Annotated in this window: 54 protein-coding genes (2 of these 54 only partly in view); 35 read left to right on the top strand and 19 right to left on the bottom strand. The window is 60.0% G+C overall.

Annotated features, from left to right (window positions below; translation table 11 throughout):
* A protein-coding gene (locus tag KW849_RS15905) for a branched-chain amino acid ABC transporter substrate-binding protein (RefSeq protein WP_218430305.1) crosses the window boundary here: on the bottom strand, positions 1-1,071 show its 5' portion. 57 nt of this gene lie to the left of the window's left edge; only the first 1,071 of its 1,128 coding nucleotides appear in the window; it begins with the start codon at positions 1,069-1,071; the stop codon falls past the left edge of the window.
* Positions 1,072-1,423: 352 nt separating this feature from the next.
* Between KW849_RS15905 and KW849_RS15910 the strand changes: the two genes are divergently transcribed.
* The gene (locus KW849_RS15910) at positions 1,424-1,729 is read left to right on the top strand and encodes a DUF2288 domain-containing protein (RefSeq protein WP_218430306.1); all 306 of its coding nucleotides are present in this window, start codon (positions 1,424-1,426) and stop codon (positions 1,727-1,729) included.
* Between the two features lie 295 nt (positions 1,730-2,024).
* Here KW849_RS15910 and KW849_RS15915 read toward each other — a convergent pair whose 3' ends face one another.
* Positions 2,025-4,220 (bottom strand): hypothetical protein, encoded by a 2,196-nt coding sequence (locus tag KW849_RS15915; RefSeq protein WP_218430307.1) that lies wholly within the window; start codon positions 4,218-4,220, stop codon positions 2,025-2,027.
* A gap of 197 nt (positions 4,221-4,417) precedes the next feature.
* On the opposite strand from KW849_RS15915, the gene KW849_RS15920 reads away from it, so the two are divergent.
* Complete coding sequence (locus tag KW849_RS15920) at positions 4,418-5,314, top strand: NAD(P)-dependent oxidoreductase (RefSeq protein WP_218430308.1); 897 nt, start codon at positions 4,418-4,420, stop codon at positions 5,312-5,314.
* Here the strand turns inward: KW849_RS15920 and KW849_RS15925 are convergent.
* Both KW849_RS15925 and KW849_RS15930 read right to left on the bottom strand, forming a co-directional pair.
* Positions 5,271-7,487 carry a bifunctional diguanylate cyclase/phosphodiesterase gene (locus KW849_RS15925; RefSeq protein ID WP_305729721.1) on the bottom strand — a complete coding sequence of 739 codons (2,217 nt, stop codon included), beginning with the start codon at positions 7,485-7,487 and terminating at the stop codon, positions 5,271-5,273. The genes KW849_RS15920 and KW849_RS15925 overlap by 44 nt on opposite strands.
* A 148-nt stretch (positions 7,488-7,635) precedes the next feature.
* On the bottom strand, positions 7,636-8,001 hold the full coding sequence (locus KW849_RS15930; protein WP_218430310.1) for a YkgJ family cysteine cluster protein: 366 nt from the start codon (positions 7,999-8,001) through the stop codon (positions 7,636-7,638).
* Positions 8,002-8,269: 268 nt separating this feature from the next.
* Here KW849_RS15930 and KW849_RS15935 point away from each other — a divergent pair, with 268 nt between their 5' ends.
* Positions 8,270-9,619 carry an MFS transporter gene (locus KW849_RS15935; RefSeq protein WP_218430311.1) on the top strand — a complete coding sequence of 450 codons (1,350 nt, stop codon included), beginning with the start codon at positions 8,270-8,272 and terminating at the stop codon, positions 9,617-9,619.
* A 141-nt stretch (positions 9,620-9,760) separates the two neighbouring features.
* Here the strand turns inward: KW849_RS15935 and rapA are convergent, their stop codons facing one another.
* Positions 9,761-12,607, bottom strand: coding sequence for an RNA polymerase-associated protein RapA (rapA, locus tag KW849_RS15940; RefSeq protein ID WP_218430312.1), 2,847 nt, complete (start codon positions 12,605-12,607; stop codon positions 9,761-9,763).
* Between the two features lie 216 nt (positions 12,608-12,823).
* Here rapA and KW849_RS15945 point away from each other — a divergent pair, with 216 nt between their 5' ends.
* From KW849_RS15945 to ccoM, 3 genes are all read left to right on the top strand, one after another.
* Positions 12,824-13,165: an aspartate-semialdehyde dehydrogenase gene (locus KW849_RS15945; protein ID WP_218430313.1), complete on the top strand. Its 342-nt coding sequence runs from the start codon at positions 12,824-12,826 to the stop codon at positions 13,163-13,165.
* A gap of 99 nt (positions 13,166-13,264) precedes the next feature.
* Positions 13,265-13,426, top strand: coding sequence for a hypothetical protein (locus tag KW849_RS15950; RefSeq protein ID WP_218430314.1), 162 nt, complete (start codon positions 13,265-13,267; stop codon positions 13,424-13,426).
* A gap of 144 nt (positions 13,427-13,570) precedes the next feature.
* Positions 13,571-13,687, top strand: coding sequence for a cytochrome c oxidase subunit CcoM (gene ccoM / locus KW849_RS31695; protein WP_305729722.1), 117 nt, complete (start codon positions 13,571-13,573; stop codon positions 13,685-13,687).
* A gap of 192 nt (positions 13,688-13,879) precedes the next feature.
* On the opposite strand, the gene KW849_RS15955 is transcribed toward ccoM, so the two are convergent.
* Together KW849_RS15955 and KW849_RS15960 are read right to left on the bottom strand one after the other, a co-directional pair.
* The gene (locus tag KW849_RS15955; protein ID WP_218430315.1) at positions 13,880-15,355 is read right to left on the bottom strand and encodes an inorganic phosphate transporter; all 1,476 of its coding nucleotides are present in this window, start codon (positions 15,353-15,355) and stop codon (positions 13,880-13,882) included.
* Between the two features lie 377 nt (positions 15,356-15,732).
* Entirely contained in the window at positions 15,733-15,933 is a 201-nt protein-coding gene (locus tag KW849_RS15960; protein WP_007986337.1) for a hypothetical protein, read from the bottom strand.
* A gap of 691 nt (positions 15,934-16,624) precedes the next feature.
* Here KW849_RS15960 and pcaR point away from each other — a divergent pair.
* From pcaR to pcaC, 11 genes are all read left to right on the top strand, one after another.
* Positions 16,625-17,467 (top strand): pca regulon transcriptional regulator PcaR, encoded by an 843-nt coding sequence (gene pcaR / locus KW849_RS15965; RefSeq protein WP_108216748.1) that lies wholly within the window; start codon positions 16,625-16,627, stop codon positions 17,465-17,467.
* A 123-nt stretch (positions 17,468-17,590) separates the two neighbouring features.
* On the top strand, positions 17,591-18,937 hold the full coding sequence (locus tag KW849_RS15970; protein WP_218430316.1) for an MFS transporter: 1,347 nt from the start codon (positions 17,591-17,593) through the stop codon (positions 18,935-18,937).
* Positions 18,938-19,209: 272 nt separating this feature from the next.
* The gene (locus KW849_RS15975) at positions 19,210-20,067 is read left to right on the top strand and encodes a CoA transferase subunit A (RefSeq protein WP_020798340.1); all 858 of its coding nucleotides are present in this window, start codon (positions 19,210-19,212) and stop codon (positions 20,065-20,067) included.
* Positions 20,067-20,846: a CoA-transferase subunit beta gene (locus KW849_RS15980; RefSeq protein WP_218430317.1), complete on the top strand. Its 780-nt coding sequence runs from the start codon at positions 20,067-20,069 to the stop codon at positions 20,844-20,846. Before KW849_RS15975 ends, KW849_RS15980 begins: the two co-directional genes overlap by 1 nt.
* Positions 20,843-22,048 (top strand): 3-oxoadipyl-CoA thiolase, encoded by a 1,206-nt coding sequence (pcaF, locus tag KW849_RS15985; RefSeq protein ID WP_218430393.1) that lies wholly within the window; start codon positions 20,843-20,845, stop codon positions 22,046-22,048. The genes KW849_RS15980 and pcaF overlap by 4 nt, the downstream gene beginning before the upstream one ends.
* Before the next feature lie 37 nt (positions 22,049-22,085).
* Positions 22,086-22,790, top strand: a complete 705-nt coding sequence (gene pcaH / locus KW849_RS15990; protein ID WP_218430318.1) for a protocatechuate 3,4-dioxygenase subunit beta — start codon at positions 22,086-22,088, stop codon at positions 22,788-22,790.
* 1 nt (position 22,791) lies between these two features.
* Entirely contained in the window at positions 22,792-23,358 is a 567-nt protein-coding gene (pcaG, locus tag KW849_RS15995) for a protocatechuate 3,4-dioxygenase subunit alpha (RefSeq protein ID WP_108216753.1), read from the top strand.
* A gap of 217 nt (positions 23,359-23,575) precedes the next feature.
* Positions 23,576-24,880 (top strand): MFS family transporter, encoded by a 1,305-nt coding sequence (locus tag KW849_RS16000; RefSeq protein WP_218430319.1) that lies wholly within the window; start codon positions 23,576-23,578, stop codon positions 24,878-24,880.
* 45 nt (positions 24,881-24,925) lie between these two features.
* Positions 24,926-26,290: a 3-carboxy-cis,cis-muconate cycloisomerase gene (locus tag KW849_RS16005; protein WP_218430320.1), complete on the top strand. Its 1,365-nt coding sequence runs from the start codon at positions 24,926-24,928 to the stop codon at positions 26,288-26,290.
* 11 nt (positions 26,291-26,301) lie between these two features.
* Positions 26,302-27,093 carry a 3-oxoadipate enol-lactonase gene (gene pcaD / locus KW849_RS16010; protein ID WP_218430321.1) on the top strand — a complete coding sequence of 264 codons (792 nt, stop codon included), beginning with the start codon at positions 26,302-26,304 and terminating at the stop codon, positions 27,091-27,093.
* A 10-nt stretch (positions 27,094-27,103) separates the two neighbouring features.
* Complete coding sequence (gene pcaC, locus KW849_RS16015; protein ID WP_007986313.1) at positions 27,104-27,496, top strand: 4-carboxymuconolactone decarboxylase; 393 nt, start codon at positions 27,104-27,106, stop codon at positions 27,494-27,496.
* A 108-nt stretch (positions 27,497-27,604) separates the two neighbouring features.
* On the opposite strand, the gene KW849_RS16020 is transcribed toward pcaC, so the two are convergent.
* The 4 genes from KW849_RS16020 to KW849_RS16035 all read right to left on the bottom strand — a co-directional run bounded on the left by KW849_RS16020 (position 27,605) and on the right by KW849_RS16035 (position 35,008).
* On the bottom strand, positions 27,605-28,864 hold the full coding sequence (locus KW849_RS16020) for an OprD family porin (RefSeq protein WP_218430322.1): 1,260 nt from the start codon (positions 28,862-28,864) through the stop codon (positions 27,605-27,607).
* 361 nt (positions 28,865-29,225) lie between these two features.
* A complete protein-coding gene (emhC, locus tag KW849_RS16025) occupies positions 29,226-30,686 on the bottom strand; it encodes an efflux RND transporter outer membrane subunit EmhC (RefSeq protein ID WP_108216759.1) in 1,461 nt (486 codons plus the stop codon).
* A complete protein-coding gene (emhB, locus tag KW849_RS16030; protein ID WP_218430323.1) occupies positions 30,686-33,847 on the bottom strand; it encodes an efflux RND transporter permease subunit EmhB in 3,162 nt (1,053 codons plus the stop codon). Before emhB ends, emhC begins: the two co-directional genes overlap by 1 nt.
* A gap of 3 nt (positions 33,848-33,850) precedes the next feature.
* Positions 33,851-35,008 carry an efflux RND transporter periplasmic adaptor subunit gene (locus tag KW849_RS16035; RefSeq protein WP_218430324.1) on the bottom strand — a complete coding sequence of 386 codons (1,158 nt, stop codon included), beginning with the start codon at positions 35,006-35,008 and terminating at the stop codon, positions 33,851-33,853.
* 265 nt (positions 35,009-35,273) lie between these two features.
* On the opposite strand from KW849_RS16035, the gene emhR reads away from it, so the two are divergent.
* Positions 35,274-35,906, top strand: coding sequence for an efflux system transcriptional repressor EmhR (emhR, locus tag KW849_RS16040; protein WP_218430325.1), 633 nt, complete (start codon positions 35,274-35,276; stop codon positions 35,904-35,906).
* Between the two features lie 355 nt (positions 35,907-36,261).
* Here emhR and KW849_RS16045 read toward each other — a convergent pair whose 3' ends face one another.
* From KW849_RS16045 to KW849_RS16055, 3 genes are read right to left on the bottom strand one after another with little or no spacing between them, the layout of a single operon-like run.
* Positions 36,262-37,311: an alkene reductase gene (locus KW849_RS16045; RefSeq protein ID WP_108216764.1), complete on the bottom strand. Its 1,050-nt coding sequence runs from the start codon at positions 37,309-37,311 to the stop codon at positions 36,262-36,264.
* 30 nt (positions 37,312-37,341) lie between these two features.
* Positions 37,342-38,508, bottom strand: a complete 1,167-nt coding sequence (locus KW849_RS16050) for an MFS transporter (RefSeq protein ID WP_218430326.1) — start codon at positions 38,506-38,508, stop codon at positions 37,342-37,344.
* A 46-nt stretch (positions 38,509-38,554) separates the two neighbouring features.
* Positions 38,555-38,857, bottom strand: a complete 303-nt coding sequence (locus KW849_RS16055; protein WP_218430327.1) for a helix-turn-helix transcriptional regulator — start codon at positions 38,855-38,857, stop codon at positions 38,555-38,557.
* Positions 38,858-39,027: 170 nt separating this feature from the next.
* On the opposite strand from KW849_RS16055, the gene KW849_RS16060 reads away from it, so the two are divergent.
* Positions 39,028-39,612: an ACP phosphodiesterase gene (locus KW849_RS16060; RefSeq protein ID WP_218430328.1), complete on the top strand. Its 585-nt coding sequence runs from the start codon at positions 39,028-39,030 to the stop codon at positions 39,610-39,612.
* 98 nt (positions 39,613-39,710) lie between these two features.
* Here the strand turns inward: KW849_RS16060 and KW849_RS16065 are convergent, their stop codons facing one another.
* Both KW849_RS16065 and olsB read right to left on the bottom strand, forming a co-directional pair.
* Positions 39,711-40,505, bottom strand: a complete 795-nt coding sequence (locus tag KW849_RS16065; protein WP_218430329.1) for a 1-acyl-sn-glycerol-3-phosphate acyltransferase — start codon at positions 40,503-40,505, stop codon at positions 39,711-39,713.
* Positions 40,505-41,260 (bottom strand): L-ornithine N(alpha)-acyltransferase, encoded by a 756-nt coding sequence (olsB, locus tag KW849_RS16070; protein ID WP_218430330.1) that lies wholly within the window; start codon positions 41,258-41,260, stop codon positions 40,505-40,507. Before olsB ends, KW849_RS16065 begins: the two co-directional genes overlap by 1 nt.
* Positions 41,261-41,415: 155 nt before the next feature.
* Here olsB and KW849_RS16075 point away from each other — a divergent pair, with 155 nt between their 5' ends.
* From KW849_RS16075 to KW849_RS16095, 5 genes are all read left to right on the top strand, one after another.
* Entirely contained in the window at positions 41,416-42,294 is an 879-nt protein-coding gene (locus KW849_RS16075) for an acyl-CoA dehydrogenase family protein (RefSeq protein WP_218430331.1), read from the top strand.
* A 177-nt stretch (positions 42,295-42,471) separates the two neighbouring features.
* Positions 42,472-43,566, top strand: a complete 1,095-nt coding sequence (locus KW849_RS16080; RefSeq protein ID WP_218430332.1) for a serine hydrolase — start codon at positions 42,472-42,474, stop codon at positions 43,564-43,566.
* A complete protein-coding gene (locus KW849_RS16085; protein WP_218430333.1) occupies positions 43,563-43,886 on the top strand; it encodes an amidase in 324 nt (107 codons plus the stop codon). The genes KW849_RS16080 and KW849_RS16085 overlap by 4 nt, the downstream gene beginning before the upstream one ends.
* A gap of 273 nt (positions 43,887-44,159) precedes the next feature.
* On the top strand, positions 44,160-44,750 hold the full coding sequence (locus tag KW849_RS16090; RefSeq protein ID WP_218430334.1) for a YceI family protein: 591 nt from the start codon (positions 44,160-44,162) through the stop codon (positions 44,748-44,750).
* A gap of 1 nt (position 44,751) precedes the next feature.
* Complete coding sequence (locus KW849_RS16095) at positions 44,752-45,909, top strand: phosphatidylserine/phosphatidylglycerophosphate/cardiolipin synthase family protein (protein WP_218430335.1); 1,158 nt, start codon at positions 44,752-44,754, stop codon at positions 45,907-45,909.
* 141 nt (positions 45,910-46,050) lie between these two features.
* On the opposite strand, the gene bglX is transcribed toward KW849_RS16095, so the two are convergent.
* A complete protein-coding gene (bglX, locus tag KW849_RS16100; RefSeq protein WP_218430336.1) occupies positions 46,051-48,342 on the bottom strand; it encodes a beta-glucosidase BglX in 2,292 nt (763 codons plus the stop codon).
* Between the two features lie 263 nt (positions 48,343-48,605).
* On the opposite strand from bglX, the gene KW849_RS16105 reads away from it, so the two are divergent.
* The 5 genes from KW849_RS16105 to KW849_RS16125 all read left to right on the top strand — a co-directional run bounded on the left by KW849_RS16105 (position 48,606) and on the right by KW849_RS16125 (position 51,431).
* Positions 48,606-49,211 (top strand): LemA family protein, encoded by a 606-nt coding sequence (locus KW849_RS16105; RefSeq protein ID WP_115948226.1) that lies wholly within the window; start codon positions 48,606-48,608, stop codon positions 49,209-49,211.
* 42 nt (positions 49,212-49,253) lie between these two features.
* Positions 49,254-50,009 carry a YgcG family protein gene (locus KW849_RS16110; RefSeq protein WP_218430337.1) on the top strand — a complete coding sequence of 252 codons (756 nt, stop codon included), beginning with the start codon at positions 49,254-49,256 and terminating at the stop codon, positions 50,007-50,009.
* Between the two features lie 28 nt (positions 50,010-50,037).
* Positions 50,038-50,655 (top strand): TPM domain-containing protein, encoded by a 618-nt coding sequence (locus KW849_RS16115; RefSeq protein WP_218430338.1) that lies wholly within the window; start codon positions 50,038-50,040, stop codon positions 50,653-50,655.
* A 130-nt stretch (positions 50,656-50,785) separates the two neighbouring features.
* Positions 50,786-51,088, top strand: coding sequence for a helix-turn-helix domain-containing protein (locus KW849_RS16120; protein WP_108216779.1), 303 nt, complete (start codon positions 50,786-50,788; stop codon positions 51,086-51,088).
* Positions 51,075-51,431, top strand: coding sequence for a putative holin (locus KW849_RS16125; RefSeq protein WP_218430341.1), 357 nt, complete (start codon positions 51,075-51,077; stop codon positions 51,429-51,431). Before KW849_RS16120 ends, KW849_RS16125 begins: the two co-directional genes overlap by 14 nt.
* A 78-nt stretch (positions 51,432-51,509) precedes the next feature.
* On the opposite strand, the gene KW849_RS16130 is transcribed toward KW849_RS16125, so the two are convergent.
* Positions 51,510-51,938: a helix-turn-helix domain-containing protein gene (locus tag KW849_RS16130; protein WP_218430342.1), complete on the bottom strand. Its 429-nt coding sequence runs from the start codon at positions 51,936-51,938 to the stop codon at positions 51,510-51,512.
* Between the two features lie 300 nt (positions 51,939-52,238).
* On the opposite strand from KW849_RS16130, the gene KW849_RS16135 reads away from it, so the two are divergent.
* The 3 genes from KW849_RS16135 to KW849_RS16145 all read left to right on the top strand — a co-directional run bounded on the left by KW849_RS16135 (position 52,239) and on the right by KW849_RS16145 (position 54,229).
* On the top strand, positions 52,239-52,517 hold the full coding sequence (locus KW849_RS16135; RefSeq protein ID WP_108216781.1) for an ogr/Delta-like zinc finger family protein: 279 nt from the start codon (positions 52,239-52,241) through the stop codon (positions 52,515-52,517).
* Positions 52,518-52,519: 2 nt separating this feature from the next.
* Positions 52,520-52,882, top strand: coding sequence for a hypothetical protein (locus KW849_RS16140; RefSeq protein WP_218430343.1), 363 nt, complete (start codon positions 52,520-52,522; stop codon positions 52,880-52,882).
* Between the two features lie 132 nt (positions 52,883-53,014).
* A complete protein-coding gene (locus tag KW849_RS16145; protein ID WP_218430344.1) occupies positions 53,015-54,229 on the top strand; it encodes an SAM-dependent methyltransferase in 1,215 nt (404 codons plus the stop codon).
* A gap of 60 nt (positions 54,230-54,289) precedes the next feature.
* Here the strand turns inward: KW849_RS16145 and KW849_RS16150 are convergent, their stop codons facing one another.
* Complete coding sequence (locus KW849_RS16150) at positions 54,290-55,222, bottom strand: DMT family transporter (protein WP_218430345.1); 933 nt, start codon at positions 55,220-55,222, stop codon at positions 54,290-54,292.
* A 327-nt stretch (positions 55,223-55,549) separates the two neighbouring features.
* Between KW849_RS16150 and KW849_RS16155 the strand changes: the two genes are divergently transcribed.
* From KW849_RS16155 to KW849_RS16165, 3 genes are all read left to right on the top strand, one after another.
* Positions 55,550-56,131: a DJ-1/PfpI family protein gene (locus tag KW849_RS16155; protein ID WP_008051822.1), complete on the top strand. Its 582-nt coding sequence runs from the start codon at positions 55,550-55,552 to the stop codon at positions 56,129-56,131.
* 14 nt (positions 56,132-56,145) lie between these two features.
* Complete coding sequence (locus KW849_RS16160; RefSeq protein ID WP_218430394.1) at positions 56,146-56,451, top strand: ribbon-helix-helix domain-containing protein; 306 nt, start codon at positions 56,146-56,148, stop codon at positions 56,449-56,451.
* A gap of 178 nt (positions 56,452-56,629) precedes the next feature.
* A protein-coding gene (locus KW849_RS16165; protein WP_218430346.1) for a YegP family protein crosses the window boundary here: on the top strand, positions 56,630-56,680 show its 5' end (the start). 294 nt of this gene lie beyond the right edge of the window; 51 of the gene's 345 nt are visible here — the first part of the coding sequence; the start codon lies at positions 56,630-56,632; its stop codon lies beyond the right edge, outside the window.

A 56,680-nucleotide genomic window follows, 5' to 3' on the forward strand; every position in this document is an offset into this window, starting at 1 on the left:
TTTGAAGTCTTTCAGGTCGCCCTTGGCGTCGAAGCTCAGGTCGCCAGTCGGGGTCTTGAAGGTGCCGGCGTGGATGGCTTCAGCCACTTTGACGGAGTCTTCGGACTTGGCAGCCTTGATGCCTTCGGCGATCACGGTCACAGCCGAGTAGGCCGGGAACACGAACGGACCGCTCGGGTCTTCTTTCTTGGCTTTGAACGCGTCAGCCAGGGCGACGTTGGCCGGATCCTGGTCGAAGGATTTCGGCAGGGTCACCAGCAGACCTTCGGAAGCGTCCTTTGCGATCTGCGAAATGGAGTCGTTACCCACGCCTTCCGGTCCCATGAACCTGGCTTTCAGGCCTTTTTCCTGGGATTGACGCAGGATCAGACCCAGCTCCGGGTGGTAGCCGCCGTAGTAGACGAAGTCGACGTTGGCTTGCTTGAGCTTGGAGATCATCGACGAGAAGTCTTTGTCGCCGGCGTTGATGCCTTCGAACACGGCAACTTTCACGCCTTTGCCTTCCAGGGTTTTCTTCACGGCGGTGGCGATGCCTTCACCGTATTGCTGTTTGTCGTGCAGGACGGCAACGATTTTCGGTTTTACGAAATCGGCAATGTAGTTACCGGCGGCAGGGCCCTGGGCGCTGTCCAGGCCGATGGTGCGGAACACCATTTTGTAACCGCGGCTGGTGATGTCCGGGCTGGTGGCAGCCGGGGTGATCATGATCACGCCTTCGTCTTCGTAGATGTCCGAAGCCGGTTGAGTGGAGCTGGAGCACAGGTGACCGACCACGAACTTGACGCCATCGTTGACGACTTTGTTCGCGACTGCTACCGCTTGTTTTGGATCACAGGCGTCATCGTATTCAACGGCTTCGAGTTTCTTCCCGTCTACGCCGCCCTTGGCGTTGATCTGCTCGATGGCCATTTTGGCGCCACTGAACTGCATGTCGCCGTATTGGGCTACAGGGCCGGTTTTAGGGCCGGCGATGCCGATCTTGATGGTGTCAGCTGCGAACGAATGGCTGGCAACCCCGGCCAGAACCATAGCGGCAAACAGTTTGGAAATCTGCTTAGTAGCCTTAGTCATAGTGCTCCACTCTTACTGTTGTAGTTTTTATAGTCCTGGCGCCGATGGCAGCAGAACCGGGTCAGATATCCACGACATCCCCCCGGAAATGCCCCCCGGCAACTGTACCGGTACAGTGTAGAGCGCCGATTGTCAGCCTGGGAAGGCGGCGCCGGGGGGCAAAACCTGCAAGTGTCGCTTTATTGAAAGAAAAAGACAGAATTGCGGCGGGGGTGTTGAAGGGCTTATAGCCGGATTCAGTGCATTCCCTGGCTTTACTGCGCTTTTCATTTCGGTCACTCAATTGCATCCGGGTTTTTCTGCCAGACCAGCGACGTTATCATTCGCGTCGATTTCTTTTCCGGACAGTCCCATGAATCAAGAACCTAGCACCCTCTATGCCAAGCTGCTTGGTGAAACCGCATCTATTACCTGGAAAGAGCTGGAGCCGTTCTTCGCCAAGGGTGCCCTATTGTGGGTCGATCCCGGCCTGGATTTGATCGCCGCCGCCGAGGCCGTGGCTCAGGATGAAGGGCAGAAAGTGGCTGCCTGGCTGGCCGACGACAAGCTCGCCAAGCTGTCTGAAACACGGGCGCTGGATCTTTTTGAACGTGATCCACAGTTGTGGGCCGTGGTTGTTTCGCCGTGGATTCTGGTCCAGGAAAGGGCGCAGGCTTGAAATGGCGCACCTGTTTGGTGCGTTCTTTTCAGGGGGGAAAGTGTGTAGCCGGGTAGCGTGATGGCATGTTGCCGTGGAGAAAGGCCACAGCTTCACGGTGACGTAAACGTAACGGGAACAGTTGAGAGGACAACTGAACGGCTGCTCAATTGTTTCTGGATGTTGGATAAAAGATCAAAAGATCAGATCAAAAGATCGCAGCCTTCGGCAGCTCCTACAAAGGCGTGCTGCGGTGTCATGTGAACCGCAGCCCGTAGGAGCAGCCGAAGGCTGCGATCTTTTCAGGCATACCTCATCAAGCCGTCTTGCCCGTATGGTTATTCAACGAAATGACCTTGGTCTTGCCAATGCGGTGACGGTAGATCTCGCGCAGGTATTTGATCGATTTCTTCACGCAATCCCGGGACAGGCGGATGTCGTTGATCGAGACGAACTTGTCCTTGTCGTTGATCAGCTCACGGTACTTCTTCTCGTACATCGGCTTGATCGCGTACCAGTTGGTATCGAGGATCTTCGCCGGGTTTTCGAATTCGTTGAGCAGCTCGTCGATCCGGTCTTCATCGAACTGTTCGTTGATGATGAAGTCCAGGATCGAGTTGTCCAGGGTCTCGTCGAAGCGGTACGGGTTTTTCGCGAAGCAGCGCTTGATGAAGGCCACGATCAGTGTCAGGAAGTCGTCCGACAGGCACGGGCTCTTGGCGATCAGGGTGGTCAGCGACAGGTTGGCCGAGGCACCGATCACCAGCGCGTAGCGCTTTAGCGTGGTGTTGGGGAAGAGGCTGTTGAGGTGAGTCTTCAACCGGTTCAAATCCATGTAGGACAGCTTGTAGTCCTTGGGCAAGGAAACGATCGACACCACCGACGAGCAATTCTTGAAGAAGTGCAGGTCATGCAGGGCCGCCGCGTCGTACCCCGAGTTCTTGTACTGCTCCAGCGATGCGCGATAGCGCTTGGACTCGATCGGCAACAGGCTGATGCCTTCGATGGCCTGGGTGACCTTGTTGAAGTGCGGCAGGTCGATCGAACGGAAGAACAGGTCGTCGATGTTCAAGCGCTGCGGCTCTTTCTCGAACACCTTGAATTTGTCGCTGCTCGGCGGCGGGGTTTCCGGCACCACGGACTCTGCGTAGGCAATTGCCACCGGGCCGGCCAGGCTCATGAACAGGTCATTGGCGTCCAGGCGGATGGTTTCGCCGATGTCGATGCCAGCGCGACGGAAATAGTTCTGGTCGTAGTCGGTGGTCACCGCCTGGGCCGTGAGAATGTTGAAGATCTGCTGTGAGATGTATTGGTTGGCATGCTTTTCCATGGCATTGACATCAATGTTCTGGATATTGCCGTCATCGTTCTCTTCGGCGTAACGCATGATGTCGTTGGAGATCAACATCATCGCGTTCCATGGGCGAATGCGGCCCATGACGCTGGCTTCGCTGCTGTCTTCGTTGGCGAAGTTGTAGGAGAAGTCCCACTCTTCCGACAGGTATTTGCACAGCAGGCGGCCGGCGTTGATGTGCAGCGCCTCGGACATTTCACTGCGGTGATCGGAAATGTTCGGCAGTACGCATATGCCACTGGTGAAGATCGGTTCGAAGACGAAGGCGTGGCCGCTCTTGCTGTCGTGCTCGTCCATCGGTTTGGTGTCGAACGTCTTGTTCATGTACGAGTGCTGTTGGGCCAGGCCGAATTCCGAGGCCATGCCCGAACCGGTACCGCCACCGGCACTGAAGATCGAGAAATACAGGCGCGACTGGTTGGCCTTGATGCCGCAGCTGTCGATCAGGTACGAGTGGATCATCTTCCAGTCAGGGCTGGAGAAACGCTGGGTGTCCTTGTTCAGGATGATCTTGGCCAGGTACTGGCCGAGGATCGGCGCGTTACCGGCACCACCGGCGTGGACTTCCGACAAGTCCATGATTTTCATCTTGCTGTAGTCGCGCAGGAAACCGCTTTTTTCGCCCTTGCGCGAGAAGCGGATGCGTCCGGCGATGTCCTTGTCCAGGTCGCCGAGCATCACCAGTGGCTCGACCAAAAACACCGGCTTGGTGTTTTTGTTCTGGCCCAGGCGCAGGTTGTTGCGGATCCACTGGGCCGGGCTGTAGCCCTTTTCGGCAAAACGCTTGTCTGGCGACAGGCGATCTTCGTTGTTGAATTCGTTGAGGTAGAACTTGCGGGCGTTGTACACCAGCTCCGCCACGTCCAGCGCAATGTTCGAGCCGCAGCGGCCCAGGCCGATCAGGCACACCGACGGGAATTCCTGATCGTTGTGCTGTTCGCTGTCGCCCTCCAGATGCGGTGCGCGCGGGAACACCATGTCGCGCAGACCGTCGAGGTTGTCGAGGATGCGGTCGGTGTTGGTTTCGGTGAAGTACAGGTATTGCTGGGTTGCCAACGGGCGCGATTGAATCAATGGCTTCGGTGATGACGGGCTGTTGGCCGCGGGGCTCAACGTCAGATCGGTTACCGCAGTGGCCGGATTGTTTTTAGAAGTCATTGTTCGCCATCTACCTGGGCTGATTGGTTGGCCGACTCGCAGTCGTCGAACCGTCACGGAATACAATCGCGTCTTTTTTTCAGCGCGTACCTGGACCATGCCTTGGTCCTTGGCCTGAGCATCACTCGGCGTGAATCCTTTCCTGAGTCATGATGGATCGGCCAATATTCGGTGATCTTTAATCTAAAGGAGGCAAAATGATGTCAATGCTACCTGCGCTGGGGTTTGCCGGGATCGGCCTGATGGGGTTGCCGATGTGCCGGCGCCTGTTGGCGGCGGGTTATCCGCTGGCGGTATGGAATCGCAATCCGGACAAGTGCAAGCCGCTGGTGGAGGCTGGCGCACGCCTGGTCGCCAGCCCGGCGGAACTGTGCCAGCACGCGGACGTGGTGATGTTGTGCCTGGCGGATACGTCGGTCGTACGCGAGGTAGTGTTTGGTCCGGCAGGCATTATCGAGGGGGCAGAAAAAGGCCAGTTACTGGTGGACTTTTCCAGCCTGGAGCCTAATGCCACGCGGGAAATGGCCGCAGAACTCGCCGGAAAAACCGGCATGGGCTGGCTCGACACACCGGTGTCCGGCGGTGTGGTCGGGGCCGAAGCCGGGAGCCTGGCGATCATGGTGGGTGGCGAGTCGGAGGATCTGGGTCGGGTTCGTCCCGTTCTGCTGAGCCTGGGGCAACGTGTGACGCACATGGGCGGCGTCGGGGCAGGGCAGGTGACCAAGGCGTGCAACCAGATGATCGTCGCCTGCAATGCCTTGGTGATTGCCGAAGCGGTCGCGTTGGCGGAACGTTCCGGAGTTGATGCCAGCCTGATCGCCGAAGCGCTGGCCGGCGGCTTTGCCGATTCGAAACCGTTGCAGATCCTGGCCCCGCAGATGGCTGAAAACCGTTTCGAACCGATCAAGTGGCACGTGCGCACGTTGCTCAAGGATCTGGATACAGCGGTAAATTTTTCGCGAGAGCAAGGCTCGGCGACACCGATCAGCGGCCTGGCCGCGCAGTTGATGCGCCTGCATGGGAGTCAGGGGTTCCTTGAAAAGGACCCCTCTACATTAGTGCAGATGTACCGTGAGCCAGGCTCAGCGTCGTGACGGTGCAGGCATGTTCGCGCTGATTGATTTCGTTCAGCACCGGATGCAGTTCGGCCAGCGGCACCGGCCGACTGAGCAAATAGCCCTGAACGAAATCACAGCCATGGTTTTCCAGGAACTGATATTGCTCGAAGGTTTCGACCCCTTCGGTGACCACTTGCAGGTGCAGGGTATGGGCCATGACGATGATCGCCTGGACAATCTCCATGTCCTGTGTGGCCTTGGGGATGTCCTGGATGAACGAACGGTCGATTTTCAGTGTGTTGAGCGGCAAGCGCTTGAGGTAGGCCAGGGATGAATAGCCGGTGCCGAAGTCATCGATCGACAGCGACACGCCGAGGGCACGAATCTGTCGCAGCAACATCAGTGTGTTGGCGATATTGCCCATCAAGGCGTTTTCCGTGACTTCCAGTTCCAGCCGTTGGGGCTCCACACCGGCGGCCCGCAATGCGGACTCGATTTCATCGGCCAGTTCAATGCGCGCCAGGCTCAGGGGCGAGCAATTCACGGCGATCTTGAGGTCTGCACAACCCTGGCGCGACAACGCGCCCAGATCCTGGCAAGCCTTGCGCAGCACCCAGTTATCCAGTTCGGCGATCAGGCCGTTGGCCTCGGCGATGGCGATAAAACGATCCGGCACCAGGAAACCATGGACCGGGTGTTGCCAGCGGATCAAGGCTTCGAGCTTGCTGACCTGACCGGTCTTGAGGTCATAGATCGGCTGGTAATAGAGCATCAGGCCAGTGTCTTCTCGCAGGGCATGGCGCAGTTCTTCTTCCAGTTGCAGTTCCAGTGTGGCGCGGGTTTTCAGGTTGGCGCTGAAAAAGCTCAGGCCGTTGCGGCCACGGCCCTTGGACTGATACAGCGCAAGGTCGGCGTTCTTCAGCAGTTCTTCACAGGTCTTGCCATCCTCCGGAAACAGGCTGATGCCGATGCTGGTGGTCATGACCATGCGCCTGCCGGCCAGTTCGATGGGCTCCTTCATTTTCAACATGATGCGTTGGGCCATATGCCGCGCCTCTTCACGATCATGCAGGTCGATGAGCAGGCAGAACTCGTCGCCGCCAAAGCGTGCGACCACATCTTCGTGACTGCGAACCGAACTCTTGATGTGCCCGGCAAGCACTTTGAGCAGTTCGTCACCGGCATCGTGGCCAAGGCTGTCGTTGATCCGCTTGAAATGGTCGATGTCCAGGAACATGACCGCCAGCATCCCGCCTTTATTGGATTTCTCTATGAGTTTTTCGGCAAAGACCTGGTTGAATCCGCGGCGGTTGATCAGGTTGGTCAGCGCATCGTAGTGCGCCACCTGTTGCAGTGACCTGCGCGCCTGGTCCAGCTGGCTGAGCAGGGAGTTGACCCGTTGCAGGTCGTTGTCCTTGCGTTGCAGTTTCTTGTCCGCCAGCGCCGCGCTGATGCTGCTGCCGATGATCAGCAGGGTCATGACCGCCACGGTCAGTGCCAGTTGCAGTTGGCTATGATCGCCGCTTTGCGCTGGCAGGCTGCCTTCGGGCAGCACCAGGTTGAAGGCGGCCATGGCCGTGAGGTGCATACTGAGGATGCCAGCCCCGAGCAACAGGCTGGCGCAGTATTTGATGAGCTGATGCAGCATGCCGGCGCCGTCGCGCAGATACCATGCCAGTAACAAGGCTGCCAGTGCGGCACCGATCGCGATCGCGATGGAAAGGGCAAACAGGCCCGGATGGTAATAGACCGAGGCATTGGCGTGCATGGCCGTCATGCCCACGTAATGCATGGTCGCGATACCCAGGCCGATCCCGATCGATGCCGTGAGGCACCGTCGCAAACTCAGTTCGGGAAGGCTGAGGGTATGCATGGCCAGCCACGCGGCGAGCAGCGCGATGGTTAGCGAGAACACCGTGACAGGCGGTTGGTAGTGAAGAGCGATAGGCGCCTGGAATGCCAGCATCCCGACGAAGTGCATGGCCCAGATACTGCCGGCCAGGCATCCGCTGCCAACCCAGCGCCAGAGCGTTTGGGAAGCGGATTTTTCAGCGTGAGCAACCCGTTCGGCCATGTCCAGTGTCGCGAAGCTGCCGACACAAGCGACCAGATAAGCCAGCAACACCAGAAAAGGGTCATGTGTGCAATTAAGTATGACCTGCCCACTCTCTGGTAGCTCGGTAAGGAAATGCAAACCAGGCCACTCCATAGCGCGCCCCATCGTTATCCTTCAGGCCGGCGCAAGGAGCGCCAGCGAATGTCCTGGAGTATAGAGGGCGTGGATGGAGCGCAAGCGATAGTGGCATGTTGATGTCAAACATTTTGATATTAGCTTAATAGCGATTAGTGCTAACACATCAGGCGATGTGCTTCTGGGGCGTCTCGAATGCGGGTTGCAGGGCCGGCAAGCCGAAAGCGGCACGGGCCGCGTCGCAATCGGGATTGGCCACACCATCGACCCATGAAGCGTCGAACTCCCGGCAGGTGCTGGAGCGATTTTCGTAAATCGAGCACTGCACCGTACTGCCCACGTCTCCCACCAGGCTGGTGCAGCGCACGGGTTTGCAGCCGGTGCCGAGCATCGCGACCCGACTGGGGCTGATCTGCTCGACAAGCTCATCGGGTACTGTTCCCCCAGACGAGGCGCATTCACCCCAGAAAAATGACACGCGAAAATGAGAACAGCAGGCACCGCAATTCAGACACGGACTGGCTTCGGACATGGGCGATTATCGTAAGGAGGGGTGGAGACACAGGGGGGAATCAAGGCCGCTATTCTAGGCTTCGCCAACGGCTTGGGAAGGGGGGGAGAAAGGTATTTTTCAACGACCGGACGGACTGCGAAATACCCGCCCTGCGAAAGCTCCTACAGGTTGCGTCCCATGGGTTGGTATCAGCCTGGCGAATAATGAAAGACAGGTGTGGCCGCCCTGTCTAGATTGCAAAGTCCGGGGGCAGTGACGCCCCAAAAACAATAAAAGAGACGGACCCATGCAGAACTCGACCCAAGCGGCCAATGCCTGGCGCATCCTGTTCCTGTTGTTCCTGGCCAATCTGTTCAATTTTTTCGACCGCACCATCCCGGCCATCATCATCGAGCCCATTCGCATGGAATGGCACCTCAGTGATTTCCAGTTGGGGATCATCGGTACGGCATTCACCATCGTCTACGCCATTGCCGGCTTGCCATTGGGGCGCATGGCCGATACCGGCTCGCGCAGCAAGCTGATGGGCTGGGGGCTGGCGGTATGGAGCGGATTGACCGCCGTCAACGGTATGGTGGGCAGTTTCTGGAGTTTCCTGATCGTGCGCATGGGCATCGGTATCGGCGAGGCCAGTTATGCGCCTGCCGCCAACTCGCTGATCGGCGACTTGTTCCCGGCTCACCGCCGGGCTCGCGCCATGGGCATCTTCATGCTCGGGCTGCCATTGGGGCTGTTGCTGGCGTTCTTCACCATCGGCGCGATGGTCAAGGCCTTCGATAGCTGGCGCGCGCCGTTCTTTATCGCAGCGGTGCCCGGGCTGGTCCTCGCGATCTTCATGTTTTTCATCAAGGAACCGAAACGCGGCGCCGCCGAGAGCGTTCAGGTTTCGCAGGAAAAGATCGATCGACCGATCCGTCGGGTATTGGCTGTGCCGACCTTCCTGTGGCTGGTCATGGCCGGCCTGTGTTTCAACTTCGCCACTTATGCCTGCAACTCGTTTCTGGTGCCGATGCTGCAACGCTACTTCCTCATGCCGTTGCAGGAAGCGGCGGTCGCCACCGGGGTTATTGTCGGCGTGACCGGGTTGGTCGGCCTGACCCTCGGTGGCTGGATCGCGGACAAGATTCACCAGCGGATTGCCAACGGGCGGCTGTTGTTTGCGGCCTTCAGCCTGGTGATTTCGACGGTCTGCACCGCGTGGGCGCTGCATTCCGGGCGCATCGAGATCGGTGTGTTTGTCGCCGTATTCAGTGTGGGCTGGCTGTTCGCCTACAACTTTTATACCTGCGTGTACACGGCGATTCAGGATGTGGTCGAGCCGCGGTTGCGGGCGACGGCCATGGCGCTGTTCTTTGCCGGGCTGTATCTGTTGGGCGGCGGTTTGGGGCCGGTGGTGGTCGGGGCCTTGTCGGATCACTTTGCCCACACGGCGATGCTGGCGGCCGGTGCCGGGCAGATGACCGAAGCCTTCAAGGCGGTCGGCCTGCACGATGCGATGTACCTGATTCCGGTGGCGCTGTTGTTCACCGTGGTGTTTCTGGTGCTGGCTTCGCGGTGTTTTGTGCGCGATGCCAAGCGGATGAAGGAAGGGTTGGTGGGGGTGGTTGAGCCTGAAGGTTCTGCGGTGACTGCTTAAGATCAAAAGATCGCAGCCTTCGGCAGCTCCTACGCTAATCCTTGTAGGAGCTGCCGAAGGCTGCGATCTTTTGATGTTGATCTAAAACAAAAGGCCCGCATCGCTGCGGGCCTTCTTTTTTATAGCGGTGCAGGAGGGTTGTTAACCCGCCACCAGAACCCGAATCGCTTCCAGTCGCAGCGCAGCCTTGTCGAGCATGGCCAGGCCTTGCTCGCGCTGTTTGCGCAGGGCAACCAGTTCGCTGTCGCGTACGGTCGGGTTGACCGCTTGCAGCGCGGTCAGACGTGCCAGTTCTTCTTCGGTATCGGCGGCCAGGCGACGCTGCGCCTCGGCGACACGTTCAGTGTGACGGGGCAGGATCTTCGCTTCACCGGCGTTGATCCGTGGCGTCAACTGGTCACGCTGGGCCTGGATGAACTTGTTGGCGCTGGCACGCGGCACGCTTTCAAGCTGATCGTTCAAGGTTTCGAACGAAACGCGGGCCGACAGGTCGTTGCCATTGGTATCGAGCAGGCAGCGCAGGGCGGCCGGCGGCAGGTAGCGGCCCAGTTGCAGTGAGCGCGGGGCAACCACTTCGCTGACATACAGCAATTCCAGCAACACGGTGCCCGGCTTGAGTGCCTTGTTCTTGATCAGCGCCACGGCGGTGTTGCCCATCGAGCCGGACAGGACCAGGTCCATGCCACCCTGAACCATCGGGTGCTCCCAGGTGATGAACTGCATATCTTCGCGAGACAGCGCCTGGTTGCGGTCGTAGGTGATGGTCACGCCTTCGTCGTCGCCCAGCGGGAAGCTGGCGTCGAGCATTTTTTCGCTGGGCTTGAGGATCAGCGCGTTTTCCGAATGGTCTTCACTGTCGATGCCGAAGGCGTCAAACAGGGTTTCCATGTAGATCGGCAGCGCGAACTGATCGTCTTGCTCAAGGATATCCTCCACCAGCGCATCGCCTTCGCCCGCGCCACCGGAGTTCAGCTCCAGCAAGCGGTCACGGCCGGTGTGCAGCTCGTCTTCCAGACGCTCACGCTCGGTGCGGGCTTCGTCGATCAGCGCTTGCCACTCGCCATCGTCGGCCTCTTCCAGCAGCGGCAGCAGACGCGGGCCGAACTGATGCTGCAAGGCGTTGCCGGTCGGGCAGGTGTTGAGGAATGCGTTCAGTGCTTCGTGGTACCACTGGAACAGACGCTCTTGCGGGCTGGTTTCCAGATACGGCACGTGCAGTTCGATGATGTGCTTCTGGCCGATCCGGTCCAGACGACCGATGCGTTGCTCCAGCAGGTCCGGGTGGGATGGCAGGTCGAACAGCACCAGGTGATGGGAGAACTGGAAGTTACGACCTTCACTGCCGATTTCCGAGCAGATCAGCACTTGCGCGCCAAATTCTTCATCGGCGAAGTAGGCGGCGGCGCGGTCACGCTCGAGGATGTTCATGCCTTCGTGGAACACCGTGGCCGGGATGCCGGAACGCACGCGCAGGGCGTCTTCCAGATCCATGGCGGTTTCGGCGTGGGCGCAGATCACCAGCACTTTGGTGCGTTTGAGCATCTTCAGCTGATCGATCAGCCACTCGACGCGGGGGTCGAATTTCCACCAGCGTTCTTCTTCACTGGTGTCCGGTTGGGCCTGGAAGCTGACTTCCGGGTACAACTCGGCGTGATCGCCCAACGGCAGTTCGAGGTATTGATCCGGGCACGGCAGCGGGTACGGGTGCAGCTTGCGCTCCGGGAAACCCTGGACGGCGGCGCGGGTGTTGCGAAACAGCACGCGACCGGTGCCGTGGCGGTCGAGCAGTTCACGCACCAGGCGCGCGCTGGCTTCGGTGTCGCCATCGTTGACGGCGGCCAGCAGGGCTTCGCCTTCGTTGCCGAGGAAACCGTGGATGGTCTTGTGGGCTTGCGGCGACAGGCTTCCCTTGTCCAGCAACTCCTGAACAGCTTCAGCTACCGGGCGATAGTTTTCGCTCTCGGCGCGGAAGGCTTGCAGGTCATGGAAACGGTTCGGGTCGAGCAGGCGCAGACGAGCGAAGTGGCTGTCCTGGCCCAGTTGTTCCGGGGTGGCGGTCAACAGCAGCACGCCGGGAATGGTTTCGGCAAGTTGCTCGACCAGCGAGTATTCAGGGCTGACCTGATCTTCGTGCCACACCAGGTGGTGAGCTTCGTCGACCACCAGCAAGTCCCAGCCGGCCGCGAACAGCGCGTCCTGGGCGTTCTCGTCGTCCACCAGCCACTCGAGCGCGACCAGCGCAAGTTGGGTGTCTTCGAACGGGTTGCTGGCATCGCTTTCGATGAAGCGCTCTTCGTCGAACAGCGCGACCTGCAGGTTGAAACGGCGGCGCATCTCGACCAGCCACTGGTGCTGCAGGTTTTCCGGAACCAGGATCAGCACACGGTTGGCACGGCCCGAGAGCAATTGGCGATGGATCACCAGGCCGGCTTCGATGGTTTTGCCCAGGCCTACTTCGTCGGCCAGCAGAACCCGTGGTGCAATACGGTCGGCGACTTCGCGGGCAATGTGCAACTGGTGCGCGATCGGTTGCGCACGCACACCGCCCAGGCCCCAAAGGGAGGACTGCAACTGGCGGCTGGTGTGTTCCAGAGTGTGATAACGCAGGGAGAACCAGGCCAGCGGGTCGATCTGGCCGGCGAACAGACGGTCGCTGGCCAGGCGGAACTGGATGAAGTTCGACAGTTGGGTTTCCGGCAGGGTGACCACTTCGTTCTGCCCGTTGAGGCCGTGGTAAACCAGCAGGCCATCAATGTCGTCGACTTCGCGGACGGTCAGTTTCCAGCCTTCGAAGTGAGTGATGGAGTCACCCGGCGAAAACCGCACGCGGGTCAAAGGCGCATTCCGTAGCGCGTACTGGCGGGTGTCGCCAGTGGCCGGGTAGAGCACGGTCAACAAGCGACCGTCCTGTGCCAGAACGGTGCCTAAACCCAGCTCGGCTTCGCTGTCACTGATCCAGCGTTGCCCCGGTTGATACTGCTGCGCCATGCTGCCTGACTCCCACCTGAAAAAGCCGGCTATCTTAACGGAATGAGGGCTTCAGGGCCAAAGGACTCTCAGAAAAACTCACAGTCTTACGTTAGTCCACCTGTGCATGGTGCGCCGCCAGGTGCACTAATGAGTGCCAATCGGGTCACAGTTTGCGACCGATGGCTCAAGTCGCCATCCCCGCAGCCGACAGCCTGCTGACAGGAGACCGAAACCATGCTGCCACCGATGCTCCCCCTGAGTGCCGTGCCGATCACTTCGCAAACCGACCCGATCCGCCAGCGTCCGGACATTCCACCGGTGGTGCCGGTGCAGGAAAGCTCCAGTGAAAGCACCATCGACCTGCAAAAGCGCAACCCTGAAGAGGATGGGTTAGTGCTGCGCGAGGAACAGCGCCGCAAGCACGAGCAGCAAAGACGTCGCCGCGAGGCTGATAATGACCCCAAGGCTCACCTGGCGATTCCCGGCGATGAACTCAATGCCGACAACACCGTGCCGGTAGCGCCGCTGATGGAAGATCAGCCGAGGCAGGGGCTATGGGTCGATATAGAGATTTGAGCGCAGGCTGGTCAGCGCGGCCTTCAGGCCGCATTATTGGCACAGGGTTGCCGAACGCTACGGTGGCTGAAATTCATTTCAAGCGATGCACTGACTGCCATGAGCCAAGACGACAAACTGATTGACCTCAACGCTGAACGCGCCAAACGTATCCATGACCTCAATGACAAGCGGCTCAATGAAGTTCGCCAGGCGTTCGAACAGGCCATGCCATTGGGCAAGGCCAGGAAAAAGCCGAAAAACAAACCGAAAAAGCGCTGAAATCCCCCGGCATTCATTGATGCGGGTCAAACTTTTCCCTTCCTCTTGCCCAGTCTCGGGCGACATTGATCCCGGTCAATATTCTCTCCTGCCCGTTTGGTTAACTTAGCCCTATCGCAACAGGTCAAGTGCAGGAGACGCGTCATGTTTTTCGACAACGTGGTGATCGCCGGAGTGCTGACTGTCGGCCTCATGTTTGTGTTTTTTGCAGGGTTCGGACTTTTTATCTGGAAGGATTCGCACAAGCGGAAAAAACCGTAGTTCTTTCTGGATGTAATGAGCACGCAAGGCATTTTGGGCAACTTCGGTTGCCCTTTTTTTTGTCTGCAGATTTGTACGATATTCCCTGTAGGAGCAGCCTGCGGCAGCTCCTACAGGGGGAGTGTGGTGTTTTGGCAGCAATAAAAAAGGCGCGTTCCTTGCGGAGCGCGCCTTTTTTGGTTTGGCTGCTTATCAGCTGCCAAGGGCCTTCGAAGCCAGCCAGAACAACCCGGCCGACAGGGCCACGGTGGCTGGCAGGGTCAATACCCAGGCCAGCAGGATGGTTTTGACGGTGCCGCCTTGCAGGCCGCTTTTGTTGGCGACCATGGTGCCCGCCACGCCCGAGGACAGCACGTGGGTGGTGGAAACCGGCAGGCTGAAGATGTTCGCCATGCCGATCAGGCTGGCGGTGGTGATCTGCGCCGACATGCCCTGGGAGTAGGTCATGCCTTGCTTGCCGATCTTCTCGCCAATGGTCAGTACCACGCGTTTCCAGCCGACCATGGTGCCCAGGCCCAAGGCCAGTGCAACCGCCAGGATCACCCAGAACGGCGCGTATTCGGTGGTGGTGGTCAGGTCTTTGCGCAGCTTGTCCAGGTCGGCCTTTTCACGAACCCCGAGCGTTGGCAACTTGCTGACTTTCTTCGCGGTGTCGTCCAGGCAGAGCAGGTAGCGACGGACTTCGATACGGCTTTCCGACGGCAGCGAGTGATAGTCGGCTACACCCTTGAGGGTGCCCAGCAGGGCGGCGATGGTCGGTTCGGTCTGTTGCGGGTTGCAACGGAATTTCTCCGGCAGATCGCCATCCAGGCTCTTGCCCAGGGCCAGGAACTCGCCCAGGGTTTCGGAATTACGCTGGTAGAACTGGCTCAGGTGCAGCGTGGCGTCGCGAGTCCGCTCGATCTGGTAGGTCGTGCTGTTCAGGTCGAGGACGAACTGGGCCGGCACGATACCGATCAGGACCAGCATGATCAGGCCGATACCTTTCTGGCCATCGTTGGAGCCGTGCACGAAACTCACGGCCATGGCCGAGATCACCAGTACCAGGCGATTCCAGAACGGCGGGTGTTTCTTGTCATCGATCTTGCGGCGCTGTTCCGGCGTCTTGTGCATCTTCGACAGCGGACGCCACCATTTAAGACCGATCAGGATCAGCGCGGCGATCAGGAAACCGGCCATTGGCGAGAACACCAGGGAAGCGCCAATATCGATCGCTTTGTGCCAGTTCACACCGTCAGCCAGCGGAATATCGTTGATCAGGGCGTTGGCCAGGCCGACACCGAGGATCGAACCGATCAACGTGTGGGAACTGGAAGCGGGAATACCGAAGTACCAGGTGCCCAGGTTCCAGGTGATGGCGGCGGCGAGCAACGAGAACACCATGGCCAGTCCGTGCCCGGTGTTCACATTGATCAGCAGTTCTACCGGTAGCAGGTGGACGATGGCATACGCCACGCCGACCCCGCCCAGCAGCACGCCGAGGAAGTTGAACACACCGGAGAAAAACACCGCCAGGTGAGGCGGCATGGCTTTGGTGTAGATAACGGTCGCCACCGCGTTAGCGGTGTCATGAAAGCCGTTGATGAACTCGAAGGCGAGGACAAAGGCCAGGGCGAGCAAGAGGCTCACAAGCACCCAAGCATCCAGTCCGCTGAATAAATCGATCATGAAGGTTTTCTGACCCGGTCATAAGGGGGCGCGATTATGCCAGAAAAGACTGCTAATCAATGCACTAGCTGCTCATCGGTAACATACTTCAACGATTTTTTTTGCCGCAGCACCTGAAAACCCACGGTTTTGCTGTGTTTTATAAGTCATTGATTTTATAGAAAAAAGATATCGTCACAAAACCTTCACGACCCGGTAAGGGGTGCTTGAACGGTTGTGAGAAAAATCTGAGAAATAGGTCAGATACCGGAAATCTGCCTGACTCGACGACGGTGATGGCCGCTGCCCGCTCATGGCGGGCGCGAAAGGCAACATCAATACACCCCCGCTTTTAACGGGTGCAGAGGCAGGCCTTTGTAAGGATCAGGCCAAAGCAGTCACGGCTCTTCGGCTTTGAGTTCCTTTTCCATTTTTTGAAGTTCTTGCTGGAAAACCTGGTCCTGAACGGTGGCGCGTTTACGCCAGGGTTTGCGTTCCGGTTCGGGTTGAGCGGCGTAAGTGGTGACTTCTCCGCCGTAAACTTCCTTGTAGCGTTGTTCCTGGCGCTCTAGTTCCGCGCGCAGTTCGTCTTTCGTCACAGTGCTACCTGATTGAGTTGGGATAAATTCTGGTGAACACGCGCTGCATCAAATCGATTGATCACGTTCGTCGAATGGACAATGCCCGTCAAGGCATCGTTTTGGCAACAGGGTGATCAATACTTCCATGTCACAGGCGGCCACGGCACCAGATATAAACAGCTGACGTAGCTTCAGTTTCCTGTATCGGCAAGCGCACTGGCAAGGTGGTTCAATGCGAGTCTGGCGCTTGCAACGGGCAACGGCGATGGAACATCGCATTGCCGGGCAGCGGGTTCGGCAAGTAAAAAACCGAAGCGCTACTGAATTGTATTATAGCGGCCGATTTGAAGAACACTATCTCCAAAGAGTTAAAAGCGGATCCCGGTGTGTGACCATTTTGTTGCGCGAAACTTTACGATTAACTGGAACGCCGGCGGGGTACCACATTGCAGCATGCCTGCCTGACGCCATTATGTTCGAACAAGTTACGGCATTTAGATTGCCCCATTAAGTCCTGTGTCGAGTCGATGTAAACAGCGGTTCGTGAGTCAGCGAAAAACCGGACACCCGCGAATCGGGTGATTGATACGGTGGATTGCGATTATCGGTCGAGCGTTCGATAATCGCCCGCAGATGGCAGGCCGGGCTTGAGCGCCAGGCGGTAGCCCTTTGTAATAGTCGCTGATCCGAGTGGGTAACAGGACCTTGTATGAACGATCAAATGCGTAATTCCTTCACTTCAGTGGCTCCCCCCATCGTTGCTTCACCGGCCAAGCGGATCCAGGCACTGACCGGCGACCCGGACTTCATGACGTCCCTGGCCCGTGGCCTGGCCGTGGTGCAAGCGTTCCAGGAGCGCAAACGACACCTGACCATCGCCCAGATCAGTCACCGCACGGAAATTCCCCGCGCCGCCGTGCGCCGTTGCCTGCACACCCTGATCAAGCTCGGCTACGCCACCACCGACGGCCGCACCTATTCGTTGCTGCCCAAAGTGCTGACCCTCGGCCATGCCTACGTGTCATCGACGCCGCTGGCGGTGTCCGCCCAGCCTTACCTGGACCGCATGAGCGAGCAACTGCACGAGGCCTGCAACATGGCCACGCTGGAAGGTGATGACATTTTGTACATCGCCCGCTCCGCAACCACCCAGCGCCTGATTTCGGTGGACCTGTCGGTGGGCGGGCGCTTGCCGGCCTATTGCACGTCGATGGGGCGGATTCTGCTGGCCGCGCTGGATGACACGTCGCTGGGCGAATACCTCGATCACGCCGAATTGCAAGCCAAGACCAGCCGTACGATTCACACCCCCGAGGCATTGCTCGAATGCCTGCAAGAGGTGCGGCAGCAAGGCTGGTGCATCGTTGACCAGGAACTTGAGCAAGGGCTGCGTTCAATTGCCGTTCCTGTGTATGACGCCTCCGGCCAGGTGGTTGCGGCCCTCAACGTCAGCACTCACGCCGGGCGAGTCAGCCGCAATGAGCTGCAACAGCGATTTCTGCCTGGCCTGCTGAGTGCCAGTCGCGACCTCAGCGCCCAGCTGTTTGCCTAAGCTGTTCGATAAACGCACAGAGTCGCGTTTATCGAATTGACGCTGTTTCCTCCGGATCATTACTGTCGCGGCTTCGTCAGCATCTGCTGGCACCGTTCGACTGCGATCCGTGGAATAAAAATAATGAACCAGCCTCAGTCTGCTGTAGGTAACTGTCTCGACGTGCAGTCCTTCATCAATGCTCAACCCATTTCGCGCTACCAATGGCGGGTGGTGATCCTGTGTTTCCTGATTGTCTTCCTCGACGGCCTCGATACCGCGGCCATGGGTTTCATAGCGCCAGCTCTGTCTCAGGATTGGGGGATCGATCGTGCCAGCCTTGGCCCGGTGATGAGTGCCGCCTTGATCGGCATGGTATTCGGCGCACTCGGTTCAGGGCCATTGGCTGACCGCTTCGGACGAAAAGTCGTACTGGTCGGTGCGGTGCTGTTGTTCGGTGCCTTCAGCCTGGCCTCGGCCTACAGCAACAATGTCGATCAGTTGCTGGTGTTGCGCTTCCTGACCGGCCTGGGTCTGGGCGCCGGCATGCCGAATGCCACGACCCTGCTGTCGGAGTACACCCCGGAGCGCAAAAAATCCCTGCTGGTAACCAGTATGTTCTGCGGTTTCAACCTGGGCATGGCTGGCGGCGGATTTATCTCGGCCAAGCTGATTCCGGCCTTTGGCTGGCACAGCCTGCTGCTGATCGGCGGAATTCTGCCGCTGATCCTCGCCGTCGTTTTGCTGCTCTGGTTGCCGGAGTCGGCGCGTTACCTGGTGGTACGCAATCGCGGTACGGACAAAGTGCGCAAGGCACTGGCGCCGATTGACCCGACGGTGGTGGCCCAGGCGTCCAGCTTCAGCGTGCCGGAACAGAAAACCGTGAAGGCGCGCAATGTGTTCGCGGTGATCTTCTCCGGCACCTACAGCGTCGGCACCTTGCTGCTGTGGCTGACCTACTTCATGGGCCTGGTGATCGTTTACCTGCTGACCAGCTGGCTGCCGACGCTGATGCGTGACAGTGGCGCGAGCATGGAGCAAGCCGCCTTCATCGGCGCGCTGTTCCAGTTCGGCGGCGTGCTGAGTGCGGTGGGCGTGGGCTGGGCAATGGACCGGTTCAATCCGCACAAGGTCATCGGCATTTTTTACCTGCTGGCCGGGGTGTTTGCTTACGCGGTAGGGCAGAGCCTGGGCAACATCACAATCCTGGCGACCCTGGTGCTGGTGGCCGGGATGTGTGTCAACGGTGCGCAATCGGCGATGCCGTCACTGGCGGCGCGGTTCTATCCGACTCAAGGGCGGGCCACCGGGGTGTCGTGGATGCTCGGGATCGGCCGCTTCGGCGCCATCCTCGGGGCGTGGATGGGTGCAACGCTGTTGGGGTTGGGCTGGAACTTCGAGCAAGTGCTGACAGCGCTGGTGATTCCGGCGGCCCTGGCGACCACGGCAGTGGTGATCAAGGGCATGGTCAGTCATGCGGATGCGACCTGATCCTGGTTTGAAATAGTGGTGTAACAGGAAAAGATCACAGCCTGCGGCAGCTCCTACAGATTTACACATTCCCCTGTAGGAGCTGCCGCAGGCTACGATCTTTTGGGGGCAGCCAATAAAGATAGCCAAGCAACAATATGTTCGATAATCGAACGGTTAGTCGATTATCGGATTGTTTGGCGTTTTGCACGGGCTTAATCTTCAGTCATTCCGGCGCTGCGCATCGGCGCCTTCTTCCACTGTCGGTTAACCATAAATGGGAGCCTGCCCCAATGGCTGAAATCCTTTCGCTGCACGACGCGGTGAAGCAATTCGTAAACGACGGCGATACGGTCGCGCTCGAAGGCTTTACCCACCTGATCCCGACGGCGGCGGGTCACGAAATCATTCGCCAGGGCAAGAAAGACCTGACCCTGGTGCGGATGACCCCTGACTTGATCTACGACCAGTTGATCGGTGCCGGTTGTGCCCGCAAACTGATTTTCTCCTGGGGCGGCAACCCGGGTGTTGGCTCCCTGCATCGCCTGCGTGACGCCGTTGAGAAGCAGTGGCCGCACCCGCTGGAAATCGAAGAGCACAGCCACGCCGACCTGGCCAATGCCTACGTTGCCGGCGCTTCCGGCCTGCCGTTCGCGGTCCTGCGTGCCTATGCCGGTTCCGACTTGCCGAAGGTCAACCCGCTGATCAAATCCGTCACCTGCCCGTTCACTGGCGAAGTGTTGGCAGCCGTGCCTTCGGTACGTCCGGACATTACCGTGATTCATGCGCAGAAAGCCGACCGCAAGGGCAACGTGCTGCTCTGGGGCATTCTCGGTGTGCAGAAAGAAGCCGCGCTGGCGGCCAAGCGCTGCATCGTCACCGTTGAGGAAATCGTCGACGACCTCAATGCACCGATGAACTCCTGTGTACTGCCAACCTGGGCCTTGAGCGCTGTTTGCCACGTGCCAGGCGGCGCTCACCCGTCCTATGCCCACGGCTACAACGAGCGCGACAACCGTTTCTACCAGGCCTGGGACCCGATTGCCCGCGACCGTGAAACCTTCACCGCGTGGATCAATGAGTACATCCATGGCAGCGCTGACTTCAGCGAGTTCCAGGCCAAACTGGCCGCCGCTTCGGAGGCGAAGTAATGACTTACACCACCAATGAAATGATGACCGTCGCCGCCGCTCGCCGTCTGAAGAACGGTTCGGTGTGCTTCGTCGGTATAGGCCTGCCGTCGAAAGCGGCCAACCTGGCGCGCCTGACTTCCTCGCCTGATGTCGTTCTGATCTACGAATCGGGTCCGATCGGTGCCAAGCCGAGCGTACTGCCGTTGTCGATCGGCGACGGTGAACTGGCGGAAACCGCCGACACCGTGGTCCCGACCGGCGAGATTTTCCGTTACTGGCTGCAGGGCGGGCGCATCGACGTCGGCTTCCTTGGTGCGGCACAGGTCGACCGTTTCGGCAACATCAACACCACCGTGGTCGGCGATTACCACGCACCGAAAGTGCGCCTGCCAGGTGCCGGTGGCGCGCCGGAGATTGCAGGTTCCGCCAAGAGCGTACTGATCATCCTCAAGCAGTCGGCGCGCTCCTTTGTCGACAAGCTCGACTTCATTACTTCGGTCGGCCATGGCGAGGGCGGTGATTCGCGCAAGCGTCTCGGTCTGCCGGGCGCCGGTCCGGTCGGGATCATCACTGACCTGTGCACCATGGAGCCGGAGGAGGGCACCCACGAGTTCGTGGTCACCGCACTGCATCCGGGCGTGACCCGCGAGCAAGTGATCGCCGCCACCGGTTGGCCGATTCGCTTTGCCGACGGTGTTGCGACCACCGCGGAGCCGACTGAAGTCGAGTTGACCGCGCTGCGTGATCTTGAAGCCCGCACCGCCGCCGCCCACGGCCAAGCCCCCGGAGAAGCCTGATGCGTGACGTTTATATCTGCGACGCGATTCGTACCCCCATCGGCCGTTTCGGCGGCGGTCTGTCGACGGTGCGTGCCGACGATCTGGCTGCCGTGCCGATCAAAGCCTTGATGGCGCGCAACCCGTCGGTGGACTGGAACGCCGTGGACGAAGTGTTCCTCGGCTGCGCCAACCAGGCCGGTGAAGACAACCGCAACGTCGCGCGCATGGCGCTGTTGCTGGCGGGCCTGCCGGAAAGCATTCCCGGCGTGACCCTCAATCGCCTCTGCGCTTCGGGCATGGACGCCATCGGCACCGCGTTCCGCGCCATCGCCAGCGGCGAGATGGAGCTGGCGATTGCCGGTGGCGTCGAGTCGATGTCCCGTGCGCCGTTCGTGATGGGCAAAGCTGATGCCGCGTTCTCGCGCAACATGAAACTGGAAGACACCACCATTGGCTGGCGTTTTATCAACCCGTTGATGAAAGCCCAGTACGGTGTGGATGCGATGCCGCAGACCGCTGACAATGTCGCCGATGATTACAAAGTGTCCCGAGCCGATCAGGACGCCTTTGCCTTGCGCAGCCAGCAGCGTACGGCCGCCGCGCAAGCCGCAGGTTTTTTCGCGGAAGAAATCGTCGAAGTGCGCATTGCCCACAAGAAGGGTGAAACCGTGGTCAGCCAGGACGAGCATCCTCGCGCCGACACCACCCTGGAAACCCTGACCAAACTCAAACCGGTCAACGGCCCCGACAAAACTGTCACCGCCGGCAACGCCTCGGGAGTGAACGATGGCGCGGCAGCGTTGATCCTGGCCTCGGCCGAAGCCGTGAAGAAACACGGCCTGACCGCTCGCGCCAAAGTGCTGGGCATGGCCAGCGCCGGTGTTGCGCCGCGGGTGATGGGCATTGGCCCGGTGCCTGCGGTACGTAAACTGACCGAACGCCTCGGTGTGGCGGTCAGCGATTTCGATGTGATCGAACTCAACGAAGCCTTCGCCAGCCAGGGTTTGGCAGTGCTGCGTGAACTGGGGATCGCCGACGATGCGGCCCAGGTCAACCCCAACGGTGGCGCGATTGCCTTGGGTCACCCGTTGGGCATGAGCGGCGCGCGACTGGTGTTGACCGCGTTGCATCAGCTGGAAAAAACCGGTGGCAAGAAAGGTCTGGCGACCATGTGCGTCGGCGTCGGCCAGGGTCTGGCCCTGGCGATCGAACGCGTCTGACACGCCCCGTCGGCTAATAAGAACTGAGGAAAGTGTAATGACTGACAAGCCTGGTTACCGTCGCCCGCAGGCGGGCACTCAGCCGCAATACCTGCACCCGACCTATCAATCCACCAACCTGCGCTCGCCGTCCAAGCCGTTGGTGTTTCTGCCCCATTCGTTGTCGGAAATCACCGGGCCGACCATCGGCGCCGAGCGCGTCAATGAGAAGGAGAACGACCTGACCGCCCAGCATGAGGGGCAGCCACAGGGTGAGCGCATCATCATTCACGGTCGTGTACTGGATGAAAACGGTCTGCCGGTGCCGGGGATTCTGGTGGAGGTCTGGCAGGCCAACGCCGCCGGTCGCTACGCCCATGCTCGCGACCTGCACGACGCGCCGCTGGACCCTAATTTCACCGGCACTGGCCGTACCGTGACCGACGCCAATGGCTGGTATCAGTTCCAGACCATCAAGCCCGGCGCCTATCCATGGGGCAACCACCACAACGCCTGGCGCCCGGCGCACATCCATTTCTCGCTGTTCGGGCCGAGCATCCTGACACGCCTGGTGACGCAGATGTATTTCCCGGGTGACCCGCTGCTGGCGTACGACCCGATCTACAACTGCGTGCCCGATACCAGCGCCAAAGAGCGTTTGATCGCCACGTTCGATCTGGAAAAAACCATCCCTTCCTATGCCCTCGGTTATCGCTGGGACATCGTTTTGCGCGGCCGCGACGCCACGCCGATGGAGAAATAAGATGACGCTGACTGCGACCACGTCCCACACCGTCGGGCCGTACTACCACATCGGCCTGACCTGGCTGAACCGCGAAAACCTGACTGTCGAACAAACCCTGGGCGAGCGCGTGGCGATCACCGGGCAAGTGGTCGATGGCAACGGTGATGTCGTCAACGACGCAATGCTGGAAGTCTGGCAGGCCAACGCCGCCGGCAAATACGATCACCCGGAAGACGACCAGGACAAACCCCTGGACCCGAACTTCGAAGGTTTTGGCCGCGTGCCGGTGGATGCCGAAGGACGTTTTCGCTTCACCACCATCAAGCCGGGCACGGTCGAGGGGCTCAAAGGTACGACACAGGCACCGCACCTGGTGGTGCTGGTGTTTGCCCGTGGCCTGGTGAAACACTTGCTGACGCGGATTTATTTTGATGGCGAGGCGGCCAACGTGAATGATCCATTGCTGGAGTGCGTGCCGGCCGAGCGTCGCAATACGCTGATGGCGAAGCAGGATGCGTCGGGCGTGTATCAGTGGAATGTGATTTTGCAGGGCACCGATGCGGAGACGGTGTTCTTCGACTATTAAGAACACCGAAACCATTGTAGGAGCTGGCTTGCCAGCGAAGAACGCAAGAGCGACACGGTTAACCCATCGATACGCGTAATCGTTGACGACCATCGCTGCGATGCGGCGACCCGACAAGCCAGCTCCTACAAGGGATGTGTGTTGCTGATCCGTCTGCGGAACGGGATTGTTGCAATGTGTGTCTAGACTCTCACTGTCCCCTTGGAGTGAAAAAACAATGACAACACCCACGGCTTCTATAGCTCTTTATACGGGCGAAGAACGCAACAAGCGGATCTTCGCCATCGTCGGCGCCTCGTCCGGCAACCTGGTCGAATGGTTCGACTTCTATGTCTATGCCTTCTGTGCGATCTATTTCGCGCCGGCCTTTTTCCCGTCCGACAACCCCACGGTGCAGTTGGTCAACACGGCTGGCGTGTTTGCCGCCGGCTTCCTGATGCGCCCGATTGGTGGCTGGATTTTCGGGCGCTTGGCGGACAAGCACGGGCGCAAGAACTCGATGCTGATCTCGATTCTGATGATGTGCTTCGGCTCTTTGCTGATTGCCTGCTTGCCGACCTACAACAGTATCGGGGTCTGGGCGCCGATCCTGTTGCTGTTCGCCCGTTTGCTGCAAGGCTTGTCGGTGGGCGGTGAGTACGGCACCACCGCGACTTACATGAGCGAAGTGGCGCTCAAGGGCCAGCGCGGTTTCTTCGCCTCGTTCCAGTACGTGACCCTGATTGGCGGCCAGTTGCTCGCGGTGTCGCTGGTGGTGATCCTGCAACAGTTCCTCACCGAGGACGACCTGCGTGCCTACGGCTGGCGGATCCCCTTTGTGGTCGGTGCCATGGCGGCGCTGGTTTCGCTGTATTTGCGTCGTTCGCTTAAAGAAACTTCCAGCAAGGAAGTTCGCGAAAACAAGGACGCCGGCAGCATCGGCGCGCTGTTTCGCGACCACAAAGCCGCGTTCATCACCGTACTAGGTTACACCGCCGGTGGTTCGCTGATTTTCTACACCTTCACCACGTACATGCAGAAGTACCTGGTGAACACCGCCGGCATGCCGGCCAAGACCGCCAGCTACATCATGACCGGCGCGCTGTTTCTCTATATGTGCATGCAACCGGTTTTCGGCATGCTCGCCGACAAGATCGGCCGGCGTAGCTCGATGCTCTGGTTCGGCGCCCTCGGCACGCTGTTCACCGTGCCGATCCTGTTGAGCCTGAAAAGCGTGACAAGTCCGTTTCTGGCCTTCGTGCTGATTACTGTGGCGCTGTCGATCGTCAGTTTCTACACCTCGATCAGCGGTCTGGTAAAAGCCGAGATGTTCCCGCCGGAAGTGCGTGCGCTGGGTGTCGGCCTGGCGTATGCGGTGGCGAATGCGATCTTCGGTGGTTCGGCGGAATACGTGGCCTTGAGCCTCAAGGCCGTGGGCATGGAAAACTCCTTCTACTGGTACGTGACGGTGATGATGGCGATAGCGTTCCTGTTCAGCCTGCGTCTGCCGAAACAGGCGAAGTATCTGCATCACGATCTTTGATCTTCACGCGCGGGTCGCAGCGGCCCGCGCCTCCAGGAATTGTTTATGAACCAGCGACCGGGCAATCAATTGTTCGATGCCTATTTCACTGCCCGCGATATGCGTGAGGTGTTCTGCGACCAGGGCCGGGTCCAGGCCATGCTCGATTTCGAAATGGCACTGGCCCGGGCCGAAGCGCGGGTCGGGTTCATTCCGCCGAGTGCTGTCGCGCCGATTGAAGCGGCTTGCCGCGCCGGGCTTTATGACTTCGCGGCGTTGGGCGAGGCGATTGCCACGGCGGGTAACTCGGCGATTCCGTTGGTCAAGGCACTGGGCAAACAGATCGCGGCCACCGATGCCGAAGCCGAGCGCTATGTGCATCTGGGCGCGACCAGCCAGGACGTGATGGACAGCGGCCTGGTGCTGCAACTGCGCTGCGCACTGGAGCTGATCGAAAACCATCTGGCGCAACTGGGGCAGACGCTAGCGTCCCAGGCCCAGCGCTACGCGACCACGCCATTGGCCGGACGCACCTGGCTGCAGCATGCGACGCCGGTCACCCTCGGCATGAAAATCGCCGGTTGGCTGGGGGCGGTGACGCGCAGTCGCCAACGCTTGGCCGAACTCAAGCCGCGCCTGCTGGTGCTGCAATTCGGCGGCGCGTCCGGAACCCTTGCAGCCCTGGGTGAGCAGGCCATGCCGATTGCCCAGGCGCTGGCCGAAGAACTTCAACTGACCTTGCCCGATCAGCCGTGGCATACCCAGCGCGATCGCGTGGTGGAGTTCGGTGCCGCACTCGGCCTGATCGCCGGCAGTCTCGGCAAACTCGGGCGCGATATCAGCCTGCTGATGCAAACCGAGGCTGGCGAAGTGTTCGAACCTTCGGCGCCGGGCAAGGGCGGTTCTTCGACCATGCCGCACAAGCGCAATCCGGTGGGCGCGGCGGTGCTGATCGGCGCGGCGACTCGCGTACCCGGTTTGCTCTCGACGCTGTTCAGCGCCATGCCCCAGGAACACGAGCGCAGCCTCGGCCTGTGGCATGCCGAGTGGGAAACCCTGCCGGAGATTTGCTGCCTGGTGTCGGGCAGCTTGCAGCAAGCGCTGTTGATCGCCCAAGGACTGGAAGTGGATGCCGGGCGCATGGCGCGCAACCTCGATTTGACCCAGGGCCTGGTGCTTGCCGAAGCGGTGAGCATCGTCCTCGCGCAACGGGTTGGGCGCGATACCGCGCATCATCTGTTGGAGCAATGCTGCAAACGTGCCGTGGCCGAGCAGCGTCACCTGCGTGCGGTCCTGGGCGACGAACCGCAAGTGACCGCCGAGTTGTCAGCGGCTGAACTCGATCATCTGCTGAACCCCGCCTATTACCTCGGTCAGGCCAAAACCTGGGTCGAGCGCGCGGTAGCTGAACATTCTGCATTGACTGCCTGAAGGAGACTGCTGTGGCTTTTGTACAACTCGCCGAGGGCGAACTGCATTACCAACTCGATGGACCGGTCGATGCGCCGGTACTGGTGCTGTCCAACTCCCTGGGCACCGACCTGCACATGTGGAACGCGCAAATCCCGGCGTTCACCGAGCATTTTCGCGTGTTGCGTTTCGACACCCGTGGTCACGGCCAATCGCTGGTGACGCCGGGTCCGTACAGCATCGAGCAACTGGGCCACGACGTGCTCGCCTTGCTGGATGCCTTGCACATCGAACGCGCGCATTTCTGTGGATTGTCCATGGGCGGGTTGATCGGCCAGTGGCTGGGTATCAACGCCGGCGAGCGGCTGAACAAGCTGATCGTGTGCAACACCGCGGCGAAAATCGGCGATCCGTCGGTGTGGAACCCGCGTATCGAAATGGTACTTCGTGAGGGGCAGGCGGCCATGGTTGCCCTGCGCGATGCATCGATTGCCCGCTGGTTCACCCCGGACTTCTCCGCCGCCAACCCGGCGGCAGCCAAGCAAATCACCGACATGCTCGCGGCCACTTCGCCCGAAGGCTATGCAGCCAATTGCGCAGCGGTGCGCGATGCCGATTTCCGCGATCAACTGTCCTCGATCAAGGCGCCGCTATTGGTGATCGCTGGAAGTGAAGATGCGGTGACGCCACCGTCCGGTGGGCATTTCATCCAAGAGCATGTGCACGGGGCCGAGTACGCCGAGTTCTATGCGGCGCACTTGTCCAACGTCCAGGCAGGCAATGCGTTCAGCGAGCGTGTGCTGGCGTTTCTGTCGGCTGATTGAGGGGATTTCCGTGGACGAGAAACAACGTTATGACGAGGGCCTGAAGGTCCGTCGCGCGGTCTTGGGCGATGCCCACGTCGACCGCAGCCTGAATGCCTTGACCGAGTTCAACTCGGAGTTTCAGGAGATGATCACCCGTCACGCCTGGGGCGACATCTGGACCCGTCCGGGCCTGCCGCGCCATACCCGCAGCCTGATCACCATCGCCATGTTGATCGGCATGAATCGCAACGAAGAATTGAAACTGCACCTGCGCGCTGCCGCCAACAACGGCGTGAGCCGTGGCGAGATCAAGGAAGTGATCATGCAGAGCGCCATCTACTGCGGGATCCCGGCGGCCAATGCGACGTTCCATTTGGCCGAGTCGGTGTGGGATGAGTTGGGGGTTGAGTCGCGGGAGTAAGGTGGCAGCTTCAAAAAAGATCGTCCGAACGCGGCCCGAGCCTGCGGCAGCTCCTACAGGGGTAAGTGAACACCTGTAGGAGCTGCCGCAGGCTGCGATCTTTTGACTTTAAAGCAAGCTGATCGGATAGCTGATGATCACGCGGTTTTCATCGAACTCGTTATTACTGTAATCCCGGCGCATGGTCGAGTTGCGCCATTTCAGGTTCAGGTCTTTCAGCGCACCGCTCTGCACGGTGTAGCCCAGTTCACTTTCACGCCCCCATTCCTTGCCATCGGTGATGCTACCGGTGTGCACATTGTCGCCGCTGATATAGCGGTTCATCAGGGTCAGGCCCGGTACGCCGAGGGCGACGAAGTTGTAGTCGTGGCGTACCTGCCAGGAGCGTTCCCGGGCATTGTCGTAGCTGGAGTTGTAGCTGTCGTTGGCCAGGGTGCCGCCGCTGGTGCCGTTGACCCGCATCCAGGCGTTGTCGCCGGTGAGTTTCTGCAGGCCGACATAGAACGTGTTGCCGCCGTACTTGGCCGAGAACAAGCCGTACAGGGTTTTGTTGTCCAGCTCGCCAGCCCGGGCGCTGCCGTCATCCTTGCCGTAGAAGAAACCCAGGTTGGCGCCCAAGGTCCAGTCGCCAAGCGGTTGGCTGTGGATCAGGTTGACGAATTGCTGGCTGTAGATGTCCTTGAGCTCGGCGTTCCACAGACCGATCTGGGTGCGTTTGTCATTGAACAGGTACTCGCCGCCCTCGAAGTTGAAACGGTCAGAGGTGAACGCCGCTTTGCCGGTCATCGACATGTCATCCATGCTGCTGTCGTCGCGTGGGCTGTTCTGGCGGAACTGGCCGCCGTAGAGCGTCAGGCCATTGATTTCCTTCGACGTGATCTGACCGCCGCGGAAGGTTTGCGGCAGCGAGCGGCCGTCGTCCGAACGCAGGATTGGCAGCACCGGCATCCATTCCCCAACTTTCACTTCGGTCTGCGACAGCTTCGCCTTGAACGCCACGTTGGTGCGGCCGAAATTGTCCGCCGGGCGACCGTCGTGATCCAGCGGCAGCAGTTGCGTGCCGCCGGTGCCTTTGCCGCCATCAAGCTTCACCGAATACAAACCGAGCACGTCCATGCCAAACCCGACGGTGCCCTGGGTGAACCCGGATCTGGCGTCGAGGATGAAACTTTGCGTCCACTCTTCAGCCTTGCCCTGGGCCTTGGTCGGGTTGGTGAAGTTGCGGTTGATGTAGAAGTTGCGCAGGTTCAGGTTGACCTTGGCCCCATCGACGAAGCCCGACTCTTCGGCGCTGGCGGGCAGGGCCGCTCTGGCCAGGGCAATGGCAATCAGGCTGGGAACGAAATACTGCGCGGTGGAAGGCGTCATGAGCTCGGGTCTCTCTAATTCTTGGGGATGAAGCGGGGTGATGCCGCAACCCGGGGTTGCAGACGAATTTTCGAAATCAGTACAAACGAAGCGGATCAGCCGGAGAGGGCAGGGCGCGGGGGCATGGTGTCGAACCTGTTGTTATTGGTTTTGTGGTTCGGATGGTGTGGGAAATGTACTGGATGGTTCAATTGCTAAAGGCGGTTTTTGGGCGATTATCGAACGGCAAAAAATCGCAGCCTTCGGCAGCTCCTACAAGGGAACGCGAATTTCCGCGTAGGAGCTGCCGAAGGCTGCGATCTTTTGATTTTAGCCAACAAAAAGCCCACCAATCGGTGGGCTTCGTGTTTTCACTGCGCTATCAGAAATACTTCATCTTCGGCGCTTCTTCTTTCAACGGCTCGTTCTTCGCCGTCTGTTCGTTCCAGCCACCACCCAGGGCCTTGTACAGGTTGACCTGGCTGACCAGTTGCGCCAGGCGATCGGTGATCAACACCTGCTGCGCACTGAACAGCTGACGCTGGGCATCGAGGAAGGTCAGGTTGCTGTCGACACCGATGAGGTAACGACGCTCGGCCAGGCGGTAGTAGACCTGGTTGGCACTGACGAAATCTTTCTGTGCCTGCAACTGCTGGACGTAGGTCTGGCGGGCGGCCAGGCCGTCGGCGACTTCCTGGAAGGCCGTTTGAATGGACTTCTCGTAGTTCGCCACGCCGATGTCTTTCTGGATTTTCGATAGGTCCAGACTGGCGCGCAGGCTGCCGGCGTTGAAGATCGGCAGGTTGATCTGCGGCTGGAACAGCCAGGTGCCCGAACCACCCTTGAACAGGCCTGACAGGTCCGTGCTCAGGGTGCCGGCATTGGCCGTGAGGCTGATGCTCGGGAAGAACGCAGCCCGCGCCGCGCCGATGTTGGCGTTGGCGGCCTTCAGGTTGTACTCGGCCTGAAGGATGTCCGGACGACGTTGCAGCAAGTCCGACGGCAGGCCGGGCGGCACGTCGCTCAGCAGGTCGTCGTCAAGTGGTTTGGCCGCTTGCAGGTTGGCCGGGATACCGGTGCCGAGCAGCAGCACCAGGCTGTTCTCGTCCTGGGCGACCTGACGGGTGTACTTGGCCAGTTGCGCACGGGCGTTTTCCACCGAGGTGCGCGACTGCGCCAGGTCCAGGGCCGAGGCGACCCCGACTTCGTTGCTGCGGGCGGTGAGCTTGTAGCTTTCCTCGAAGGTGGCCAGGGTGTCCTGGGTCAGCTTGTACAGTTCCTTGTCCGCCTGCCAGGTCAGGTAGGCGTTGGCCACACTGGCCACCAGGCTGATCTGCGTGCTGCGCCGACCTTCTTCAGTGGCGAAGTACTTCTGCAACGCTTCTTCGTTCAGGCTGCGAACCCGACCGAACAGGTCGAGTTCGTAGGCGCTGACCCCGACCGTGGCCGAGTTGGAACTGACGATGCCGGTTTGGCCGGTCTGCGAAGCGTCAGCCGGAACGCGCTGACGGCTGCCGGTGCCGTTGGCCGAGACGGCCGGGAACAGATCGGCACGGGAGATGCGGTACTGGGCCGCAAACGCGTCGATGTTCAGGGCCGCGACACGCAGGTCACGGTTGTTTTCCAGGGCAACCTGGATCAGCTGTTGCAGCGCGGGGTCATGGAAAAACTGCTTCCAGCCCTGCTCGGCAGCCGCTTGCGCCGGTGCCTGGGCCGGCGAGTACGCCGGGCCCTGCGGGTACTGGCCCGCCACCGGCGCTTCGGGCTGCTGATAATCAGGTATCAGCGAGCAGCCACCGAGCACGAAGGCGGCGACTGCCAGGGAGAGTAGCGACTTGCTCATTAGCCAGCCTCTTGAGGAGTTTCAGTGGCGTCATCCTGGTCGGCGATTTTACGCTGGCCTATGGACGACACAGTGACGAAGAACAGTGGGACCCAGAAGATCGCCAGCACAGTGGCTGTGATCATACCGCCGATCACACCTGTGCCGATGGCATGCTGGCTACCGGAGCCCGCGCCGGTGGATATCGCCAGTGGTACCACACCCAGAACGAAGGCGAGCGAGGTCATGATGATCGGTCGCAGACGCATGCGACTGGCTTCAATTGCCGCATCGCGCAGGCTACGCCCTTGTTCGTGCAGCTCCTTGGCAAATTCGACAATCAGAATGGCGTTTTTTGCCGCCAGACCAATGGTCGTCAACAAACCTACCTGGAAGTACACGTCGTTGGACAAACCGCGCAGGCTGGTGGCCATCAATGCACCGATGATCCCCAGCGGCACCACCAACATCACCGCGATCGGAATCGACCAGCTTTCATACAACGCCGCCAGGCACAGGAACACCATCAGCAGCGACAGGGCATACAGCGCTGGTGCTTGCGAACCGGACAGACGCTCTTCGTACGACAGACCGGTCCAGGAAATACCGACACCCGCCGGTAGCTTCTGCGCGATGGCTTCGACTTCGGCCATAGCTTCACCGGTGGAGTAACCCGGTGCCGGGGCGCCGAGGATTTCCATCGCTTCCACGCCGTTGTAACGGGCCAGTTTCGGCGAGCCGTAGATCCACTCACCCTTGGCGAACGCCGAGAACGGAACCATGGTGCCGACGCTATTGCGCACGTACCACTTCTGCAGGTCTTCAGGGCCCATTCGAGCGCCTGGCTGGCCTTGCACGTAAACCTTTTTCACCCGACCACGGTCGATGAAGTCGTTGACGTAGCTACTGCCCAATGCAATCGACAGGGTGTTGTTGATGTCGGCGATGGTAATGCCCAGGGCACTGGCCTTCTCGTCATCGATTTCCAGCTGGTATTGCGGTTCGTCGTTCAGGCCGTTCGGACGCACCTGAGCCAGAATCTTGCTTTGTGCGGCCATGCCGAGGAACTGGTTGCGCGCTTGCATCAGTTTTTCGTGGCCGATACCGGCGCGGTCCTGCAGGAACACGTCGAAACCGGTGGCGTTACCCAGTTCCAGTACCGCCGGTGGCGCGAAGGCGAACACCATGGCATCGCGGAAGGTGAAGAAGTGCTGCTGGGCACGGGCCGCCACCTTGAACACGTTGTTGTCGGCGTTACGTTCATCCCACGGGCGCAGCATGATGAACGCCATACCCGAACTCTGGCCACGACCGGCGAAGTTGAAGCCGGTCACGGTAAACACCGAGTTCACCGCATCGCCTTCGCCGCCATCCTTGCCCGGACGCAGCAGGAATTCACGCATTTCGTCCACGACCACCTGGGTGCGCTGGGACGTCGAACCGGCCGGGGTTTGCACTTGGGCGAACAGTACACCCTGGTCCTCTTCAGGCAGGAACGCCGTTGGAATACGGGTAAACAGCCAGATCATGCCGACGACGATGATCAGGTAGGCCAGCAGGTACGGGGCCTTTTGCGCGAGCATGTTGCCCACACCGCGCTCGTAGCTGCGTACGCCGCGGTCGAAGTTGCGGTTGAACCAGCCAAAGAAACCTCGCTTCGGTACGCCGTGCTCGCCTTTGCGGATCGGCTTGAGCATGGTGGCGCAAAGCGCCGGGGTGAAGATCAGCGCAACCAGAACCGACAGGGCCATGGCCGAGACGATGGTGATCGAGAACTGCTTGTAGATCACACCGGTGGACCCGCTGAAGAACGCCATTGGCAGCAGCACCGCTGACAGCACCAGGGCGATACCGACCAGTGCGCCCTGGATCTGGCCCATGGATTTCTTGGTGGCTTCCTTGGGTGACAGTCCTTCTTCGCTCATCACCCGTTCGACGTTTTCCACCACGACGATGGCGTCGTCCACCAGCAAGCCGATGGCCAGTACCATACCGAACATGGTCAGGGTGTTGATGCTGAAACCGGCTGCCGCGAGGATCCCGAACGTACCGAGCAATACCACCGGCACGGTCATCGTGGTGATGATGGTGGCACGGAAGTTCTGCAGGAACAGGAACATCACCAGGAACACCAGCGCGACCGCTTCGACCAGGGTGTGAACCACGCCCTTGATCGATTCCGTTACTACCGGCGTGGTGTCATACGGGAACACCACTTCCATCCCTTGCGGGAAGAACGGTTTGAGGCTGTCGATGGTCGTGCGCAGGGCTTTGGCGGTATCCAGAGCGTTGGCACCGGTGGCCAGTTTCACTGCCAGACCGGAAGCCGGGGCGCCGTTGAACTGGGCGTTGATGCTGTAGTTCTCACCCCCCAGACCGACTTCGGCAACATCTTTCAAGCGAACCTGGGAACCGTCCTTGTTGACCTTGAGCAGGATCTTGTCGAATTGCTCCGCGGTCTGCAGGCGGGTCTTGCCGATGATCGTCGCGTTCAACTGGGTGCCGGGCAGGGCTGGCAGGCCGCCGAGCTGGCCGGACGACACCTGGACGTTTTGCGCAGCGATGGCGGTTCTGACGTCGATCGGCGTCAGGTTGTAGTTGTTCAACTTGGCCGGGTCGAGCCAGATACGCATGGCGTACTGGGAACCGAACACCTGGAAGTCGCCGACACCGGCGGTCCGCGAGATCGGGTCCTGCATGTTCGACACGATGTAGTTGGACAGGTCGTCCTTGGTCATGCTGCCGTCACGCGACACCACGCCGATCACCAACAGGAAGTTCTTCACCGCCTTGGTGACGCGGATACCCTGCTGTTGCACTTCTTGCGGCAGCAATGGGGTGGCCAGGTTCAGCTTGTTCTGGACCTGAACCTGCGCGGTATCGGAGTTGGTGCCTTGCTCGAAGGTCGCGGTAATGGTCATGGTGCCGTCAGAGTTACTTTCCGACGAGACATAACGCAGGTGGTCGATACCGTTGAGCTGTTGCTCGATCACCTGAACCACGGTGTCCTGTACCGTTTGCGCCGAAGCACCCGGGTAGGCCACGGAGATGGCGATCGCTGGAGGCGCAATGCTCGGGTACTGGTTGATCGGCAGTCTGAGGATCGATAGTGCCCCGACCAACATGATCACCAGGGCAATTACCCAGGCAAAAATCGGACGGTCGATAAAAAATTTCGACATGGTTTACTCCCCTTTGCCGCCGGAGGCTTTATCAGCTACCTGGGCGGGGGCCGGGTTCCTTACGGCTACGTTGGTCGCTTCACTGGCCTTGACTTCGACGCCAGGTTTGACGAATTGCAGACCTTCGGTGATCAGGCGATCGCCGGCCTTCAGGCCGTCTTCGATCAGCCATTGGTTACCGACAGTGCGGTTGGCCTTGAGTTGACGCAGTTCGACCTTGTTGTCCGGGCCGACGACCAGTGCGGTCGGGGTGCCTTTGAGGTCGCGGGTCACGCCTTGCTGCGGGGCCAGGATCGCCGCGCTGTTCACACCGGTCAGCAATTTGGCGTGCACGAACATGCCTGGCAGAAGGGTGTGATCAGGGTTCGGGAAAATCGCGCGCAGGGTGACGGAACCGGTGGTCTGGTCAACCGAGATTTCGGAGAACTCCAGCTTGCCGTCCAGCGTGTACTCGCTGCCGTCTTCGAGGGTCAGCTTGACCGAGGCCGCGTTGTCACCGGCTTTTTGCAAGCGACCGCTTTCCAGCTCACGGCGCAGTTGCAACAGCTCGACCGAGGACTGCGTCACGTCGACGTAGATCGGGTCGATTTGCTGAATCACCGCCATCGCATCGACCTGAGCATTGCTCACCAGTGCGCCTTCGGTCACCGAGGAGCGGCCGATGCGGCCGGTCAGCGGGGCATTGACCTTGGTGTAGCGCACATTGATCTGGGCGGTTTGCAGTGCGGCTTCCGATTGCAGGCGGTTGGCCAAGGCGGTGTCGTATTCCTGACGGCTTACGGCTTGTTCGTCGACCAATTGTTTGTAGCGGTCGGAAATCGACTTGGTCGAACGCAGGTTGGCTTCGGCGCTGGCGAGCGTTGCTTCATAGATCGAAGGGTCGATCTGATAGAGCTGCTGGCCGGCCTTGACGTCGCTGCCTTCCTTGAACAGGCGTTTGAGAATGATGCCATTGACCTGCGGGCGAACTTCGGCAATGCGGAACGCACTGGTACGACCTGGCAGATCGGACGTCAGGGTGAAAGCCTGGGGTTGCAGAGTCACGACGCCGACCTGAGGCGGTGGGGCGGCCGGTGCTGCCTCTTCCTTTTTGCATCCGCTGAGCAGCGATGCCAGGGCAACGGCGGCGACCAGAGCGGTAACAGCTGGCTTGAATTGCATGAAAATCCTCGGGTCAGGCGCGCAAGGAGCGCACTAGAAAGGTGGAAGGTTGAAAAGTGGTTACCGAGTGGATAAGTAGCTTGCTAATGAATATACTTACGTACATGGCTGTTTGTAAATACCCAGGCTGCGTATCAACGTCGTTACACAAGCCGTTGAACGGTTGTAAATGCAGGCTGGGGACGCCCCCCAGAACGTTCGCCCCACTTTTTATTCAGCTGATATTCAGACATCGCTGAAGCACCCCGATTGAGGTTGTACTGCCATGGTCCGTCGTACCAAAGAGGAAGCTCAGGAAACCCGCGCACAAATTCTCGAGGCGGCCGAAAAGGCCTTTTTCGAGCGAGGCGTGGCGCGCACGACCCTGGCGGACATCGCGACCCTGGCCGGTGTCACTCGAGGGGCCATTTACTGGCACTTCAGCAACAAGGCGGATCTGGTGCAGGCCATGCTCGACACCCTGCATGAGCCGCTGGAAGAGATGGCCAAGGCCAGCGAGAGCGAAGACGAACTCGATCCCCTGGGCTGCATGCGCAAACTGTTGATTCATTTGTTTCATCAAATTGCGCTGGACCCGAAAACCCGCCGCATCAATGAGATTCTTTTTCATAAGTGTGAATTCACCGATGAAATGTGCGACCTGCGCCAACAACGGGTGTCGGCCAGCCTCGAATGCAATGTGCGGATCGGCCTGGCCCTGAGTAATGCAGTGAATCGCGGCCAGTTGCCGGAAAACCTCGACACCGCTCGCGCTGCCATCAGCTTGCATGCTTATATTGACGGCATCCTGTACCAGTGGCTGCTGGCCCCGGACAGTTTTGAATTGCACGCCGAAGCCGAGCGTTGGGTCGATACCGGGCTGGATCTGTTGCGCTTCAGCCCCAGCCTGCGTAAATAAAGCAAAATGCGTAATTGGCGCCTTGTGTGTCAACCATTGAAACCGAAGATGAACAGTTCTTCACGCGCCCTCCGACAATGGGGTGCTTTTATATACTTACACTCGGCAGGTGGACAGGTAGCAAGCTCAGTAATTTGTAGGGATTTTGTGTCGCCTTTATGAGGCCCCTTCATTGCACGGTCCCTGTAGGAGCTGCCGCAGGCTGCGATCTTTTGATCTTCGGCGATGGCATCATCGCCATAATCAAGATCAAAAGATCGCAGCCTGCGGCAGCTCCTACCGGGCCAGGGCTTGATACTCAACAAAAAGCCCCGGCTCTTTCGAGTCGGGGCTTTTGCGTTTCAACGGTTACGGCTCACAGCGTCGGGTAGTCGATGTAACCGGCCGGGCCCTTGGCGTAGAACAGTTCCGGACGCGCGTCGTTCAGCGGCGCGTCAGCCTGCAAGCGTGCCGGCAGGTCAGGGTTGGCGATGAAAGGTACGCCGAAGGCGACTGCATCGGCCTTGCCGCTGGCGAGCAACGCGTTGGCGCTGTCCTTGGTGAAACGCTCGTTGGCAATGTAGGGGCCGCCGAAGGCTTCCTTGAGTTGAGGGCCGAGGCTGTCGGCACCTTCTTTCTCCCGCGAGCAGATGAAGGCGATGCCACGCTTGCCCAGTTCGCGAGCGACGTAGGTGAAGGTTTCGGCCAGGTTGTCGTCGCCCATGTCATGCAGGTCGGCGCGTGGCGACAGGTGTACGCCCACACGGCCGGCACCCCAGATTTCGATCGCCGCGTCAGTCACTTCCAGCAGCAGGCGAGCACGGTTTTCCAGGGCGCCGCCGTAGTTGTCGGTGCGCTGGTTGGTGCTGCTTTGCAGGAACTGGTCGAGCAGGTAACCATTGGCGGCATGGATTTCCACACCGTCGAAGCCGGCTGCTTTGGCGTTCTCGGCGCCGACACGGTAAGCGTCGACGATGTCGGCGATTTCAGCGGTTTCCAGGGCGCGCGGCACCGGGAAGTCGGCCAACGGACGAACGAGGCTGACGTGGCCCTTGGGCTGGATGGCGCTCGGGGCGACCGGGGCTTCATCGTTCAGGTACAAACCGTGGGAAATGCGACCCACGTGCCACAGTTGCAGGAAGATCTTGCCGCCAGCGCCATGGATCGCCTTGGTCACGTTGGACCAGCCACGCACCTGATCATTGGACCAGATGCCCGGGGTGTCCGGGTAGCCGACGCCCATCGGCGTCACCGAGGTGGCCTCGCTGAGGATCAGGCCTGCCGAAGCGCGCTGTACGTAGTACTCGGCCATCAACGCATTGGGCACGCGACCTTCGTCGGCGCGGCAGCGGGTCAGTGGCGCCATGATGATGCGGTTGGCCAACTCGAGGTCGCCCAGTTTGATCGGATCGAAAATAGTCGTCATTTAAAGCAACCCTCGTGAGGTAATGGTTGATCAGTTGGTAGCAGGGGCCAGATCGGGATTGCCGCTCTGACGGAAAGTAATCAGGGTCACCAGCAGGGCGAGTACCGCCAATGCAGCTGCGGCGAGCGGCACGCGGGTCAAGCCGAAGCCGTGTGCGATCACGCTGCCGCCGACCCAGGCACCCAGGGCGTTGCCGATGTTGAAAGCGCCGATATTCAGGGTCGACACCAGGTTCGGTGCGGCGTTGCCGAAGGTCACCACGTTCACTTGCAGAGCCGGTACGGCGGCGAAGCACGCGGTGGCCCAGAGGAACAGGGTGATTTCGGTCGGGATCAGCGCGACGCTGGTCCAGGTCAGCACGGTGGACACCACGGCCATGGTGATGAACACGCCGATCAGCGTCGCGGCCATGCCTTTGTCGGCCAGCTTGCCGCCGATGATGTTGCCGACCGTCAGGCCCAGGCCGATGAGCATCAGGGTCCAGGTCACGCCACGGGGCGAGACGCCGGTGACTTCGCCCAGCAGCGGCGCGACGTAGGTGAACAGGGTGAACACCGAGGCGGCGAACAGCGCGGTCATGCTCAGGGACAGCCAGATGCCGCCGCCCTTGAGTGCGGCCAGTTCGGCGCGCATGTCGAGTTTTTCTTCATCGCGCTTGGCCGGCAGGAAGCGGATCAAACCGATCAGTGCGATCACACCGATCACGGTCACGGCCCAGAAGGTCGAACGCCAGCCGGCTGCCTGACCGAGGGCGGTGCCCAGCGGTACGCCGAGGACGTTGGCCAGGGTCAGGCCGGTGAACATCAGGGCCACGGCCGAAGCGCGTTTGTTTGCAGGCACCAGGCCGGCGGCTACGACTGAACCGATACCGAAGAAGGCGCCATGACACAGGGCGGTGACCACACGGGCGAACATCAGCACGTTGTAGTCGCTAGCCACTGCACAGAGCAGGTTGCCAATAATGAAAATGCCCATCAACGCCACCAACGCGGCCTTGCGCGGCAATTTGGCGGTGGCCAGCGCCATGAACGGCGCGCCGATGGCCACGCCCAGGGCGTAACCGGTCACCAGCCAGCCGGCACCGGGAATCGACACACCGAGGTCAGCCGCCACGTTGGGCAGCAGGCCCATGATGACGAACTCGGTGGTGCCAATGGCGAAGGCGCTCAAGGCCAGGATGAGTAGCGAGAGGGGCATTGTTTAATTCCTTTTCGGCTGGCTGACGTTGGGGGCGTTCTCAGGGTCAGAGCTCTTTACTGAAGGTTTTGAGGAACTCCTGAATGGTTTCCTCGTTGCGTTTGAAGAAGTGCCACTGGCCGACTTTACGGCTGCTGATCAGGCCGGCGCGTTGCAGGGTCGCCAGGTGTGCGGACACCGTGGACTGCGACAGGCCGCAACGTTGATCGATCTGCCCGGCGCAGACGCCGTGCTCGTTACTGTGGGACTGGTCGGGAAATTCGACGCTCGGGTCCTTGAGCCAGTGCAGGATGTCTCGCCGTACCGGGTGTGCCAGGGCTTTTATTATTTCGTCGAGATTGATGGTCATGATGTGGGCTCGTGATGTGTAAAACGCTATATCGCGATGAGGCGAACTTTAAATCGATATTTCGCGATATACAAATATGATTTGGCTCTGACCCGCTCACATTTCGGTATATCGAGTTATAACGATATGGTGAGTGTAACAAGACAAGAGGGCAGTGCTAAGCTGCGCCCATGAACTATCTCGCACATCTTCACCTCGGTGGCCAACGTCCCGGCCAAATGCTCGGCAGTCTGTATGGCGATTTCGTCAAGGGACGGCTGCAAGGGCAGTTCGCTCCGGAAATCGAGGGGGCTATCCAGTTGCACCGCAGCATCGACGTGTTCACCGATCGCCATCCGCTGGTGGACGTCGCGTTGTCGCGTTTCTCCCTGACCCGGCGTCGCTACGCGGGGATCGTGCTCGACGTGTTTTTCGACCACTGCCTGGCCCGGGACTGGGCGCTGTATGCCGACCGGCCCCTGGCGTTGTTCACCTCGGACGTTTACCGGGTGCTGTCCAGCGAACGGCAACTGCCGGAGCGGCTGGCGAAGATTGCGCCGCACATGGTGGCCAATGACTGGTTGGGCTCGTATCAGGAATTCGAAGTGCTGGAGCAGGTGTTGCTCGGGATCTCGCGGCGCCTGACCCGACCGGAGGAACTGGCGGCGGCGATGCAGGAGTTGCGGCGGTTGTATGAACCGTTGAGCGAGGACTTCAGGTTGTTCTATCCGCAGGTGCAGGATTTTGCGCAGAGCCGCCGACACATATCCCTGTAGGAGCTGCCGCAGGCTGCGATCTTTTGATTTTGATCTTTAAAGCCAAGTCAAAAGATCGCAGCCTGCGGCAGCTCCTACAAGGCTGCGATCTTTTGTAATCAGGCAGCGATCAGTTCGCCAGCACGACGTGGTTCGGAAGGTTTTACCACTTCACCAAACAACGCCTTCTGCACCGCCTGCTGCGCCTCGAACGCCAACGCCGCACGTTCCCGACCTTCGCAAGCGATTGGCTTGAGCAGATGAATCTCAACACCTCCACGGTCGTTGGCGAACAGGCGCATCAGATGCGACAGCAAGTCATCGTCGCCAATGAACGGCGCCAGCGCGCAAGGCTCGCCGTCACGCACATAACGAATCGCTACCGGCTGCATCGCCACTTCGGAATCGATGGCGGCGGACAGCAGGCGACCATGGAAGGTACGCAGCGAACGGCCATCGGTGGTGGTGCCTTCCGGGAACATCAGCAGGGGGTGTGCCTGTTCCAGGTGACGGGTCATCTGCTTGCGGATCAACTGGCTGTCACCCGAGCCACGGCGGATAAACAGGCTGCCGGCCTTGGCCGCCAACCAGCCGGCTACTGGCCAGGTGCGGACTTCGGCCTTGGACAGGAACGACAGCGGCGTGAGCATGCCCAGCAGCGGGATGTCCGTCCAGGACACGTGGTTGCTGACCCAGAGCATCGGGACCTTCGGCAGCTCGCCGTGGACAGTCACGTCAAAGGGCAGGGCGTTGCTCAGGCGGGCCATGAAAAACCGCGACCAGCGCTGGCGACGCGCCATCGAATGGGCCATGCCCAGGCGCTCGAACACCCCGAACACACTGGCCATGCCCAGGCCCAGCATCACCACCAACAGCACTCGCGCGATTCGCGCGTACACCCGCAACCGGCTCATCAGACAGCCGCCTTGAAGTGTTTGGCGTAGCGCGGGCAGAGTTCGTCGCGCTTGAGCAGAATGAACACGTCGGCGACCTGGAAGTCTTCGTCCCAGCATGGCTCGCCGCAGATCTTCGCGCCCAGGCGCATGTAGGCCTTGAGCAGCGGTGGCATTTCGGCGATCACGTTCGACGGGATGTCCAGGCTTGGCAGCGGTTTTTTCGGCTCGGCGCGCAGGTGTTCGGTGCACAGGTAGCGTTCGCGCAGACGCTGCATGATGGCGTGGGCCTGTACGCCGCCATCCTGCATCGGAATGCTCGCGCAACCCATCAGGTAGCTGTAGCCGCCCTGGTTCAGGACTTCGGCCAGTTCACCCCAGAGCACGGCGATGGTGCCGCCGTTGCGGTAGGCCGGGTCGACGCAGGTGCGACCGATTTCCAGAATCGGGCCTTGCAGGTGAACCAGGCCGTGGAGGCTGAATTCTTCTTCGCTGTAGAACTTGCCCAGGCTGCTGGCAGCTGTGTGGTCAAGCAAACGGGTGGTCGCCACCAGACGCCCGGTGTTCAGGTCGCGCACGCCGATGTGGGCGCAGTGAACGTCGTAGTCATCCATGTCCAGACCCAGTTCAGCACCCTTGAGCCTGGCGTTGAATTCGCCGCTGAACACGTTGAAACGCAAGGCCTGGGCTTCCTGCAACGCCTCGGCACCCACCAGGCGTTCGGCTTGCAGGCGGCGTTCGTTGCCGGTGTCGCTGATGCGGGCGATCTGAGTCATGACGAATCTCCGTGCGGGCTGCTCACCCGTCTTCGGGCTACAGCGAATCGACTTTCTTTGTCTAGCCGTGTTGTGCAAAGTCAGGCTATGTAGCCCCGGTGTCATCGCCATTAAGCTTTGGTGATGCTTATATGACAGCCCTTGAGGAGCCCCTTATGCCCTGGCAAACCCTGTTGAACCGCCGTGATCGTTTGCCCGCCAACCCGGATCTGGCTGAAAGTTTCGCGACCTTGTTGCAGCAGTTGGGAACGGTCACACCGTTCGAATTGGCCGTGCTTGGCGGGCGGTTGATGGCGACGCCGGGGCTGGCGTTTCTGGTGGGGTATCAAGCGGCATTGCGCATGCTCTGGCCGAGTGCGCCGCTGAGCCTCGGTGCGCTGTGCGCCACCGAACAGCGCAGCCTGCGCCCGGCCGACATGCGAACCCGACTGAGCGGTTTGCGTCTGAGCGGACGCAAGGATTTCGTCACCGCAGGCTTTGCCGCCGACTGGCTACTGGTGGCGGCGCGCAGCGAGGAGCCTGGCACCGATCCACGCTTGAGCCTGGCGGTGATCTATCGTGGTGAGCCGGGTGTACGGGTGGAAAAACTGGCGCCGATCCCGTTGATGCCGGACATCAGTCATGGCCGGTTGTTTCTGGACAATGCCTTGTGCGAATTGCTCGCCGGGGACGGCTGGGATGCTTATGTCAAACCGTTCCGCACTCTGGAAGACATCTACGTACTGAGCGCCATGTCGGCGTGGTTGTATGGCATTGGCCAGGAATGCGATTGGCCGCAAGGCTTGCAATTGCGGTTGCTGGGGTTGTTGGCGGGGTGCGCGGAAACCAGCCGCCAGCCACCGACCCATCCGGCCGGGCATGTGTTGCTTGGCGGATTGTTTGCACAGTTCGAAGGGCTCAAGGCTGAGGTCAATGAGGCGTTGGCCGGAGGGCCTGCGGAGTGGGCGGCGATGTGGCAGCGGGATCAGGCGGTGATGGATTTGGCGGCAGGGGCGCGAGGGAAGCGATTGGCCAGGGCATTGGCAGACCTCTGACGAATTCGGGTAGGAGCTGCCGAAGGCTGCGATCTTTTGATCCTGTTCTTTTCGGGGGATGGCCAAAGAGCAAAATCAAAAGATCGCAGCCTTCGGCAGCTCCTACAAAGGTAAGGGTCGCGTGAGTGTCATTTAACTGGACTAGGCTGACCCGGTTATTCCCTGTGAGCCCCCGCCATGCCCAAAGGCTTGTCCCTGGTTTTCCTGCTGTTGCTCAGCCTCACGGCCAGGGCCGATATCTGGCCCGCCGAGCAATGGCCGACCGCCCCGACGCCGACCGGCCCGGCGCTTCAGGCCCTGGAGGCCTACGCCTTCCCATCCCGTGATGACACCACTCGCCAGGGCATTCGCACCGATGCCTTGCTGGTGATTCGCGACGGCCAGTTGCTCTACGAACGCTACGCCGGTCCGACGACGGCCGAGACGCCTCACCTGACCTGGTCGATCAGCAAGAGCCTGATGGCCACGATCCTCGGCGTGGCCTACGGCGAAGGCTTGTTCAAGCTCGGCGACCCGGTGGCGAAGTTTTATCCGCCCCTGCAAAAACACCCCGACATGACCATGGCCGACCTGCTGCACTGGGCCTCAGGCCTGGATTGGCAAGAAGACTACGAATACGCACCGCTGAAGTCTTCGGTGGTGGCCATGCTCTACACCCGCGGTCACCACGACATGGCCGCGTTCACTGTGGCCCATGATGCTTATGCGGCGCCAGGCCAGGCGTTTCGCTACTCCAGCGGTGACAGCAACCTGCTGTCCGCGGCGCTGAAAACCATTGTCGGTCCCGGCCGTTATCCCGACTTTCCGTGGACTGCATTGTTCGAACCGCTGGGCATTCGCCACGCGATCTGGGAAACCGATGCCACGGGCACTTTCGTCGCGTCGTCCTATGCCTACCTCACTGCACGGGACCTGGCCCGGGTCGGTCTGTTGATGGCTCGCGAAGGTCGTTGGGGAGACAAGCAGCTACTGCCCAAGGATTGGCTGGCGTTCAACCGCGAGCCGTTCGCTCACTATCACGCACACGAAGACGATGCCGTCCCCGGCGGCCAATGGTGGCTCAATCGAGCCGTCGAGGGCGCGGCACGACCCTGGCCCGATGCCCCCGCCGACACCTTCGCCGCATTGGGTCATTGGGGGCAGGCAATGTATGTGATCCCCAGCGAACACCTGGTGATCGTCCGCTATGGCGATGACCGCGACGGCAGCTACCGGCACAACCAATTGCTCCAGCTCGCGCTCAAGGCCTTTGCCGGGGAGGTGCAGCCATGACCGGTTTCATTCGTCGTCGACCGCTCAGTTCCCTGTTGCTGATCCTGTTGATCGCCTTGCTCGGCTGGATCTGGCACGAGCGGGTGGCGCTGTGGGCGTTCCCCGACATCATCAGCGCCTACACCGCCAAGGAATACTGTTCGTGCCGCTATGTGATGGGTAACGACACCGCGTACTGCCACGGTTATGTGAAGCAGTGGCTGCCTGCCAGCGGCTTTACCGATGACGCTACCGACAAGCGCGTAACGGTCAGCGGAATGGGCCGCAGTAACAGCGCCGTGTGGACCGGCGAGCGCCAGGGCTGTCGTTTGCAGCCTTGAACACGAATAGATTCCTGGGATAGGACAAGGCTTTTGTGGCGAGGGGGCTTGCCCCCGTTGGAGCGCGAAGCGGTCCCAAAACCATGCAATGAATTCCATCAGGCAAATCGCAATTGCAGGTTTTGCGACTGCTACGCAGTCGAGCGGGGGCAAGCCCCCTCGCCACAAAAGCTCACTTGCCCCAGGGAATGTGTTCAAAGAGCAACAGAAAGTTTGCAACCTGTGACAAGCCAGTTAAGGTTCAGCACAGGTTTATCTGCCCCACGAGTCTCTATGTTCAAGCGCTCCACCCTTCAAACCCTCGCTTTCCTGCTGCTGGCCGGTGCCGCGTTATCGGCCCGTGCCGATTGGTACCTGGATGGCGAGTCCTCGCGTCTGTCATTTGTCAGCACCAAAAATGCCAATGTCTGCGAAGTGCAGCGCTTTCTGGTGCTGCACGGCAAGGTCGACCCCGAGGGGCTGGCGCAGGTCGAAGTCGAACTGGAGTCGATCAATAGCGGCATTGCGTTGCGTGATGAGCGCATGCGCAAGGAACTGTTCCAGATCGACCGGTTTCCCGACGCCTTGATCACCGCGAAAATCGATCTGCGCCCGATCAATGATCTTGCTCCCGGCGCACAGCTGGAGTTGCGCCTGCCGCTGATGGTGGACTTGCACGGCAAGCAACACCAATACCCCGCCGAACTGCTGGCGACCCGTCTCGATGACCGGCGCTTCCAGGTGGTGACCCTCGAACCGCTGGTGATCAATGCCGAGGATTTCGATCTGGCACCTGGTCTGGAGACGTTGCGCAAAATGGCCGGCCTCTCGGCGATCAGTTTGTCGGTGCCGGTGGGTGCGGTGCTGATTTTCACGGCGCGCTGACATGGCCGGAGCGATTTTTCCCTGGCGTGAAGGCAACCACTTCGAACTGCTGGTCGATGGTCCACAGTTCTTCCCGCGCATGCTGGTGGCGATTGCCCGCGCCGAAGAACAGGTCGAGCTGGAGCTGTATCTGGTGGAAGCGGGCGCCTGTGCCGAAGCCATGGTCCAGGCATTGGTGCAGGCCGCCGAGCGCGGTGTGCGAGTGCGCTGCCTGTTCGATGACTATGGCAGCCTCGCCTTCACCCTGACCTTGCGTCAGCGGCTGATGGCTGTCGGAGTGGAGCTGCGTTTTTACAATCGCCTGAGCTGGCGGCGTTGGGTCGGCAACTTCTACCGTGATCACCGCAAACTGTTGCTGGTGGATCAGAGCCTGGCGGTCGTCGGCGGCACCGGTGTCACTGATGAGTTCTGGACCCCGGGGGAAGAGGTCAGCGAATGGCATGAGGTGATGGTGGAAATCACCGGGCCGCTGGTGCTCGACTGGCAGTTGCTGTTCGATCGTCAGTGGATTGCCAACCGCCATCGCCGCGCCTGGCGACCGGCCTCGCATTTTGGCTTGCCGCGCCTGCCACGGGTGCCATCGATGGGCGAGGGCATGGGCCGGGTGGCCTATGCCGACGCCCGCCAACACCGGGACATTCTGCAATCGCTGGTGCGCGCGTTGAACAGCGGCCAGCGACGGATCTGGCTGGCCACGCCGTACTTTTTGCCGACCTGGAAAGTCCGCCGTTCCCTGCGCCGGGCGGCTGCCCGGGGCGTCGATGTGCGGTTGCTGCTGACCGGCCCCCGTACCGATCACCCGTCCGTGCGCTACGCCGGGCATCGTTACTACCCGCGACTACTCAGGGCCGGGGTGAAGATCTTCGAGTACCAGCCGTGTTTCCTGCACTTGAAAATGGTCTTGATCGATGACTGGGTGAGCATCGGCTCGTGCAACTTCGATCACTGGAATCTGCGCTTCAACCTGGAAGCCAATCTGGAAGCGCTGGACCCCGGGTTGACCCGGTCGGTGGCCGCGAGTTTCGAGCACGATTTCGCCCTGAGCCAGCAAGTCAGTCTGGAGGAGTGGAAGCGTCGGCCATTGTGGCGGCGGGTCAAGCAGCGGGTGTGGGGATGGGTGGATCGGGTGGTGGTGAATCTGCTGGATCGAAGGGGTTGACCCCGATTTTCTGAACACCACAAACCACTGTGGGAGCGAGCCTGCTCGCGAATGCGGTCTGCCAGTCGACATCATCGTTGACTGACACACCGTCTTCGCGAGCAGGCTCGCTCCCACAGGGTTATTGCGTTGTTTCAGGGATTACAGCAACTCAAAACTCTGCTGCGTCACGTCCTGGGAATTCAGGCCAATCTGCACGTTGAACTTGCCCGGCTCCGCCGCGTATTTGAGCTGGGAGTTGTAGAACTTCAGGTCGTCCTCGGTGATGGTGAAGTGCACGACTTTCTGTTCGCCAGCCTTGATCATCACTTTCTGGAAGTTTCTCAGTTCCTTGATCGGGCGGATCATCGAGCCGGCCACGTCCTGGATGTACAACTGCACCACGGTTTCGCCGTCACGTTTGCCGGTGTTCTTCACTGTGACGCTGGCGTCGAGCTTGCCGGTCTTGTTCAGTGTGGTCGACGACAGGGCCATGTCGCTCAGGCTGAACTCGGTGTAGCTCAGGCCATAACCGAACGGGTACAGGGGGCCGGTGGTGTCATCGAAGTACTGCGAGGTGTAGTTGCCCGGTTTGCCCGGGGTGAACGGCCGGCCAATGGTCAGGTGGTTGTAGTAGGTCGGAATCTGGCCGACCGAGCGCGGGATGCTGATCGGCAGTTTTCCCGACGGGTTGTAGTCGCCGAACAGCACGTCGGCGATGGCGTTGCCGCCTTCGGTGCCGGTGAACCATGTTTCCAGGATAGCGTCAGCCTGTTCTTTCTCTTCGAGGATCGTCAGCGGACGGCCGTTCATCAACACCAGTACCAGCGGTTTGCCGGTGGCTTTCAGGGCACGGATCAGCTCGCGCTGGTTTTCCGGGATATTCAGGTCGGTGCGGCTCGACGATTCGTGGGACATGCCACGGGACTCGCCGACGGCGGCAACCACTACGTCAGCGTCCTTGGCCGCTTTCACCGCTTCGTCGATCAGCACCTTAGCCGGACGCGGGTCATCCACCACTTCCGGGGCGTCGAAGTTGAGGAAGTTCAGGTAACCGAGGATTTTCGGGTCGCTGGTGATGTTGGCGCCACGGGCGTAGATCAGTGTCGATTTGTCGCCCAGTGCGTTGGTCATGCCATCGAACAGGGTCACCGACTGCGCTGGCTTACCGGCGGCAGCCCAACTGCCCATCATGTCGATGGGCGCCTTGGCCAGCGGGCCGACCAGGGCGATTTTCGCGGTCTTCTTCAGCGGCAGGGTTTCGTTCTGGTTCTTCAGCAGCACCTGGCTGCGGCGCGCCACATCACGGGCCTCGGCGCGGTGCAGGCGGCTGTCGGCGTAGGTGTCGACCGGGTCATCCTCGGCCTTGCCGATACGCAGGTACGGGTCCTTGAACAGGCCCATGTCGTACTTGGCGCCGAGCACCGCACGCACGGCGTTGTCGATGTCGCTCTGTTGGATCTCGCCGGACTTCAGCAGCCCTGGCAGTTCTTTGCCGTACAGGGTGTCGTTCATGCTCATGTGGATGCCGGCCTTGATCGCCAGCTTCGCCGCTTCGCGACCGTCGGCGGCAACGCCGTGCTTGATCAGCTCGAAGATCGCCCCGTGGTCGCTGACCGCCAGGCCCTTGAAGCCCCACTCCTTGCGTAGCAGGTCGTTCATCAGCCAGGTGTTGGCGGTGGCCGGCACGCCGTTGATCGAGTTCAGCGCGACCATGACCCCGCCAGCGCCGGCATCGATGGCGGCACGGTACGGCGGCAGGTAGTCCTGGTACATCTTCACCGGGCTCATGTCGACGATGTTGTAGTCGCGGCCACCCTCGACCGCGCCATACAGGGCGAAGTGCTTGACGCTGGCCATGATGCTGTCGGCCGCGTTCGCGCCAGTGCCCTGGAACGCCTTGACCATCACGCCGGCAATGCGCGACACCAGGTAGGTGTCTTCGCCGAAGCCTTCGGAAGTACGGCCCCAGCGCGGGTCGCGGGAGATGTCGACCATTGGCGCGAAGGTGATGTCGAGGCTGTCAGCCGCGGCTTCCTTGGCGGCAATGCGCCCGGACAGGCCAATGGCGTCCATGTCCCAGCTCGAGGCCAGGGCCAGCGGGATCGGGAAAATGGTGCGGTGGCCGTGGATCACGTCGTAGGCGAAGAACATCGGGATCTTCAGGCGGCTGCGCATGGCCGCGTCCTGCATCGGCCGGTTTTCCGGGCGGGTGATCGAGTTGAACGTACCGCCGATGTTGCCCGCCGCGATTTCCTTGCGGATCATTTCGCGCGGCATTTCCGGGCCGATGCTGATCAGGCGCAACTGGCCGATTTTTTCATCGAGGGTCATTTGCTTCATCAGGTTGCTGACGAAGGCTTCCTTGTTCTCCAGGGGTGCGGGGGTCGTGGCGGCCAATACGTTATGACTGGCCAGGCTGACGAACAGGCCCAGCAAACACAGCTTCTTCATGAATAGTTTTCTCAAGGGCCCAAACGGCGATGTACACGCCGGCCAGCCAAAATTTAGGGAGCGTCTATTGTTGTTCGGGCGCCGGCTCAAAAAACCAGGGCCAGGATACGACCGCAAGATGGCGGATGCGGTTTCGCGCAGGGCCTCTTTTTAGCCCATCGGCCCGCTGCAATCCAGAGTCGCGGGCGATTATGCCCCAAGAGCCGGCTCAGAAGGCTTCACAGTCGGTTTTTTCATGACATGTACAAGGGAGCGTCAACCTGATGAATGTAAGTCCAACCTACCGTTCGCGCCTGCAGGTCGCCACGCTGCTGATGCTGGCCACGCTGCTGACCGCCTGCGGCATCAACAATATCCCGACCCTCGACGAACAGGCCAAGGCCGCCTGGGGCCAGGTGCAGAACCAGTATCAGCGGCGCGCCGACCTGATTCCCAATCTGGTGGAAACCGTCAAGGGTTACGCCAAACATGAGGAACAGACCCTGACCGCGGTGATTGAAGCGCGAGCCAAGGCCACGTCGATCCAGGTGGATGCCTCGACCCTCGACAACCCGGAGAAACTCAAGCAGTACCAGCAGGCTCAGGATCAGCTCAGCGGCGCCTTGAGTCGTTTGATGGTGGTCTCCGAGCGTTATCCGGACCTGAAGGCCAACCAGAACTTCCTCGCCCTGCAATCGCAGCTGGAAGGTACCGAAAACCGGATCAGCGTGGCCCGGCGCGATTTCATCCTGGCGGTGCAGAAATACAACACCGAGATCCGCACGTTCCCTGGTCGCCTGTGGCACAGCGTGATGTACAGCGACCTGCCGGTGCGCGAGACCTTCGAAGCCACACCGGGGTCGGAAAAGGCCCCTGAGGTCAAATTCTGAATCAACCCTACAGGGCCAGACTTGGGACGGAAGAGGTTGCCAATGCGTGCGTTTAAAACGGTCCTGTTGCTGTTGTTGTGGGTGGTGGCGATCACGGCCCGGGCCGAGCTGAGCTTCCCGGCGCTGACCGGACGGGTGGTCGACAACGCGCAGATGATCGAGCCATCGGTACGCGAGCAACTCACCCGGCAACTTCAGGCCCATGAGCAAGCCACCGGCGAGCAGCTTGTGGTAGTGACTTTGCCGGATTTGCAAGGCACCGACATCGCCGACTTCGGTTACCGGCTCGGCCGCCACTGGGGCATTGGACAGAAGGACAAGAACAACGGCGCCTTGCTGATCGTCGCCCGTGACGAGCGTAAACTTCGCATCGAAGTCGGCTACGGCCTGGAGGATCGCCTGACCGATGCCCAGAGTTCGGTGATCATCAACCAGGTCATTACTCCGGCATTCAAGACCGGCAACTTCAGTAAGGGCATCAGTGACGGCGTGGCGGCGATGCTGGTGGTGCTGGGCGGCAACCCCTTGGACGAACCCTCCACGGCGTATGAATCCAGAGGCGATCCGGGGGACGATTTCGTTTCGCGCCACCCCGGGTTGTTCGTGTTTTTACTGATGTTGTTCATCCTGACTGTTTTTGTGTGCCAGATGCTCGGTATCCTTCCTGCCGGCCGGGGCGGCTCCGGTGGATCCGGAGGCGGCTTCGGCGGTGGTGGATTTGGCGGCGGCGGTGGAGGTGGAGGCTTCAGCGGCGGCGGGGGCAGTTTCGGCGGAGGCGGTTCGTCCGGCGGCTGGTGATAATAAAAACGAGCAGGCAATTCACGACATGGCATTACTGACTGAACACGAACAACGCAAAGTCGCCGAGGCCATTGCCCGGGTCGAGCGCGATACCGACGCAGAACTGGTGACCGTGCTCGCGGCCCGCGCCGACGACTATGTGTACATCCCGTTGCTGTGGGCCAGCCTGCTGGCGCTGCTGGTGCCGGGCATCGTGCATTACCTCACCGGTTGGCTGACCCTGCACAGCCTGTTGATGGTGCAATGGGCGCTCTTCATTGTGCTGTGCCTGGTGTTCCGCCTGCCGAAAGTCACAACCCATCTGATCCCGCGCTCGGTGCGCCACTGGCGCGCCTCGAACCTGGCGCGCCGGCAGTTCCTGGAGCAGAACCTGCACCACACCGAGGGCAGCACTGGCGTGCTGATTTTCGTTTCCGAAGCCGAGCGTTACGTGGAGATCCTGGTGGATGAAGGGATTTCCAGTCGCCTGGACAACAAGAACTGGGACGCGATCGTCGCCACGTTCACCCGGCAGGTGAAGCAGGGGCAGACGCTGCAAGGGTTTCTCAGCTGCATCGAAGCCTGCGGCGAGCTGCTCAAGGTGCATGTGCCAGTGACCCATGTGCGCAATGAGTTGCCGAACCGGTTGGTAGTGCTCGGCTAAGGCTTTTCATCGCGTTATGTAGCGCTCGCCGCTACAACTCCCGTCGATTGTTCGGGTTCGGCCTGATCGTCAGTATTTCTCTCTAACAGTGGACGCCCAGCGACGGGTGTTCCCGCGAAGAGGGATTCTTATGACAACCCAACAATCGAATGACTCTTTGGCACGGGTGGCGCCCGGCGCAGAGGCAAGTACACCAACGGCGAAGCTGACGGCGAAAGAAACACAAATCCTGATGTGGTGTTTCAAGGGCAAGACTTCCTGGGAAATCGCCAGGATCGAGAATTGCGCGGAATCTACCGTCAATTTTCACTTCGCCAATATTCGCCGAAAGTTCGACGTCAGCTCTCGCAGTTCTGCCTTGCTCAAGGCGATCGAGTCGGGAGCGATCATCGTGGATTCGGTCGTTGCGCGAGGTGCGCATGAGCCTGACTGATTCGACTTACAACGGTATCAGTGGGCTCATGTTGGGAATGGGGATTGCATCGCTGCCAGTGGTTGATGGCGAGGTACTGTTCGGTGCAATGCTCGGCGCGTGGCTGGTCACAACCACTCGCACTGACTTCAAGGCCTGGCAGCGCATCGGTTCCTGGTTGCTGTCTGCAGGTGTCGGTTACCTCTTCACGCCTGTCGCACAGCCGCTGGTGCCTTTTCTGACCGCAGGCGTGACAGCCTTTCTTTGCGCACTGGTTGTTATTCCTATCAGCATCAAGCTCATGCAATGGATCGATAGCGTCGGTATCGGCGAAATCATTCGACACCTGCGAGGGCGAAGATGAGGGTCCGTGAATGGGTTGCTCTGGTGTGGGTGGCGGGCGCGGCATGTCTTGAAGCAATGAAACTTCGGATTACATGGGTCATCGAGATTCATTCGAAGGTTTAAGTGTTGCCAGAATGGAGGCCATTTCGCAAAGCCTGAGTTCCATATCACGCAGTCGTTGCTTTTCCTCGAGTGCGTGTTGTATCGCGCAGCGATCATCTTCGTCGAGTAACCGCCAGAGCGTGAGAATGGTGTTTTCCCGTGTTGTGCTTTCCTGATTGGCTTCCGAAGAATTAGTAACTGTTTGTCTCAAAATCGGACCTTCGCCCAGCAGCAACCAGTCAAGGGAGATACCCCGAGTTTGAGCGATTTCTACGCATAATGAGTACGGCGTGCTGTCACGGCCTTTCCAGCTACTAAGGGTTTGCGGGCTGATCTTTAGCGCCGAAGATAAAGAAACATCGGTTTTAGTACCTGTAACTTGCTTTAAGCGAGCCAGAACAGCTTGTGATTTTTTGCTACGCAATTTGAGCCTCTTCCTTTTGACATATGCTTTTTGAGTGCCTAATTTATGCGTAATGAGTACTTTTTTTCTTGTAACTAATCAATCATCAAAGATGAGTCAGAAGAATACGATGTCGAAACTTCCTAATGCTATCAGGGTGATTTCCTACGAGCATGGCTCGAACCCATTACGCGTCTGCCCGATGCACTTCCTTATGTCTGGCAGACACTGTTCGCAAGACCGGAGCGCCGCGATGAAACTCTCAAGCAGTATTGCGTTTGATCAGGTTGATTGCCACCCAATGACCGTCGGGAATCAAGCATGAGTACCTATAAAATGGTGTGCCCGCACTGCTTGAACAGGATGCGCATCCGCACCAGCGAAGGCCGACATATTTTCCTGCGGGTGGCGTATCTGCAATGCACGTCGGAAGCTTGCGGCTGGTCCGTGCGTGCCGAATTTGAAATGACCCATGAACTTTCGCCCAGTGGCATGCCCAATCCGGCCGTACGCCTGCCTTGCGCCGGACCCGATTTACGCCGTGCCGCCCGGCCCGTAGCAGTCAGTCCTGCTACCACAGACGTGCCGCAGGAGACTTGAGCATGAAGGTCATCGATGAAAATGCAGATATGAATGAGGAACTATTGGCTATAGCCCAGGCGTTTCTGGGGCGCCATGAATGTGAAGGGGGGAACGATGATCAAGTCCTGTTTTGCCGCGCGGTGAAGCATCTGCAGAATCTGGATGTACCGATGCACCTGGCGGAAAGGCTGGTTAGCCGTGCCTACGGCGTACTCAAGTCGTGCGACGACCGGCGGCGCCTGGATATCGAGGCAAGTTCCGAAACGGTCGCCGTGGTGACTGACCCTGCCAATGGCCTGACGTGGGCGGTGCCAGTGGGGCTGATCGTCAAACACATCATCAACTCGCCGAACAACCGCAGGCTTCGCCTGGTGGAACCCTGAGTTTTCAGCGGTGGTATTGAGGTCCTGGGCACCATGACTGGGACCTGCCGCAAAATAACCCCGTGCCCAAAGTCCTCGTCCCCCTTAAAATACCGGCATTCTCCGATTTGCATCGCCTGAGGCCGTTTTTCCATGTCCGTCACCGCCACTCCCGCCAGCCTCGCGCCGGATCATCACGCCCAGTTCATCGACCTGGTGCAAACCAGCCTCGAGCAAAATGCGTTCATCAAATTGGTGCTGGCCAGGTACGTGGGCGATGAAACGGACCTGCAGCGGATCATCATCAAACCGGTGACGGTCAAGGCGCTGCCTTGCCTGTCCTTTGTCTACCGTTACAAGACCCGCGACATCACCAAAAACCTGCCGTTGGCCGAAGGCGTAGCGAGCATTGCCCGACTGCTGCCAGCGTCGTTCAAAAATGCGCATTTGTTGGCGCTGACCGACGAAGCCCAGCTCGAATACAGCAAAAAGGGCAAGTCATCGCTGTTCAAGAGCAAACCTCAACAATTGCGCGAAGTGCCATCGGCCGAGCACAACCGTGAAAAAAACCGTTTTCTTGACCTGAGCCGGCCGTTTCTCGCTGACCTGGGTGTAACCAACAAGCAGCATGAACTGATCCCGGCGATGTCGCGCAAGTGGAAGCAGATCAACAAGTTCATCGAAGTGTTCAGCCATGCGCTGACCTCGTCGCCCCTGGCGCTGGACAAACCGGTGCGTGTGGCGGACTTCGGATCGGGCAAGGGTTACCTGACCTTCGCCATCCACGACTATCTGCGCAACACCTTGAAGGCCCAAGGCGAAGTGACCGGCGTCGAGCTGCGTGAAGACATGGTCACCCTGTGCAACAACGCTGCTGCCAGGCTTGAACACCAAGGCCTGGTGTTCAAGTGCGGTGACGTGCGCAGCGTGGCACCGAGCGAGCTGGACGTGATGATTGCCCTGCATGCCTGCGACATCGCCACCGATTATGCGATCCACACCGGCATCCGCTCCGGTGCGGCGATCATCATGTGCTCGCCGTGCTGCCACAAACAGATCCGCCTGCAAATCCAGAGCCCGGCGCTGCTCAAGCCGATGCTGCAATACGGTCTGCACCTGGGCCAGCAGGCGGAAATGGTCACCGACAGTTTGCGCGCGTTGTTCCTTGAGGCCTGCGGCTACGAGACCAAGGTGTTCGAGTTCATCTCACTGGACCACACCAACAAGAACAAGATGATCCTGGCGGTCAAACGCGCCGAGCCGGGGGACCCGGCCCGGTTGCTGGCGAAGATTCAGGAGCTGAAGGACTTCTATCACATCAGCGAGCATTGCCTGGAAACCTTGCTGCGCGCCGACGGTTACCTTTGATCCTGTTTTAGGAGCGAGCAAGCTCGCGATGGACGTCAATGATAACGCGTGCTTCCTGAATCAATGCGTCGGTTTCAAGTCCTTCGTCGGAACGCCGCCCGGAGACAAGCTCGCTCCTACAGGGCGGCTGACCGCTGTCTTGCGTCCCAGCATCACCGTCACGATCACCCCGCCCGCAAACAGCCAGGTAATCGGCTCCACATGTTCACCGAAGAACAGCGCCGAGAAGGCGATGGTGAAGAAAATCTGCAGCAACTGGATCTGACTGACCCGGGCAATGCCGCCCATGGCCAGCCCGGCGTACCAGGCAAAGAAGCCGATGAACTGCGAAAACAGCGAGACGTAGCCGAAGGCCCACCAGGTCTTGGCCGAGATCTCGCCATGATGTTGCAGCGCCAAATACACCACAGGCCCGATCAGCAGGGGCGTCGATAGCACCAGTGCCCAGCAGATCACCTGCCAGCCGCCCATCTCCCTGGCCAGTCGGCCTCCCTCGGCGTAGCCTAATCCGCCCACTGCAATAGCACCAAGCATCAGCAAATCACCGGCCTGAATGCTGCCGGCACCGCTGATCAGTGCATAACCGAGCACCAACGCGCTGCCCAATGCGGCGCAGGCCCAGAAGGCTTTCGAAGGCCGCTCATGGGACAACCACGCGGCATACAGCGCCACGCACAGCGGCTGCAAACCGTTGACCAGCGCACCGTGGGACGCCGGCAAGGTTTGCATGGCCCAGGCCGACAATACCGGGAAACCGAGGATCACCCCGGCCATCACCAGTGTCAGGCCTTTGACCTGCTTCCAGGTCGGCCATTTTTCCCGGTGCCACAGCAACAGCAACGCCGCCGGAACCGCTGCAAACAGTGCCCGGCCCAGGCCATTGAGCAGCGGGTGCAGTTCCTGCACGACGATCCGCGTGAAGGGCAGGGTGAGGCTGAAGATCACAACGCCGAGCAGGCCCAGGGCCATGCCGGTGTTTTCGCGCGAGGACATGATGGCAACCAGAATCGTGGGGGATGGGAGGTGGTGTTATCTAGCCATAAACCGGGTGCAAGCCGCTGTTACAGCTGGGTGCAGAGTTATCCGTACAGTTGCGAGTAATGCGAGCAACGCGTAGGAGCTGCCGAAGGCTGCGATCTTTTTACCCGCCGCGCCACAAATCCAATAAATCCAAAGATCAAGATCAAGATCAAAAGATCGCAGCCTTCGGCAGCTCCTACAGGGGGCCTGTGCATTCGTAGTAGCCGGTTGTTACCCGACCCGCCGGAATCGGACTACCTTGAATACTCTTGCACGCCCACTTCCAGAGGAGTCCTCCCCATGGCTGCGAAAAAAATCCTGATGCTGGTTGGTGATTACGTCGAAGACTATGAAGTGATGGTGCCGTTCCAGGCGCTGCTGATGGTCGGCCACACGGTGCACGCCGTTTGCCCGGACAAGGCCGCCGGCCAGACTGTGCGCACGGCGATCCATGACTTTGAAGGCGACCAGACCTACAGTGAAAAACCCGGTCACCTGTTTGCCCTGAACTTTGATTTCGCCAAGGTCAACGCCGCCGATTATGACGCCGTGCTGATTCCGGGCGGCCGTGCGCCGGAGTATCTGCGCCTGAACGAAAAAGTCCTGGAACTGGTGCGCGCATTCGACAAGGCCGGCAAACCTATCGCCGCCGTGTGTCATGGCGCGCAGTTGCTGGCGGCAGCGGGTGTTCTCGAAGGTCGCGAATGCAGCGCTTATCCGGCCTGCGCCCCGGAAGTGCGCCTGGCGGGCGGTACGTATATCGACATTCCGGTGACGGACGGCCATGTTCAGGGCAATCTGGCCACGGCTCCGGCCTGGCCAGCGCACCCGAACTGGCTGGCCGGTTTCCTGGGGTTGCTGGGCACCAAAATCACGCTGTAACGAGGGGCATGTCCATGTGCGAGCTGTACGTCAAAGCCGACCCGATACTCTACGAATCGCGCTCCCGCTCGCTGCGCATCTGCGGGGTGGTCACCACCCTGCGGCTGGAGAATCAGTTCTGGGACATCCTCAGCGAAATCGCCGAAGTCGATGGCATGACCACCAATCAGTTGATCACCAAGCTGTATGAAGAGGTGATGGACTATCGCGGCGAGGTGGTCAATTTCGCTTCGTTCTTGCGGGTGAGTTGTACGCGCTATCTGAGCCAGCGGCGGACGCAGTCTCCGGAGTTGTCGGTGGTGCGGACGGTGGTGAAATAGCTGCGACCGCATTGCCTCTTTCGCGAGCAAGCCCGCTTCCACAGGGATCACATTGAACCTGTGGGAGCGGGCTTGCTCCGGGCGGCGTTCCGACGATGGCGCCGGTACAGGCGACAGAAACACCAGGCTGGTCTTTACTGTGAAGCGCGCAACCTCTCAATCGCCCAGGAGAAAGAGCATGTCCGGATGGTATGAAGTGAGCAAAAGCAGCAATGGTCAGTTCAGGTTT

Source organism: Pseudomonas sp. PDM26 (genome assembly GCF_019219185.1).
Classification (GTDB): Bacteria; Pseudomonadota; Gammaproteobacteria; order Pseudomonadales; family Pseudomonadaceae; genus Aquipseudomonas.

Bases quoted from the DNA above. Each gene is read 5' to 3' on its own strand.
- KW849_RS15910 (WP_218430306.1), top strand. From the start codon at position 1,424: ATGAATCAAGAACCTAGCACCCTCTATGCCAAGCTGCTTGGTGAAACC.
- KW849_RS15915 (WP_218430307.1), bottom strand. From the start codon at position 4,220: ATGACTTCTAAAAACAATCCGGCCACTGCGGTAACCGATCTGACGTTG.
- KW849_RS15920 (WP_218430308.1), top strand. From the start codon at position 4,418: ATGATGTCAATGCTACCTGCGCTGGGGTTTGCCGGGATCGGCCTGATG.
- KW849_RS15925 (WP_305729721.1), bottom strand. From the start codon at position 7,487: ATGGAGTGGCCTGGTTTGCATTTCCTTACCGAGCTACCAGAGAGTGGG.
- KW849_RS15930 (WP_218430310.1), bottom strand. From the start codon at position 8,001: ATGTCCGAAGCCAGTCCGTGTCTGAATTGCGGTGCCTGCTGTTCTCAT.
- KW849_RS15935 (WP_218430311.1), top strand. From the start codon at position 8,270: ATGCAGAACTCGACCCAAGCGGCCAATGCCTGGCGCATCCTGTTCCTG.
- rapA (WP_218430312.1), bottom strand. From the start codon at position 12,607: ATGGCGCAGCAGTATCAACCGGGGCAACGCTGGATCAGTGACAGCGAA.
- KW849_RS15945 (WP_218430313.1), top strand. From the start codon at position 12,824: ATGCTGCCACCGATGCTCCCCCTGAGTGCCGTGCCGATCACTTCGCAA.
- KW849_RS15950 (WP_218430314.1), top strand. From the start codon at position 13,265: ATGAGCCAAGACGACAAACTGATTGACCTCAACGCTGAACGCGCCAAA.
- ccoM (WP_305729722.1), top strand. From the start codon at position 13,571: ATGTTTTTCGACAACGTGGTGATCGCCGGAGTGCTGACTGTCGGCCTC.
- KW849_RS15955 (WP_218430315.1), bottom strand. From the start codon at position 15,355: ATGATCGATTTATTCAGCGGACTGGATGCTTGGGTGCTTGTGAGCCTC.
- pcaR (WP_108216748.1), top strand. From the start codon at position 16,625: ATGAACGATCAAATGCGTAATTCCTTCACTTCAGTGGCTCCCCCCATC.
- KW849_RS15970 (WP_218430316.1), top strand. From the start codon at position 17,591: ATGAACCAGCCTCAGTCTGCTGTAGGTAACTGTCTCGACGTGCAGTCC.
- KW849_RS15975 (WP_020798340.1), top strand. From the start codon at position 19,210: ATGGCTGAAATCCTTTCGCTGCACGACGCGGTGAAGCAATTCGTAAAC.
- KW849_RS15980 (WP_218430317.1), top strand. From the start codon at position 20,067: ATGACTTACACCACCAATGAAATGATGACCGTCGCCGCCGCTCGCCGT.
- pcaH (WP_218430318.1), top strand. From the start codon at position 22,086: ATGACTGACAAGCCTGGTTACCGTCGCCCGCAGGCGGGCACTCAGCCG.
- pcaG (WP_108216753.1), top strand. From the start codon at position 22,792: ATGACGCTGACTGCGACCACGTCCCACACCGTCGGGCCGTACTACCAC.
- KW849_RS16000 (WP_218430319.1), top strand. From the start codon at position 23,576: ATGACAACACCCACGGCTTCTATAGCTCTTTATACGGGCGAAGAACGC.
- KW849_RS16005 (WP_218430320.1), top strand. From the start codon at position 24,926: ATGAACCAGCGACCGGGCAATCAATTGTTCGATGCCTATTTCACTGCC.
- KW849_RS16020 (WP_218430322.1), bottom strand. From the start codon at position 28,864: ATGACGCCTTCCACCGCGCAGTATTTCGTTCCCAGCCTGATTGCCATT.
- emhC (WP_108216759.1), bottom strand. From the start codon at position 30,686: ATGAGCAAGTCGCTACTCTCCCTGGCAGTCGCCGCCTTCGTGCTCGGT.
- emhB (WP_218430323.1), bottom strand. From the start codon at position 33,847: ATGTCGAAATTTTTTATCGACCGTCCGATTTTTGCCTGGGTAATTGCC.
- KW849_RS16035 (WP_218430324.1), bottom strand. From the start codon at position 35,008: ATGCAATTCAAGCCAGCTGTTACCGCTCTGGTCGCCGCCGTTGCCCTG.
- emhR (WP_218430325.1), top strand. From the start codon at position 35,274: ATGGTCCGTCGTACCAAAGAGGAAGCTCAGGAAACCCGCGCACAAATT.
- KW849_RS16045 (WP_108216764.1), bottom strand. From the start codon at position 37,311: ATGACGACTATTTTCGATCCGATCAAACTGGGCGACCTCGAGTTGGCC.
- KW849_RS16050 (WP_218430326.1), bottom strand. From the start codon at position 38,508: ATGCCCCTCTCGCTACTCATCCTGGCCTTGAGCGCCTTCGCCATTGGC.
- KW849_RS16055 (WP_218430327.1), bottom strand. From the start codon at position 38,857: ATGACCATCAATCTCGACGAAATAATAAAAGCCCTGGCACACCCGGTA.
- KW849_RS16060 (WP_218430328.1), top strand. From the start codon at position 39,028: ATGAACTATCTCGCACATCTTCACCTCGGTGGCCAACGTCCCGGCCAA.
- KW849_RS16065 (WP_218430329.1), bottom strand. From the start codon at position 40,505: ATGAGCCGGTTGCGGGTGTACGCGCGAATCGCGCGAGTGCTGTTGGTG.
- olsB (WP_218430330.1), bottom strand. From the start codon at position 41,260: ATGACTCAGATCGCCCGCATCAGCGACACCGGCAACGAACGCCGCCTG.
- KW849_RS16075 (WP_218430331.1), top strand. From the start codon at position 41,416: ATGCCCTGGCAAACCCTGTTGAACCGCCGTGATCGTTTGCCCGCCAAC.
- KW849_RS16080 (WP_218430332.1), top strand. From the start codon at position 42,472: ATGCCCAAAGGCTTGTCCCTGGTTTTCCTGCTGTTGCTCAGCCTCACG.
- KW849_RS16085 (WP_218430333.1), top strand. From the start codon at position 43,563: ATGACCGGTTTCATTCGTCGTCGACCGCTCAGTTCCCTGTTGCTGATC.
- KW849_RS16090 (WP_218430334.1), top strand. From the start codon at position 44,160: ATGTTCAAGCGCTCCACCCTTCAAACCCTCGCTTTCCTGCTGCTGGCC.
- KW849_RS16095 (WP_218430335.1), top strand. From the start codon at position 44,752: ATGGCCGGAGCGATTTTTCCCTGGCGTGAAGGCAACCACTTCGAACTG.
- bglX (WP_218430336.1), bottom strand. From the start codon at position 48,342: ATGAAGAAGCTGTGTTTGCTGGGCCTGTTCGTCAGCCTGGCCAGTCAT.
- KW849_RS16105 (WP_115948226.1), top strand. From the start codon at position 48,606: ATGAATGTAAGTCCAACCTACCGTTCGCGCCTGCAGGTCGCCACGCTG.
- KW849_RS16110 (WP_218430337.1), top strand. From the start codon at position 49,254: ATGCGTGCGTTTAAAACGGTCCTGTTGCTGTTGTTGTGGGTGGTGGCG.
- KW849_RS16115 (WP_218430338.1), top strand. From the start codon at position 50,038: ATGGCATTACTGACTGAACACGAACAACGCAAAGTCGCCGAGGCCATT.
- KW849_RS16120 (WP_108216779.1), top strand. From the start codon at position 50,786: ATGACAACCCAACAATCGAATGACTCTTTGGCACGGGTGGCGCCCGGC.
- KW849_RS16125 (WP_218430341.1), top strand. From the start codon at position 51,075: ATGAGCCTGACTGATTCGACTTACAACGGTATCAGTGGGCTCATGTTG.
- KW849_RS16135 (WP_108216781.1), top strand. From the start codon at position 52,239: ATGAGTACCTATAAAATGGTGTGCCCGCACTGCTTGAACAGGATGCGC.
- KW849_RS16140 (WP_218430343.1), top strand. From the start codon at position 52,520: ATGAAGGTCATCGATGAAAATGCAGATATGAATGAGGAACTATTGGCT.
- KW849_RS16145 (WP_218430344.1), top strand. From the start codon at position 53,015: ATGTCCGTCACCGCCACTCCCGCCAGCCTCGCGCCGGATCATCACGCC.
- KW849_RS16150 (WP_218430345.1), bottom strand. From the start codon at position 55,222: ATGTCCTCGCGCGAAAACACCGGCATGGCCCTGGGCCTGCTCGGCGTT.
- KW849_RS16155 (WP_008051822.1), top strand. From the start codon at position 55,550: ATGGCTGCGAAAAAAATCCTGATGCTGGTTGGTGATTACGTCGAAGAC.
- KW849_RS16160 (WP_218430394.1), top strand. From the start codon at position 56,146: ATGTGCGAGCTGTACGTCAAAGCCGACCCGATACTCTACGAATCGCGC.